The sequence below is a fragment of the Streptococcus sp. HMSC074B11 genome, assembly GCF_001808705.1.
GTDB lineage: Bacteria > Bacillota > Bacilli > Lactobacillales > Streptococcaceae > Streptococcus.
In genome coordinates this window covers 6,814-48,357 of record NZ_KV794302.1, presented here as the reverse complement: position 1 = coordinate 48,357, position 41,544 = coordinate 6,814, and the positions used below count along the sequence as shown (strand labels likewise).

Here is a 41,544-nt window from a genome sequence, read left to right as displayed (position 1 = left end):
GTTTGCTCTTTGATTTTCATTGAGTATAAATAAAAAAGAATGGTAAAAATATAATGAAATTAAGAAGAAGTGATCGGATGGTTGTCATTTCCAATTACTTGATTAACAATCCATACAAATTAACCAGTCTCAACACTTTTGCGGAAAAGTATGAATCTGCCAAATCGTCTATTTCTGAAGACATCGTCATCATTAAACGGGCCTTCGAAGAAATTGAAATCGGGCATATTCAAACGGTGACAGGTGCTGGTGGTGGTGTTATTTTTACACCATCGATCTCTCCCCTTGAATCTAAAACGATTATCGAAGAGCTTCGTGATAAACTTTCAGAGAGTGACCGCATTCTTCCAGGTGGCTACATTTATTTGTCTGACCTATTGAGCACTCCAGCTATTTTGAAAAATATCGGTCGCATTATTGCTAAGAGCTTTATGGATCAGAAGATTGATGCCGTTATGACTGTTGCGACCAAAGGGGTTCCGCTTGCGAATGCGGTTGCAAATGTCCTCAACGTACCATTTGTCATTGTCCGTCGCGACTTGAAAATCACTGAAGGTTCAACTGTTAGTGTCAACTATGTTTCAGGTTCTAGTGACCGTATCGAAAAGATGTTCCTTTCAAAACGTAGCCTCAAAGCAGGAAGCCGTGTCTTGATCGTCGATGACTTCTTGAAGGGTGGAGGAACCATTAACGGGATGATTAGCCTCTTGTCTGAGTTTGATTCAGAGTTGGCTGGAGTAGCCGTCTTTGCTGATAATGCACAGGAAGACCGTGAACAACAGTTCGACTACAAGTCACTCTTGAGAGTCACGAACATTGATGTGAAGAACCAACAAATTGCTGTTGAAGTTGGAAATATCTTCGATACAGAAAAATAAGAATTGACTTGAAATACAAAGGTTGGAACTTTCGTCCCAGCCTTTCTTTGATAATGAATATGAAGGAGTCCTATGAAAACACCATTTATTAAACGTGAAGCCTTAGAAAAGATTGTTGGGGAGTTTCCAACCCCTTTTCACCTCTATGATGAAAAAGGGATTCGTGAGAAAGCACGAGCAGTAAACAAAGCCTTTTCTTGGAATAAGGGCTTTAAAGAATACTTCGCAGTTAAGGCAACGCCAACTCCAGCCATCTTGAAAATCTTACAAGAAGAAGGATGTGGAGTGGATTGTTCCAGTTATGTCGAACTCTTGATGAGTCATAAACTAGGATTTGCCGGTTCTGATATGATGTTCTCATCTAACAATACCCCAGATAGAGAGTATGCTTATGCGCGAGAATTGGGGGCGACGATTAATTTAGATGCCTTTGAAGATATCGAACATTTGGAACGTGCAGCAGGCATCCCAGAAATCATCTCTTGCCGTTACAATCCTGGTGGAGTATTTGAACTGGGTACGGACATTATGGATAATCCTGGTGAAGCTAAGTTCGGGATGACTAAGGAACAGCTTTTTGAAGCCTATGCCATCTTGAAAGAAAAGGGAGCTAAAACCTTTGGGATTCATTCCTTCCTAGCTTCCAATACAGTGACCCATCTCTACTATCCAGAATTAGCACGTCAGCTTTTTGAATTGGCAGTCGAAATCAAGGAAAAGTTAGGTATTTCACTGGACTTTATCAATCTTTCTGGAGGTATCGGTGTTAACTACCGCCCAGATCAAGAGCCTAATGATATCGCTTTGATTGGTGAGGGAGTGCGTCAGGTTTATGAAGAAGTCCTCACACCAGCAGGACTTGGTCAGATTAAGATCTTTACAGAACTAGGGCGCTTTATGTTGGCACCTCATGGAATTTTAGTCACAAAAGTAACTCATAAAAAGAAAACCTACCGTACATATCTAGGAGTAGATGCCTCAGCTGTCAACCTGATGAGACCAGCTATGTATGGTGCCTATCACCACATCACCAATATGATGCATCCTGATGGTCAGACTGAAGTGGTTGATGTTGTTGGTTCTCTTTGTGAAAACAACGACAAGTTTGCAGTTAATCGTGAACTACCTCAAACAGAAATTGGTGATTTGTTAGTCATTCATGATACAGGTGCGCATGGCTTCTCTATGGGTTACCAGTACAATGCCAAGCTTCGTTCGGCAGAAATTCTATATACAGAGGATGGTGGAGCACGCTTGATCCGCCGAGCAGAGCGACCAGAGGACTATTTTGCGACTCTCTATGGCTTTGATTTTGACAAGGATTAATAAATATTTTGAAAATCATGAAAGTTGAAAGTGAAAAACAGATTGTTTTCTAAAAAATAGGCAAAATCTGTGGTTTTTCTTTTCAGTCATGGTATAATAAAAACTATAAAACGTTTTCAAGGAAGGTAACGATATGTCTGAGGAAATAATTGACTATGGACAAGTGACAGGAATGGTGCATTCGACAGAGAGTTTTGGGGCGGTAGATGGCCCTGGGATTCGTTTTATTGTCTTTTTGCAAGGCTGTCAGATGCGTTGCCAATATTGCCATAACCCAGATACTTGGGCTATGGAAACAAATAAATCTCGTGTACGAACAGTAGATGATGTTCTAGAAGAAGCGCTTCGTTATCGTGGTTTCTGGGGTGACAAGGGAGGTATCACAGTCAGTGGAGGAGAAGCCCTCTTGCAGATTGATTTCTTGATTGCCCTCTTTACTAAGGCAAAGGAAAAAGGTATCCACTGCACCTTGGATACTTGTGCCCTTCCATTCCGTAACAAACCACGCTATCTAGAAAAGTTCAACAAGTTAATGGCCGTGACTGACTTGGTTCTCCTTGATATCAAGGAAATCAACGAAGCACAACACAAGATTGTAACCAGTCAAACAAATAAAAACATCTTGGCTTGTGCTCAGTACTTGTCAGAAATCGGTAAACCTGTTTGGATTCGTCACGTTCTTGTACCTGGATTGACAGACAGAGATGAGGATTTGATTGAACTTGGTAAGTTTGTAAAAACTCTCAAAAATGTTGATAAGTTTGAAATCTTGCCTTACCACACCATGGGTGAGTTCAAGTGGCGTGAACTTGGGATTCCATATTCCCTTGAAGGAGTTAAACCTCCAACAGCAGATCGCGTCAAGAATGCTAAGGAATTAATGGACACAGAAAGTTATCAAGATTACATGAAACGTGTACATGGATAAAAAAGAAGCCTGATGGAAACATCGGGCTTTTAAGTTTACACAAATAAATATAGATAAGACTAAATTAAACAAAATAAAATTTTTATGAGTTATATGACAGTACAGATTTTACAAAGATTTAAAATTCTGAAAAAAATCCGAAAATTATTGGTTAATATATACTTGTTTAAATTGATACAACAAATTGAATAGGAGAATATCATGGAACAAAGTATTACCATTAAAAATCTATGTAAGTCATATGGTCAAACTCAAATTTTAAAAGATATTTCTTTTGAAGCAAAAGCAGGTAGAGTGACTGCTTTCCTGGGTCCAAATGGAGCTGGTAAAAGTTCAACCTTACGTATCTTATTAGGATTAGATAAAGCAACATCTGGTCTTACCAAAATTGGAGATCAAGCTTATAAGGAATTACAATTTCCTCTAAAGACTGTAGGAGCTTCATTTGACAGTGTCGGAGCTCCTGATGATCGGACTGTTTATCAACATTTGAAAATTGTTGCTGCTAGTAATGGGATATCCAGTCAGCGAATTGAGCAAGTCTTGGATATGGTGGATATTAGCCATAAGAAAAAATCTAAAATTGGGAAATTATCATTAGGAGAAGGACAACGCTTGGGAATTGCAACAGCTCTATTAGGGAATCCTCAGTATCTGATATTGGATGAACCGACAAATGGGTTGGATCCAAGAGGAATTCGTTGGTTTAGAGAGTTTATAAAAAAACAGGCTCAAGAAGGGAAGACAGTCTTACTATCATCTCATATATTATCGGAAGTGGAAGCAGTAACAGATGATGTCGTCATCATAAATAAAGGCAAAGTTCTTATAAAAGGGACTTTACAAGAAGTGATGAAAAATCTTTCTTCACTAGAAGAAGTCTTCTTTAGTTTAACAGAGGGAGGAAAGTGACATGGGACTTATTTACTCTCTTCATTCTGAAATCTTGAAATTACTTTATAAGAAAGCTACTCATATTGTACTATTCTTGATACTGGTATTTCAAACGTTTTTAGCAAATATTGGTGCTTCTCAAATTGTTTCAGTTGGTATCCATGCTACACCAGAGACAACCCCAGAGTTAGTAGAAGCTATTCCACCTATTGAATTTTTAGGATTTGATGTTACTCTAGTTGGCATTTTTTTTATGATTATCTTAGGCTCAATCTACGGAGCTGAAGAGTATAAAGGCTCTGCTATTCGCACAAGCCTCCTCTCGAATACGAGTCGAATTACTCTCCTAGTTTCAAAGACATTAATTTGGCTGGCATTTTCTTTTGTCATTTCCTTCCTATCAATATTTCTGACGATTAACATGACACATTATGTTTTAGGACAAGATGGTTTATTGCTTTTTTCACTAAATGGGACAGTTTGGTTCTATATGTTTTTGGACAGTATAGCTTGGACATTGTTGGGGCTTTTAGCCTATGTTCTAGCTTTAACATTTAAAAAAGCCCTTGTTCCCCTATTGTTTTTGCTTCCTCAAGTCTACAATTTAGGAACATTCTTAGCCGACCATATATCAATTGCAAAATTTCTGCCAGTTTCATTGAGCTATGGACTGATTGCTACATCTCCTCAAATGTTAGAACAGAATAGTTTACAAAATATTTTGCTTTTACTATGTTGGAATTTGTCATTCTTGGCTTTGGCAATCTACCGATTACTTCAGTCAGATATCGGAGGAGGTGAGTAAGTTGAAAGATCAACTTAAAAGTGAGTATCTCAAGTTTATGATGAATCCTTGGCACTGGTTGATTATAGGTGCTCTGTTACTTTGTGTTCCGGCGATGGTTATTTTTTTAAATAGTAAGCCAGACCAGTTGACACTAGACTTTGTTTTGGAACAGCTACTGCAAAGTCTCTATCTAGGACAGGCAGGTTTCATTAGTCTAGCTGTCCTATTTATAGGTCAAGAATTTACAGGTTCTAGCCTTCGTACCAGTTTTCTTACCTGTCCAAACCGTTTGAAATTTATAATATGTAAACTAGCTATTGTGTTATGTGTGGAAATTGTATTATTGCTAGCTGTAATATCAGTATGTATACTAATTGCCCAAGGATACTACAATATCAATCTTTTGAGCAATATTAAACATGTTCTAACAATCCTATTTCCAGTTTGTATTTCTATTTTAACCTTCTCTCTTTTAAGTGGTATTTTTGTATTTATTTCCCAGTCTTTTATCTTAATTTTGGGAATAAGTTTATCCCTTTTATTGGGGTTGGGACAAATGCTACTACAATTCAGTTCTTTTTTTAGAAATTTACCATTACTAGCTAGTATGAACTGTTACTATATCCATCCTTTATCACTTTATTATCCAGTTTGGCAAGGTCTGGGGATACAAATAGTTTGGTTATTAATTGTTTTTGTAGTTGCTACACTGATACTTAGAGAAAGAAATGTACGCTAAAGACAGGGGATATCCTGTCTTTTTATCAGTTAATGATATAATATAATTTAGGAGCGTGAGTTATGGCTTATAAAATTTTAGTGGTAGATGATGATCTTGCTATTCTTCGCCTAATAAAAAAGGTACTAGAGTATGAAAAGTATGAAGTAGTCATACGAAATAACATAGAAGAGATTGATCTTTGTGATTTTACAGAATTTGACTTGATTTTGTTAGATATTATGATGCCTGTTAGTGGTTTAGAAATCTGTCAGATGATTCGCGATCAGATAACTGTTCCTATCTGTTTTATAACTGCTAAGGATATGGCTGAAGATTTGGTAGCTGGAATCAATGCAGGCGCCGATGATTATATTATGAAACCTTTTAGTATGCAGGAGCTTTTAGCACGTGTTAAAATGCACCTACGTCGTGAAGAACGGACTAAAGGAACTGTTCATCAGATAAAAAGCGGGAAGCTTGTACTATATACTGATAGTAAGGAACTATTTATAAAGAATGATAAGATTGCCTTGACAAGAAGGGAATTTGATATTGTCAGCCTTCTAGCAAGTCACCCAAATAAAATATACTCAATTGAGGAAATTTATAATTATCTATATCCACAAAGTTCAGAAGCTCTTTTACGTTCGGTTTCAGAGTATATTTATCAAATTCGTCAAAAGCTGAAACCTTATCAATTAAATCCGATTAAAACCTTGTACGGTGGAGGTTATCAATGGGTAGAATCAAAAGTTTTAGACAATTAATTCGAGAAACCTGTTGGAGAATTATTTGGCAGTTTAGTCTTGGCTTATTAATGGCCTATCTTATTCCCTTAGCTTCTGTATCCATACAAATAATGGAGGATGGAAAACCTCTTAAAAATAATGATGTTCAATCAATTTTTTTCAATGTGTCATCATGGGTATATATTTGTGTTTTATTGATTGTTCTAATAAGTTATCACATTGGAAAATTGTTGAAAAAACTGAGTTATGAAATGAATTTGATTTATGAAAAGAGTATGTGGCTAGAAAGCGAATGTACAGAAAGATTAACAGTTAAGGAATTTCGTGAGACTGGAAATCGAATTATTGTGATGCAAGATCGTATTCGACAGCTATTAGATGATGAGAAGCAACAGAAAGAAGATTTGATGTTTCAGGTTTCAGCAGTGTCTCATGATTTGAAGACACCTTTAACTATCATCAAAGGGAATGCAGAATTTTTGCACACGTCCACTAAAGATGAGCAGTCTAAAGAATGTTTAGCAGATATAGTTCATGCTAGTCAACGCTTGCTTGATTATTTTAATCAGTTGATTCATTATTCTAAAACTTACTATGATGATGAGACAGGTTGGACGGAGTATTCTTCTTCAGATTTTATCAATGAATTAGAGAAAGAAGTCTCTTTTTTGATAAAAAATCAGATGAAGTTTTCTTTTGAACAAAATTTGAAAGGAACTGAAAGCTATTATATAAATCCATCTCTTCTGATTCGTGCAATACAAAATATTTTAACAAATGCTTTGGAGTACGCAGATAAACAGAATCCTAAAATTAAAATTAGAGTAGAGCAAGAGGGAAAAGAATTAAAAATAGGTATATGGAATAATGGCTCTGAATTTCCAGATGAAGTTTTAACTAATTTTGGGAAGCTCTTTTATCGGATGGATAAAGCTAGATCGGTTAAAGAGCAACATTATGGTATTGGACTTAGTTTTGTATGTAGAGTTGCAAAACTGCACAAAGGTCGAGTTGAGCTTAGAAATAGAGACGAGGGAGCAGAAGTTTTAATGATTCTCGATTGTATTAAATCAAAGTGATTTACTTACTAATTTGTTGTCATAGGATTTAAATAAATTAAGATGTGAAAGTAGATAATAAAAACGAATGAATGATACCTAGTTCATGAAAACTATTTATCATTCATTCGTTTTTTAGTTATTGGATAATATACGTAGCTTTATCTAGAATGTTGTTTTCCAGCATTGCGTTTTTTGCTTTTCTTCTTGTTAGAAGTTGTGATAGCTGTTGCTGGTTCAGGGGTTACATCTTTACGAGCGCCTGAAGTTTTGCTTGCTTTTGGTGGGTTCTTAGCAAATTCTTCGCGTACTTTTTTACGAAGATGTGGACGAACCATGTAGTTGATGATGAATTGTTGAAGGATCATCATGAAACCACCGACAACCCAGTAAAGTGTAACGCTGGCTGGTGAGAAGACAGAGAACATGACAATCATGAGTGGACTCATGTAAATCATCTTCTTGAGTTGTTCTCTTTGAGTCTCGTCTTCAACTCCGTGTAGTGAAAGGAGTGATTGGACGTAGTAGAGAACACCTGCGCAGGCGATAAGAATCCAACTTGGTGAGCCTAGAGGAATTCCTAGGTAGCTTGCTTGGGCGACTCCTTCAGTATGTTGGGCAGCAAAGTAGATAGCAGAGAAGAAAGGCATTTGAATGAGAATAGGGAAACATCCTACGCCGCCAAACATGCTGATGCCGTGCTCTTTTTGAGCAGCAAAGAGAGCTTGTTGAGCTTCTAATTTTTCTTCTTGAGTCGTTGCTTCTTTCAGACGAGTCTGATGTGGTTCAAGAACATGCTTGAGAGCATTCATCTTCTCAGAGTGAAGCGTTGCTTTCCATGATTGGTAGATACCAAGTGGGAGGATAATCAAGCGGACGATAATGGTTACAATGATGATTCCAACACCGAAACCGAGGCCTTGGTCATTAGCGAAGTATTTGATAGCTTCTCCCATCGGAGCACCCAAGAAATCCCAAACGGGACCAATTGGCTTACCTGTTGCTTTATCAACCTGGACACAACCTGTCAAGACTAATAGCATAGCCACTCCCATGACTGAGAGAGCGATTCGTTTAATTGATTTCACTGTTTTTATTCCTTCTTTAAAAATTATACCTTTCTATTCTACTGTTTTTTTGGAAAATATACAATAGTTCTAGAGACCTAATTTGCGACTTTGAAGTCTGAATAAGATGGAAAGTTACTCATTTGCACATCTAGGTAGGTTACTTTAGAGAATGGGGTAGGGCCTTTTCGAATCTCTTGGATAAACTTGGCCATGATGGCAGAAGACTCAGCCTGAGCTAGAATTTCAACTGTTCCATCGTCGTTATTCCAGACACGACCCGTAATGCCACCTAGTTCTAGAGCTAGGGTATAGACACCCCAGCGGAAGCCCACTCCTTGGACGCGACCTTGGGCGATCATTTTAACCTTTTGCATACCAAACCTCCTTGATTGTGTTATAATATTTCTATGACTATTATAACCTCTAAAGCCAATTCTGTGGTGAAAAATGCCAAAAAATTACATCAAAAAAAATATCGGAAAACCTCTTACTTGATTGAGGGTTGGCACTTGTTTGAAGAAGCTGTTCAAGCTGGTGCAAAGATTGAAAAAATTTTTGCTCTGGTAGAGTATGGAGATAAACTGGTAGACTATCCTCAAACTGTTTTTGTAACCGAAGAAATTCTGCTTGATTTAGCAGATTCCCAAACGCCTCAGGGCATTGTTGCCATTGTTCAAAAGGAAGAGGACCAGTTGCCAGATTTGAGCCAAGGGAAGTATCTCTTTTTAGAAGATGTGCAGGATCCTGGAAATGTAGGGACCATGATTCGGACAGCAGATGCGGCAGGTTTTTCAGGAGTCATTGTTTCAAGCAAATCAGCAGATATTTATAGTTTGAAGGCTCTCCGCTCCATGCAAGGCAGTCATTTCCATTTGCCCATTTATCGCATGTCTGTTGAAACATTCGTTGAAGAGGCTAAAAATAGTGATTTACCGGTTCTGGCAACTACCTTGTCTCAAAATTCTAAAGATTATCGTGAACTGGCTTGCCTAGAAGATTTTGCCTTGGTCATGGGGAATGAAGGTCAAGGCATTAGTCCATTCATGACAGACCAGGCAGACCAGCTGGTTCATATCAGCATGAAAGGGCAGGCAGAAAGTCTCAACGTTGCCATTGCTGCAGGCATACTCATGTTTTATTTGAGTTAAAATAGTTTATTTTTGTTATAATCAGTAAAAAGATTTCATAAGGAGAAAAAGATATGAATCAAACAATTATTCAAGAACGTTCTGGCCTGAATCAATTTTATGCAAAAGTCTATGCTTTTGTAGGGATTGGGATCGCCTTATCTGCACTTGTTTCAGCCTTAATGTTAACAACCTTCCAAGACCTTCTTGTTCAGTTGATGTTTAACGCCCGCATATGGCTAATCGTAACAGGAGTAGTTGAAGTTGCTCTTGTCATTGCAGCCAGTAATATGGCTTATAAAAATAGCCCAGCAGCTCTTCCGATGTTTCTCATCTATTCAGTAGTGAACGGTTTTTCACTGAGTTTCATCGTGTCGCTCTATCTACCAGGAACGGTTCTAACGGCCTTTATTTCCAGCGCAGCTCTCTTCTTTGTCATGGCTATTATTGGAGTTGTGATTAAAAAGGACTTGAGTGGTATCGGACGTGCTTTGATTGGAGCCTTGGTAGGTCTCATCTTGGCTATGATTGTTAATGTATTCTTAAACAGTGGTCTATTCGATTACATTATCAGTATTGTCATGGTTCTTGTTTTTGCAGGTTTGATTGCTTGGGATAACCAAAAGATTCGCTATGTTTATGAAGAATCAAATGGTCAAGTCGCTACAGGTTGGGCAATTTCATTAGCACTTAGCCTCTATCTTGACTTTATTAACCTCTTCCTTAGCTTCTTGCGTATCTTTGGAAGTGACGATTAATACTTTTAGAGCTCAAATGAGCTCTTTTTTTAATTTTTACTTTTATTTTTACTGGCAAAAGGGCATAATCATCTTATTATTCAAAAGGAGAGATGTATGAAGAAAAGTTTTATCCATCAACAGGAAGAAATTTCCTTTGTAAAAAATACCTTTACCCAGTATTTGAAAGATAAATTAGAAGTTGTAGAAGTGCAAGGACCAATCTTGAGTAAGGTTGGTGATGGGATGCAGGATAACCTTTCAGGGATTGAACATCCAGTTTCTGTTAAGGTTTTGCAAATCCCGGATGAAACCTATGAAGTGGTGCATTCCCTTGCTAAGTGGAAACGCCATACCTTAGCTCGTTTTGGTTTTGGCGAGGGTGAAGGCCTCTTTGTTCACATGAAGGCCCTTCGTCCAGACGAAGACTCGCTAGATGCGACTCACTCAGTCTATGTGGACCAGTGGGACTGGGAAAAGGTCATTCCTAATGGGCAACGCAATCTTGCCTATCTTAAAGAAACAGTAGAAAAGATTTATAAGGCTATTCGTTTGACAGAGTTAGCAGTAGAAGCACGCTATGATATTGAGTCCATTTTGCCTAAGCAAATTACCTTTATCCATACAGAAGAATTGGTAGAACGCTACCCAGACTTGACACCAAAAGAACGTGAAAATGCTATCTGTAAGGAGTTCGGTGCGGTCTTCCTAATTGGTATCGGTGGAGAATTGTCAGATGGAAAACCTCATGACGGACGTGCACCAGACTATGATGACTGGACAACTGAGTCTGAAAATGGCTATCATGGCTTGAATGGGGACATCCTTGTTTGGAATGATAATTTGGGTGCAGCCTTTGAATTGTCTTCAATGGGCATTCGTGTCGATGAAGACACTCTCCGTCGTCAAGTAGCTATCACAGGAGACGAAGACCGTTTAACCTTAGAATGGCATAAGGCTCTTCTAAATGGACTCTTCCCATTGACAATCGGTGGAGGAATTGGCCAATCTCGTATGGCTATGTTCCTGCTTCGTAAGAAGCACATCGGTGAAGTCCAAACCAGTGTTTGGCCGCAAGAAGTGAGAGATACTTACGAAAATATTCTTTAATCAATCGAGCCGTAAGGTTCGATTTTCTTTTTTTGATAAGAATTTGGTATAATAGACGTTATGAAAATCGTATCAGGAATCTACGGTGGGCGTCCTTTAAAGACGCTGGACGGTAAAACGACAAGGCCAACATCAGACAAGGTTAGGGGCGCTATTTTCAATATGATTGGCCCTTACTTTGAAGGCGGGCGTGTGCTAGATCTCTATGCTGGTAGCGGGGGGTTATCCATTGAAGCAGTTTCAAGAGGGATGTCTAGCGCTGTCCTAGTTGAGAAGGATCGCCGAGCCCAGAATATAGTCGCAGAAAATATTCGGATGACCAAGGAAACCTCTAAATTTCAATTATTGAAAATGGAATCCAGTCGCGCATTGGAGCAAGTGGATGGTGTCTTTGATCTTGTTTTTTTGGACCCTCCCTATGCAAAAGAACAAATCGTGTCCGATATTGAAAAAATGGCAGAGAGAAATCTTTTTTCAGAAGATGTCATGGTGGTTTGTGAGACCGATAAATCAGTAGAACTTCCAGAAGAAATTGCTTGTTTGGGTATCTGGAAGGAAAAAATATATGGGATTAGTAAGGTGACGGTTTATGTCAGATAAGATTGGGCTATTTACAGGTTCCTTTGATCCGATGACCAATGGACATTTGGATCTTATTGAGCGTGCAAGTAAGCTCTTTGATCAATTGTATGTAGGGATTTTTTATAATCCCCATAAAACGGGATTTTTACCGATAGAGAGCCGAAAGAAAACTGTTGAAAAAGCAGTAGCACATCTCAACAATGTCAAAGTCATAGCTTCTCACGATGAATTAGTCGTTGATGTTGCTAGAAGATTAGGTGCAGAGATCTTAGTGCGTGGTTTACGCAATGCTACGGATCTTCAGTATGAAGCTAGTTTTGATTTTTACAACCATAAATTAGCGGGAGAAATGGAGACAATCTATCTCCACAGTCGGCCAGAGCATGTTCACATCAGCTCTTCAGCTGTGAGAGAACTATTGAAATTTGGTCAAGATATCAGTGAGTATGTACCAAATGCTGTCCTAGAGGAGTTAAACAATGAAGAAAAAAACTAGATGGCCCCTATATCTCATTATTGGGCTCATTATCACTTTTATAGCTTTTACGGTGCCCCTGCCATATTATATAGAGGTGCCAGGAACTTCTGAAGATATTCGAAAGGTTTTACAAGTTAATAACCAACCTGACCAAGAGGAAGGTTCCTACCAATTTGTGACGGTTGGAGTTAAGCACGCCAGAATGGTTGACTTGTTTTATGCCTGGCTAACACCTTTCACGGATATACATAGTGCCAAAGAAATGACGGGTGGTTCGTCAGATGCAGAATTTATGCGAATCAACCAGTTTTACATGGAAACTTCGCAAAATATGGCCAAATATCAAGGTCTGAAGACGGCGGGTAAGGAAATTGAGCTCAAATATCTGGGTGTCTATGTTTTGACTGTAACAGATAACTCGACTTTCAAGGGAGTTCTTAATATTGCTGACACCGTGACAGCTGTGAATGATAAGACTTTTGAGAGTTCCAAGGAGATGGTTGACTACGTTAATTCTCAAACTCTAGGTGATCAGGTGAAGGTTACTTATGAGGAGGATGGAAAAGTCAAAACTGCCGAAGGAAAGATCATTACTCTAGAAAATGGGAAGAATGGTATCGGAATCGGTTTGATTGACCGTACAGAAGTATCTAGTGATGTGCCAATCAAGTTTTCAACTGCAGGTATTGGTGGTCCTAGTGCTGGGATGATGTTTAGTTTATCCATCTACACGCAAATTGCAGACCCTACTCTTCGCAATGGACGTATCATTGCTGGTACAGGAAGCATCGATAGAGATGGCAACGTAGGTGACATTGGCGGAATTGATAAAAAGGTTGTGGCCGCAGCTAAGAAAGGAGCTACTGTATTCTTTGCTCCTAACAATCCAGTAACTGAGGAAGCTAAAAAGGCAAATCCAAATGCCAAGAGTAATTATGATACGGCTGTAGAAGCGGCTGAAATGATTAAAACCGACATGAAAATCGTTCCAGTCAAAACGCTTCAAGATGCGATTGACTATTTAAAAAACAATCCCTAAACAGTAGGCGAATCCCTAAACTAGCGTAGAAAAAAAGAAGATGGTATAATAGGCAAATGATTCAATTGTTTTTTACCCTTAGTAGTCATATGTTTTTTGTCTACCTAGTCTTTCAGCTCTTGAAAGATTTGGTCAGATGGGATAAAATTTTGAAGGTGACTAGGGATAATGCGAAGAAGGTTCGACTCTTGGTAGTATTGTGTAGTATCGGTTTAGGATATCTGATTAGTTCCTTTTTTCTGAACCTCTACCAACTTTGGCAAGAAGCAGTTAGAACGTTATTCTAAAATTGTAAGTGAAGGAAAATACTCTATGGAAAAAATTGTAGTTCAAGGTGGCGATAATCGTTTGGTTGGAAGTGTTACCATCGAGGGCGCAAAAAATGCAGTTTTGCCACTGCTTGCAGCAACTATTTTAGCAAGTGAAGGAAAAACAGTCTTAAAAAATGTTCCTATTTTATCGGATGTTTTTACCATGAATCAGGTGGTTCGTGGATTAAATGCGAAAGTAGACTTTGATCAAGAAGCACATATTGTTGAAGTTGATGCAACCGGTGACATCACCGAAGAAGCTCCCTATAAGTATGTCAGCAAGATGCGTGCTTCAATTGTAGTATTGGGGCCAATCTTGGCTCGTGTAGGACATGCTAAAGTTTCGATGCCAGGTGGTTGTACTATTGGTAGTCGCCCTATCGACCTTCACCTAAAGGGACTCGAAGCAATGGGGGCTGAGATCACCCAAACGGCTGGTTATATTGAAGCTAAGGCAGAACGCTTGCACGGAGCTCACATTTACATGGACTTCCCTAGTGTTGGAGCTACTCAAAACTTGATGATGGCAGCAACTCTTGCTAACGGCGTAACTGTCATTGAAAATGCTGCGCGTGAACCTGAGATTGTCGACTTGGCTGTTCTCCTAAATAAAATGGGTGCCAAAGTCAAGGGGGCAGGAACAGAAACTATTACCATTACTGGTGTTGAACAACTACACGGTGCAACCCACAATGTTGTGCAAGACCGTATTGAAGCAGGGACCTTCATGGTAGCAGCTGCCATTACAGGTGGAGATGTCTTGATTCTGGATGCTATCTGGGAACATAATCGCCCCTTGATTGCTAAATTACAGGAAATGGGTGTTGAAGTCATAGATGAGGACGAAGGAATTCGTATTCGTTCTCAACGTGAAAAATTAAAGGCTGTTCATGTTAAGACACTTCCACATCCAGGATTTCCGACAGATATGCAAGCGCAGTTTACTGCTCTAATGACCGTTGCTCAAGGTGAGTCAACTATGGTAGAAACTGTATTTGAGAATCGTTTTCAACATTTAGAGGAAATGCGTCGTATGGGCTTGCACTCAGAAATTATTCGTGATACAGCCCGTATCGTCGGAGGACAGCCTCTCCAAGGGGCAGAAGTTCTATCGACAGACTTACGTGCCAGTGCAGCCTTGATTTTGACAGGCTTGGTAGCTGAAGGCGAAACAGTTGTAGGAAAGCTTGTCCATTTAGATAGAGGTTACTACCGTTTTCATGAAAAATTAGCCCAGTTAGGAGCTAAGATTGAACGGGTAAGTGTGGAAGCTGATGAAGATGAATAAACAATCCAAATATGTCTTACGTCGCTTTATCCTAGTAATTGTAGTATTACTACTAGGAGTCTTAGCTCTTGCTATTGGTTTGATGATTGGCTATGGTATTCTAGGAAAAGGTCAAGATCCTTGGGCTATTTTAGCACCAGCAAAATGGCAAGAACTCATCGCAAAATTTACAGGAAAATAGGCTGGGAGACCAGTCTTTTTCTAGGAAGTGAAATGAAGGAGAAAATATGAATAAAAAAACAAGGCAGGCCCTAATTGGTCTCTTGCTCTTTTTGCTCTTGTCAGCAGGAAGCTACTATATTAAACAAATGCAGTCTTCCAACACTGCACCACAAACACAAGTAAAACAAAAATCACAGTCGTCTGATACTCCAAGTCAAGAACTGGCTGAAAGTGTATTGACCGATTCAGTTAAAAAACAAATTAAGGGTACTCTAGAGTGGAATAGCGCAGGAGCCTTTATTGTCAATAACAATAAAACCAATCTAGACGCCAAGGTTTCAAGTAAACCCTATGCGGATAATAAAACAAAGACTGTAGGAGGAGAGACAGTTCCCACAGTAGCGAATGCAATCATGTCAAAAGCGACCAGACAGTACAAGGACCGTGAAGAAACTGGCAATGGTTCAACATCTTGGACGCCTGCGGGTTGGCATCAGGTTAAGAATCTAAAGGGAAGTTACAACCATGCGGTCGATAGAGGGCATTTGTTGGGCTATGCCTTAATCGGTGGTTTAGATGGCTTTGATGCTTCTACTAGCAATCCTAAAAACATTGCCGTACAGACAGCTTGGGCCAACCAAGCGCGTGCAGAAGATTCGACAGGTCAAAACTACTATGAGAGCTTGGTTCGAAAAGCCCTAGATCAGAATAAACGAGTGCGTTACCGTGTGACGTTGCTCTATGCGACTGAGGAAGACTTGGTGCCGTCCGCATCGCAGATTGAAGCCAAGTCCTCTGATGGGGAGTTGGAGTTTAATGTCGTTATTCCAAATGTCCAAAAGGGAATTCAGTTAGATTACCGAACTGGTGAGGTCACAGTCACAAAAAATAGCTAATTGATCAAGAGGTTGAGGAAAAATCCCAACCTCGTTTTTTATTAGTCATGAACTGTAGAAACGATTGCTTGTTTTTTGCACTTCTGATTTTAAAGAGCTTTTTTAAAGATTCACAAGGCTTGAACTAGGGCGTCGAGACTTGGATTGCGGCTCTCTATTCAGCGCCCCTTTATCATAGAAATTGAAAATTAATGTGTAAAAATTGGAAAATATGGTATAATGGTTTCAATTATACTTTTTAGGAGAAGGAAAATGGAAGACCCGAGCAGTCAGGATTTGTTACTGCAATTTGTTTTATTAGTTGTTTTGACCTTTTTAAATGCCTTTTTCTCTGCAACAGAAATGGCCATGGTTTCACTTAGTCGTTCACGTGTTGAGCAAAAAGCTGAAGAGGGAGATAAACGCTATATCCGTTTACTAAAGGTACTTGAAAACCCGAATCACTTTTTATCAACCATTCAAGTTGGTATCACCTTAATTACGATCTTGTCAGGGGCTAAACTAGCCGATTCACTTGGAGAGTTGATCGCCTCTTGGATGGGAAATAGCGAGACTGCCTATGCGGTAGCTAGCTTCTTATCATTAGCTTTCTTGACCTATATTTCTATCGTTTTTGGCGAGCTTTATCCCAAGCGAATTGCTCTAAATCTTAAGGATGCCTTGGCCATCAGAACAGTACCGTTTATCATTGGTCTCGGTAAGGTTGTGAGTCCCTTTGTATGGATGCTATCCGCATCAACTAACCTTTTGAGTCGTTTGACACCGATGACATTTGACGATGCAGATGAAAAAATGACTCGGGATGAGATTGAGTATATGCTAACTAAGAGTGAAGAAACCTTGGATGCTGATGAAATTGAAATGTTGCAGGGGATTTTCTCACTCGACGAGCTCATGGCACGTGAAGTCATGGTTCCTCGAACAGATGCCTTTATGGTAGATATTCAGGATGATACTCAAACTATTATCCAAAGTATCTTGAAACAGAACTTTTCTCGTATTCCTGTTTATGATGGTGACAAGGACAATGTAATTGGTTTGGTTCATACCAAGAGCCTCCTTAAAGAAGCCTTTGTCAGCGGATTTGACAATATCGTCTGGAAGCGAATCTTACAAGATCCACTCTTTGTACCTGAAACGATTTTTGTGGATGATTTATTAAAAGAGTTCAGAAATACTCAAAGACAGATGGCAATCCTTTTGGATGAGTATGGTGGTATGGCTGGTCTAGTTACACTAGAGGATCTTCTTGAGGAGATTGTCGGAGAGATTGATGACGAAACTGACCGTGCTGAGGTTTACGTTCATACTATTGGTGAGAATACCTATATTGTTCAAGGTACGATGAACTTGAACGACTTCAATAGTTATTTCGATGTTGAACTTGAAAGTGATGATGTAGATACAATTGCTGGTTATTATTTGACTGGTGTAGGGACTATTCCAACAACTGAAAAACTTAGCTATGAATTGGAAAGTGCAAACAAACATATTACATTGACTAATGACAAAGTCAAAAATGGTCGTGTGACCAAGCTGAAGGTTCAAATTCAAGAACTCGAATCAGAAGAAGAAACAGAATAGAACAAAAGCTTTATCAGAGCAGAACTGATAAAGCTTTTTTAGTAGTCAAAAAGAAAAGACTCCTGTAGGAGCCTTTGATAATATAGAGGCGGTAGACGGATTTGAACCGACGATCAAGCTTTTGCAGAGCCGTGCCTTACCACTTGGCTATACCGCCTTAACTTTTATTATTATACCTTTTAAATTAAATCTCGTCAATAGTTTCTTTTCTGAAAATGTAAGTTTTCCTGTTTGCAAAAGGTATGCGACAAAATATTCTGAAAATTCGTTTACTTTTTTGAGCTGTTGTGGTATAATAAGCATTATCTTATTAATTTCAAAAGAGGAGTTAAGTAATATGAAAAAAAGTCGGATTTTTGCAGTAGCAGGCGTAGCCCTACTTGCAACAGGTGTTCTCGCCGCTTGCGGTTCCTCCAAATCATCTAATGCTGAGGCTCCAAAAGCCTACGGATATGTGTATACAGCTGATCCAGAAACATTGGACTACCTTATCTCTGGTAAACAAAGTACAAAAGTTGTCACTTCAAATGGTATCGATGGACTCTTTACAAATGATAAATATGGTAACCTTACTCCTGCAGTTGCAGAAGACTGGTCAGTGTCTCAAGATGGATTGACATACACTTATAAGATTCGTAAAGGTGTAAAATGGCTCACATCTGATGGTGAAGAATACGCAGAAGTAACTGCAAAAGACTTTGTTACAGGTTTGAAACACGCAGCTGATAAGAAATCAGAAGCATTGTATCTTGCTCAAGATTCTGTAAAAGGTTTGGCAGATTATGTGGCTGGAAACTCAACTGACTTTTCAACTGTTGGTGTAAAAGCTGTTGACGATTACACTCTTCAATACACTTTGAACAAACCAGAGCCATACTGGAACTCTAAAATGTCTTATGCAATCTTCTGGCCTTTGAATGCAGAATTTGAAAAATCAAAAGGCTCAGACTTTGGTAAGTCAACAGATCCAACATCATTGCTTTACAATGGACCTTTCTTGCTTAAAGGGTTGACTGCTAAGTCTTCTGTTGAGTTTGTAAAGAATGAGCAATATTGGGATAAAGATAATGTTCACTTAGACACTGTGACGCTTGCGTTCTATGATGGTTCAGACCAAGAATCAATCGAACGTAACTTTACAAGCGGTGCATACAGTTATGCCCGTCTCTTCCCAACAAGTTCAAATTATTCTAAAATAGCAGAAACATACAAAGACAATATTTACTATACTCCACAAGGAGCTGGTATTGCTGGTTTGGGTGTTAATATTGACCGTCAAAGCTATAAATATACATCAAAAACAACTGACGAAGAAAAGACTTCTACTAAGAAAGCCCTTCTTAATAAAGACTTCCGTCAAGCTTTGAACTTTGCATTTGATCGGACATCATACTCTGCACAACTTAATGGTGAAGATGGGGCAGCCCTTTCTGTTCGTAACCTCTTCGTAAAACCAGACTTTGTTACTGCGGGTGAAAAAACCTTCGGTGACTTGGTTACCGAGAAAGTTGTTTCTTATGGTGATGAGTGGAAAGATGTAAACTTTGCAGATGGGCAAGATGGTCTTTACAATGCTGATAAAGCAAAAGCAGAATTTGCTAAAGCTAAGAAAACTTTGGAAGCAGATGGCGTGAAATTCCCAATTCACTTGGATATTCCAGTTGACCAAACTGCTAAGAGCTACATTGCTCGTATTCAGTCCTTTAAACAATCTGTTGAAAAAGTTCTTGGTGAAGAAAATGTAGTCATCGACATTCAACAAGTAACAAAGGATGAATTATTTAACATCACTTATTATGCTCCGAATGCAGCAGCTGAGGATTGGGATCTATCAGGAGCTGTTGGATGGAATCCAGACTATCAAGATCCATCAACTTACCTTGATATCTTGCAAACAAGTAATAGCGAGCAAACAAAAACTTACATGGGCTATGATAATCCATCAAACCCAGCGGTTGCTCAAGTTGGTTTGAAAGACTACGACAAGTTGCTTGAAGAAGCTGGTAGTGAAACAACTGATCTTAATAAACGTTATGAGAAATATGCAGCAGCTCAAGCTTGGTTGACAGATAGCTCACTATTCCTTCCAGCTATGTCATCTTCAGGAGCGGCACCAGTTATCTCTCGTGTAGTACCATTCTCAGCCTCTTACACTCAATCTGGTGATAAAAGTTCAGATGTATACTTCAAGTACCTTAAATTGCAATCTAACACTGTAACAACCAAGGAGTACAAAGAAGCTCGTGAAAAATGGCTCAAAGAAAAAGCTGAATCAAATGAAAAAGCTCAAAAAGAGTTAGCGAGTCATGTGAAATAAATAATGCTCATCAGAACTTTCTCTCCTAAAGGAGAAGGTTCTTTTGGGATTTAAAAGGAAATAATATGAAAAAATATGTTTTTATGCGTATCTTGCGGTCGTTGGTTTCTATTTTCTTAGTAACGACCTTGATTTACACAATCATCTATACGATGGTTCCACGGAAGTTGATCTTCAAACAAGATACTAACTACAATAAAATTGCAACAACGGCTGATAAACGTGATAACTATGAAAATACCGTTTTTGAGCGTATGGGTTATATCGAATATTACGATACGAAAGAGTTGCAGGAAAAAGCTAGTAGCATTGATTCTTCTGTTACAGTAGATGCAAATGATACAAATAAAGCTATCTATGAAAAATATATCCAACAACTTGGTAATGGTTGGACTCTAGGTGAGTTTACAGAGAGTGGACAATTCTACGCTACACGTGAAATTCCAATTTTTGAACGTGTGTTCAAATTCTATGCAAACTTGCTTGATATTGACCATACAAACAAGATTCAAGATCCAGAAAATCCAAACTTAGAGCGTTATTTGCGTTTTGAGAATGACCCTGCTATCGGCTGGTCTCTTGTGGGTTCAGGTACTAAACATAAATACCTCTTGTACTTCAATAGTCAGTTCCCATTTGTTCACCAAAACTTTGTGAACTTGAACCTAGGAGATTCTTACCCAACATACGCTAACACTCCTGTACTTCAGGTTATTACACAAGGACAAGGACAAACAAAGACTTCTGAAGTCCAATTCCCAACTGGTAAGAAAACATCATCAGTTAACATTTACTCAAGAACTTATAAATCTCCGAGTCAAGCTGATGCTCGTGAAGTAGCGAACTACGGTAAAGATGATCCATATACTGCTACTGAGAGCAACTATCAGTATCCATCTATGATTGCAAGTTCTGCTATCACTGGTTTGATTGGTCTTTCGATTTCATACGCGATTGCGATTCCTCTTGGTTCAGCAATGGCTCGTTTCAAAAATACTTGGATTGATAGTTTCTCTACAGGGACTCTAACTTTCTTGTTGGCACTTCCAACGATTGCCTTAGTTTATATTATTCGTTTGATTGGTTCTTCAATCGGCTTCCCAGACTCATTCCCAATCTTGGGTGCTGGTGATTGGCGTTCTTATGTCCTTCCTGCCGTGATTCTGGGCTTGTTAGGAGCACCTACTATGGCAATTTGGATTCGCCGTTATATGATTGACTTGCAATCACAAGATTTCGTTCGTTTTGCTCGTGCAAAAGGTTTGTCTGAAAAAGAGATTTCTGATAAGCATATCTTTAAAAATGCTATGGTACCACTTGTTTCTGGTATTCCAGGTGCTATCATTGGTGTTATTGGTGGAGCAACTCTTACTGAAACAGTCTTCGCCTTCCCAGGTATGGGTAAAATGTTGATCGACTCTGTAAAGGCTTCAAACAATAATATGGTAGTTGGTCTCGTCTTTATCTTCACTTGTGTTTCAATCTTCTCAAACCTTATTGGAGATATTTGGATGACCATTATTGACCCACGTATTAAATTGACAGAGAAAGGAGGCAAATAATGTCTACAATTAGTAATGAAAAATTTCAGTTTGTAAAACGTGATGATTATGCCTCTGAAGCAATTGATGCTCCTGCCTACTCATACTGGGGTTCTGTCTTTAGACAGTTTTTGAAGAAGAAATCAACAGTAATCATGCTAGGTATCTTGATTGCAATTGTTTTGATGAGTTTCATTTACCCAATGTTCTCTGATTTTGACTTCAATGATGTAAGTAAGGTAAATGATTTTAGCGCTCGTTACATTAAACCAAATGCTGAGTATTGGTTTGGTACAGATAGTAATGGTAAATCTCTCTTTGATGGTGTCTGGTTTGGAGCTCGTAACTCTATCTTGATTTCTGTCATTGCGACCTTTGTCAACCTTTTTATCGGTGTTGTTATTGGTGGAATTTGGGGAATCTCAAAATCAGTTGACCGTATCATGATGGAAGTCTACAACGTTATCAACAATATCCCATCACTTTTGATCGTTATTGTTTTGACTTACTCTATCGGTGCAGGTTTCTGGAATTTGATCTTTGCCATGAGTGTAACCACTTGGATTAGTGTTGCCCATTCAATTCGTATCCAAATGTTACGTTACCGTGATTTAGAGTATAACCTTGCTTCACGAACCTTGGGAACACCAAGTTATAAGATTATTGTGAAAAACATTATGCCACAATTGGTATCTGTTATTGTTACGAGTACGTCGCAAATGCTTCCATCCTTTATCTCATATGAAGCTTTCCTATCATTCTTTGGACTTGGATTGCCGATTACAGTACCAAGTTTGGGACGTTTGATTTCAGATTATTCTCAGAACGTAACAACCAATGCATATCTCTTCTGGATTCCATTGACAACTTTGGTCTTGGTATCCTTATCCCTTTTCGTAGTAGGTCAAAACCTAGCGGATGCTAGTGATCCACGTACACATAGATAGGAGTAGACATGATAAAAGGAAAAAATGTAATTTTGACTGCTCAAGATATTGTCGTGGAATTTGATGTTCGTGACAAGATTTTGACAGCTATTCGAGGTGTCTCCATCGATTTGATTGAGGGAGAGGTCCTTGCTTTAGTTGGGGAGTCAGGTTCAGGTAAATCAGTTTTGACAAAAACATTCACAGGAATGTTGGAAGAAAATGGTCGTATTGCACAAGGTAGTATTAATTACCGTGGACAAGATTTGACAGCCTTATCTTCTCATAAAGAATGGGAAAGTATTCGTGGTGCGAAGATTGCAACTATCTTCCAAGATCCGATGACCAGTCTAGACCCAATCAAGACAATCGGAAGTCAAATCACAGAAGTTATTGTTAAACACCAAGGCAAGACTGCTCAAGAAGCTAAAGAGATGGCTATTGACTATATGAATAAAGTTGGTATTCCAGATTCTGAGAAACGTTTTGACGAGTATCCATTCCAATATTCTGGGGGAATGCGTCAACGTATTGTTATTGCGATTGCTCTTGCCTGTCGTCCAGACATTCTTATCTGTGATGAGCCGACAACAGCTCTTGACGTGACCATTCAGGCACAGATTATTGATTTGTTGAAGTCACTTCAACACGAATACCACTTTACAACAATCTTTATCACCCACGACCTAGGTGTAGTAGCAAGTATCGCTGATAAAGTTGCGGTTATGTATGCTGGTGAAATCATCGAGTATGGTACTGTTGAAGAAATCTTCTACGACCCACGTCATCCATATACATGGAGCCTCTTGTCGAGCTTGCCTCAACTTGCGGATGACAAAGGTGAATTGTACTCAATCCCTGGAACACCTCCATCGCTTTATACTGAATTGAAGGGAGATGCTTTTGCTCTTCGTTCAGATTATGCTATGAAGATTGACTTTGAGGAAAAAGCACCTCAGTTTGCAGTATCTGATACTCATTGGGCTAAGACATGGTTGCTTCATGAACAAGCTCCAAAAGTTGAAAAACCATCGGTGATTGCAGATTTACACGACAAGATTCGTGAAAAGATGGGCTTTACACATCTTGAGGACTAGGAGGAAGGAAATGTCTGAAAAATTAGTAGAAATTAAAGACTTAGAAATTTCCTTCGGTGAAGGAAGCAAAAAGTTTGTCGCTGTTAAAAATGCGAACTTCTTTATCAACAAAGGAGAAACTTTCTCACTTGTTGGAGAGTCTGGTAGTGGTAAGACAACAATTGGTCGTGCTATTATCGGTCTTAATGATACTAGCAAAGGTGATATCATCTTTGAAGGTAAAAAAATTAATGGTAAAAAATCACGTGAACAAGCTTCGGAATTAATTCGTCGTATCCAAATGATTTTCCAGGACCCTGCTGCAAGTTTGAATGAACGTGCAACAGTTGACTATATCATTTCTGAAGGTCTTTATAACTACCATTTATTTAAAGATGAAGAAGAAAGAAAAGAAAAAGTCCAAAATATCATTCGTGAAGTGGGACTTTTGGCTGAACACTTGACACGTTACCCACATGAGTTCTCAGGTGGACAACGTCAACGTATCGGGATTGCCCGTGCCTTGGTTATGCAACCTGACTTCGTTATTGCGGATGAGCCAATTTCAGCCTTGGACGTTTCAGTACGTGCCCAAGTTTTGAACTTGCTCAAGAAATTCCAAAAAGAATTAGGATTGACTTATCTCTTTATCGCCCACGATTTGTCAGTAGTTCGTTTCATTTCTGATCGTATTGCGGTAATTTATAAGGGTGTCATTGTTGAAGTGGCTGAAACTGAAGAATTGTTTAACAATCCAGTTCATCCATATACACAGGCACTTCTATCAGCTGTTCCTATTCCAGACCCAATCTTGGAACGTAAAAAAGTTTTGAAAGTCTATGATCCAGATCAACATGATTATGAAACTGATAAGCCTTCTATGGTAGAAATTCGTCCAGGTCACTATGTTTGGGCAAACCAAGCAGAGTTGGAACGCTATAAAAAAGAGTTGAAATAAGAAAGAGTTTTGTAATCTTGATAGAACAATTCTATTAAGATTATGAAACTTTTTTATTTTTGTAAAAAACTAGTTTAAAGATAGACAACTATATACCCGAGAACATGCTAATACTCAATGAAAATCAAAGAGCAAACTAGGAAGCTAGCCGCAGGTTGCTCAAAGCACGGCTTTGAGGTTGCAGATAAAGCTGACGTAGTTTGAATTTGATTTTTGAAGAGTATAAGATTAGTCTTCAATGACAATTGGATGAGAGATCAAAGAAGCTGTTTTCCTTGAAAGTGTATTGAATCTAGACAGAATGGAATAGATAAAACTACTTTCAGATAAGCTTTTATGAATCTTCAAAATTAAAATCACTTTCTATTTAAAAATCCATCTTGCAAAGCATACCTATATGTGCTAGAGTTATGGTAACGGTTACAAAATTAAGGAGGGTTTTATGAGAAATCCAGCACTAATAGAAGAAATGAAAACATACAAAGGAAGGGATGAAGTTCCTCATGATTTTGATGATTTTTGGGATGGGGAGATTGATAAGGTTTCGGTCCTGCCAGATTACCAACTAGAAGAACGAAACTTTCATATTCCAAATGTGAAGTGTTATGAGTTAACCTTTAAAGGTACCCGTGATGGTCTTGTTTATGCGCGTATAGTCTTACCAAAATCAGAAAAGAAAGTACCGGTCATTTTCCACTTCCATGGTTATATGGGACGTTGCTGGGATTGGACAGATATGCTAGCCTTTACAGTAGCTGGTTATGGTGTCGTATCGATGGATGTTCGTGGACAATCTGGATACTCACAAGATGGCTTACGCTCACCACTCGGAAATACAGTTAAGGGCCAAATCATTCGTGGTGCAGTAGAAGGAAAAGAGCAACTCTTCTATAAAGATGTCTATCTAGATATCTATCAGTTGATTGAAATTGTCGCTAGTTTCCCACAAGTGGATGAGGGGCAATTAGCAAGCTATGGAGCTTCTCAAGGAGGGGCACTAGCTCTAGTGGCTGCGGGGCTAAATCTACGTATCAAGCGTACAGTTGCTATTTATCCATTCTTATCAGACTTTAGACGGGTACTCGAGATTGGAAATACCAGCGAAGCCTATGATGAACTCTTTCGTTATTTTAAGTTCCATGATCCATTCCATGAGACAGAAGAGCAGATTATGGAGACGCTCGCCTATATCGATGTAAAAAATCTTGCCCATCGCATTAAGGGGGAAGTTCGAATGATTACTGGGCTTGATGATGATGTTTGCTATCCAATCACTCAGTTTGCTATTTACAACCGTTTGACTTGTGAAAAGAGTTATCGTATCATGCCTGAATACGCTCATGAGGCCATGAATGTTCATGTCAATGATCAAGTTTACAATTGGTTGTGTGGTAGTGAGATCCCCTTTACCTATCTTGGTCACTAAAAATTGAAAAAAAGCTCTGTAGTTTCGAATAAACTACAGGTTTTTCTTTATGTGATCCAGATAATGAGAAAGTAGTTTCAGGTAGTTTGAAACTTCTAAATATCTTTGAAAGTAGAATCTATTATAGATTATAAAGTCTAAAATTTAGAATATTTATTATATAATATGATTAAGATAAAATGTGAAAGGAGTATAGCTAGTTGCGAATCTTTTAACATGGAATTTATAAAAGAGCAACAGCATTTCATCTACAAAGAATGGCAATTTCATTCAATAATACAGTTTCTTATTTGCAGCTAGTCTGAAAGGCTAAAAATTTTAAGCAAAAAAGAAAGCGCTTTATTTTTTTAAAAATAACGGAAGGGAACACATGAATCAGAGAGATTTTAATAGAAAACAGAGATATGGAATTCGGAAATTTGCAGTTGGAGCAGCTTCAGTAGTGATTGGAGCGGTTGTTTTTGGTGCTGCACCGGCTTTGGCTCAAGAGGCGCCATCAACGAATGGTGAAACAGCGGGGCAATCTTTGCCAGAATTGTCTAAGGAAGTAGAGACAGGAAGTCTAGCTAATTTAGATAAGGAACCTGCAGGCCAAGTAACCACAGTAAATAATAGTGGAACAGAAGTGAGCCGTGAAGAGTTGCAAGCAAACCCAGGGTCTGAAAAACCAACAGAAACAGAAGCATCAAACGAAACTCCAGCTACAGAGAGTGAAGACGAAGTTGGAAACATTCCGCGTGACTTTTATGCAAGAGAGTTGGAAAATGCCAATACTGTTATAGAGAAGGAAGATGTTGAAACCAATCCTTCAAACGGTCAAAGAGTTGACATGAAAGAGGAACTAGATAAGCTTAAAAAACTTCAAAATGCGACCATTCATATGGAGTTTAAGCCAGATGCATCTGCTCCACGTTTTTACAACCTTTTCTCAGTTTCTAGTGACACCAAAGTAAATGAGTATTTCACTATGGCCATCCTTGATAACACAGCTATCGTTGAAGGTCGTGATGCAAATGGAAACCAATTCTATGGTGATTATAAAACTGCTCCTTTGAAAATTAAGCCAGGTGAGTGGAACTCTGTAACCTTCACAGTTGAAAGACCAAATGCAGACCAACCAAAAGGTCAAGTTCGTGTCTATGTAAATGGTGTCTTGTCGCGCACAAGTCCTCAGTCTGGTCGTTTCATCCAAGACATGCCAGATGTCAACCATGTGCAAATCGGTACAACGAAACGCACAGGCAAAAACTTCTGGGGCGCTAATCTTAAAGTCCGTAATCTAACTGTTTATGATCGTACCCTTTCACCAGAAGAAGTTAAAAAACGTAGCCAACTTTTTGAAAGAGGAGAGTTGGAGAAGAAACTTCCTGAAGGAGCAGAAGTTACTGATAAACTGGACGTTTTTGAAGGTGGTGAGAACCGCAAGCCAAATAAAGATGGTATTGCAAGCTACCGTATTCCAGCCCTGCTGAAAACTGATAAAGGAACCTTGATTGCTGGTGCAGATGAGAGACGCTTGCATCACTCTGACTGGGGTGATATCGGTATGGTTGTTCGTCGTAGTGATGATAAGGGCAAAACATGGGGAGATAGAATTGTCATCTCAAATCCTCGTGATAATGAGAATGCTAAGAATCCAGAATGGCCATCACCAGTCAACATTGACATGGCCCTAGTCCAAGATCCGAAAACTAAGAGAATCTTTTCAATTTATGATATGTTCCTTGAAGGTAAGGCTGTATTTTCTCTTCCAGGAAAAGCACCACAAGCCTATGAACAAATTGGGGACAAGGTATACCAAGTCTTGTACAAACAAGGTGATGCAGGACGTTATACAATTCGTGAAAATGGTGAAGTCTTCGACCCTGAAAATAGAAAGACAGAATACCGTGTTGTAGTTGATCCTAAGAAGCCAGCCTATAGTGATAAGGGGGATTTGTATAAAGGTGAAGAACTGATTGGTAATGTCTACTTTGATTATAGTGACAAGAATATCTTTAGAGTTTCAAATACCAACTATCTCTGGATGTCTTATAGTGATGACGATGGTAAAACTTGGTCTGCACCAAAAGATATTACATATGGAATTCGTAAGGATTGGATGCATTTCTTAGGTACTGGACCTGGTACAGGTATTGCCTTGCATTCAGGACCTCACAAAGGACGTCTGGTTATCCCAGTCTATACGACAAATAACGTATCCTACCTAAGTGGATCCCAGTCTTCACGCGTCATTTACTCGGATGACCATGGTGAAACTTGGCAAGCAGGTGAAGCGGTCAATGATAACCGTCCAGTAGGCAACCAAACAATTCACTCTTCAACCATGAATAATCCAGGTGCTCAAAATACTGAGTCAACTGTTGTTCAGTTGAATAATGGAGACCTCAAACTCTTCATGCGTGGATTGACAGGAGATTTGCAGGTTGCAACAAGTAAGGATGGCGGAGCAACTTGGGAAAAAGATGTGAAGCGCTATGCGGATGTCAAAGATGTCTACGTTCAAATGTCTGCTATTCATACGGTACAAGATGGTAAGGAATATATCGTCCTCAGTAACGCAGGTGGGCCAGGACGCTACAATGGTCTGGTGCACTTGGCACGTGTGGAAGCTAATGGGGATCTAACTTGGCTCAAGCACAATCCAATTCAAAGTGGTAAATTTGCTTATAACTCCTTGCAAGATCTTGGAAATGGTGAATTTGGCTTGCTTTATGAGCATGCGACTGCCACTCAAAATGAATACACCTTGTCTTATAAGAAATTCAACTGGGATTTCTTAAGCAAGGATAGAATTTCTCCAACAAAAGCAACTGTGAAAAATGCTGTGGAGATGAGCAAAAATGTCATTGCTTTAGAATTTGATTCTGAAGTATTGGTGAATCGGCCACCAGTTCTTAAACTGGCAAATGGTAATTTTGCAACATTCTTGACGCAATACGATACAAAAACATTGCTTTTCGCAGTTAACAAGGAAGATATTGGTCAAGAAATTACAGAAATCATTGATGGTGCAATTGAGAGCATGCATAATTTACCTGTAAGTCTTGAAGGTGCAGGAGTTCCTGGTGGTAAAAATGGAGCAAAAGCAGAAATCCATGAAGTTCCAGAATTTACAGGTGCAGTCAATGGTGAAGGTACAGTTCACGAGGATCCAGCCTTTGAAGGTGGCATCAACGGTGAGGAAGCAGCCGTTCATGATGTGCCAGACTTCTCAGGTGGTGTGAACGGCGAAGTAGCCGCTATTCATGAAGTTCCAGAAATAGAGGTCGAAGAAAATCCACCGGGAACTATTCATGAAGTCCCAGAATTTGAAGGCGGTGTCAATGGTGCTGAAGCAGCCATTCATGAGATTCTGGACTTCGAAGGTGGTGTGAACGGCGAGGAAGCAGCGATCCATGAAGTTCCAGAAGGTAGTCTAGTAGAAAGCTCAAAAGGGGAGTCTGTCATTCATGACGTTCCAGCTTTTGAAGGTGGCGTCAATGGTGAGGAAGCAACTACATCAGAAAGCCCAGCCTTTGAAGGTGGTGTGAATGCAGTAGAATCAGCTAAGTCAGACACTTCAGCCTTCGAAGGTGGTGTCAATGGTGAGGAAGGAGCTAAGGCAGAAAGTCCAGAGTTCGAAGGCGGTGTGAATGCAGTAGAATCAGCTAAGTCGGACACTTCAGCCTTTGAAGGTGGTGTCAATGGTGAGGAAGCAACTACATCAGAAAGCCCAGAATTTGAGGGTGGCGTCAATGCAGTAGAATCAGCTAAGTCAGAAATTCCGGAGTATACAGGTGGCGTCAATGCAGTAGAATCAGCTAAGTCAGAAATTCCGGAGTATACAGGTGGTGTGAATGGAGTGGAGGCCGCTAAGTTAGAAACTCCAGAATACACAGGTGGTGTCAACGGAGTAGAGTCTGCTAAGTTAGAAGTTCCAGAGTATGCAGGTAGCGTCAATGGAGTAGAAGCCGCTAAGTTAGAAGTTCCAGAATACATAGGTGGCGTGAATGGAGTAGAGGCCGCTAAGTTAGATTCTCCAGAATACACAGGTGGCGTGAATGGAGTAGAGGCCGCTCAGTTAGAAGTTCCAGAATACACAGGTGGCGTCAACGGAGTAGAGTCTGCTAAGTTAGAAGTTCCAGAGTACACAGGTGGCGTGAATGGAGTAGAAGCAGCAAGTTCAGAACTTCCAGCCTATGAAGGTGGCACTAATGCGGTAGAGGCTGCAAGCACAGATATTCCAGCATATGTAGGTGGTGTAAACAGTGCTGAAGCTGCTGTCCATGAGATTTCAGAGTATAAGGGAGAACAATCTATTGTGGTTCAGGCCATGGCAGAGGATAAAACTTATCAAGCCCCTGCTGCTCATCAGCATCTCCTCCCTGAAACAGGAAGTGAAAATGTTGCTCCTCTCGCTTCGCTCGGACTTGTAGGCATGCTCCTAGGTATGTTTGCCATGGGTAAGAAAAAAGAAGATCAATGAAATAGTTAAAACTAACGAAATTCATAGAGAAATTTGATCTTATATTAGAAAGGGTCGTGACTAGAACTAGTTACGGCCTTTTTGATCTAGATAAATCAGGAGTCAAATAGTTAATACTCTTCGAAAATCTCTTCAAACCACGTCAGCTTCGCCTTACCGTATATATGTTACTGCCTTCGTCAGTTCTATCCACAACCTCAAAACGGTGTTTTGAGCAACCTGCGGCTATCTTCATAGTTTGCTCTTTGATTTTCATTGAGTATAAGTTTGAGATAAAGTTCATTAAAAAACGATTCAACTGGATGAAGCAATTTTATGTTAGAAAAATCCAAAGCGTCCGAAAGTAGTTTCAAATGTCCAATTTTATATTTCTAAAACTGAAAGTAAAATCTGTTCTATATTCATCTATCTTAAAATAGAGAAATTTATTATATAATGAGAATAAGATAAAATTTGAAAGGAGTAGGAGACTCTAGTTAACGATGGCATGATGATAGATTGTTGATCGTTAAGTGAGAGAAAATTTGAAAGAGCGAGTGTAACCCTTCGTGAAAAAGTAATTTTTGTCATTTAGTCAGATGACTAAAAATTTTAATCAAAAAAGAAAGCGCTTTATTTTTAAAAATGAAAGGAAGAAAGATGAAGCATAATCAGTTGGAGAGAAAACAACGATACGGAATTCGCAAATTTACAGTAGGAGCCGCTTCAGTCGTTATTGGAGCAGTTGTTTTTGGTGCATCGCCAGTATTGGCACAAGAAGCAACAGCTACCAATAAGGAAACGACAGAACTAGGAGTAGAGAAGGATCAGGCAGAAAAAGCAGTAGATACTGAAAAGAGTGCGACAGAGTCTAATGGGGTAGATACAGTCACACATACATCTACAGAAGCACATACTGGAACAGAGACAACTGCAACGGCAGAGACAACTGCAACAGCAGAAACGGCAGAAGCAACTAGAGAAATCGAAAAAGATCCAGCTTCACTTCCACGTGATTACTATGCTAGAGAGTTGGAAAATGTCAATACTGTTCTTGAAAGGGAAGATGTAGAGACTAATGCTGCAAATAGCAATAGAATTGATCTGACAGAGCAACTGGACAAACTGAAACAGCTTCAAAATGCGACCATTCATATGGAGTTCAAACCAGATGCTTCTGCACCAGCATTTTACAACCTTTTCTCAGCCTCAAGTGATACGGTTCGAAATGAATATTTCACCATGGCTGTTTATAACAACGTTGCCTTGATTGAGGGCCGCGATCAAAACGGCGACCAATTTTATGATAGATACACAGACGCACCATTAACAGTCAAACCAGGTCAGTGGAATTCAGTAACCTTTACAGTTGAAAGACCAAGTGCAGATTCTCCAGATGGACAAGTTCGTCTCTATGTAAATGGAGTCTTGTCACGAACAAGTAAGAAATCAGGACGCTTTATCAAAGATATGCCTGATGTAAATCATATGCAAATTGGTACCACAAATCGTGCAGGAAGTATGGTTTGGGGGGCAGGCTTACAAGTTCGTAATCTAACTGTTTACGATCGTGCCTTGAGTCCAGAAGAAGTTCAAAATCGTAGCTACCTCTTTGAAAGATCCGAATTAGAGAAAAAGCTTCCAGAAGGAGCTGAGATAACAGATAAAAAGGATGTCTTTGAAGCTGGTAAAAATGGGCAGTCAAATCCAGATGGTATTAATAGCTATCGTATTCCAGCCCTCCTTAAGACTGACAAGGGAACTCTGATTGCTGGAGCTGACGAACGCCGATTGCACCACTATGACTGGGGAGATATCGGTATGGTCGTCAAACGAAGTGAAGATCAGGGCCAAACATGGGGCGATCGTATCACACTTACGAATCTACGCGACAATCCAAAAGCTACTGATCCATCTGTTGGTTCACCAGTAAATATCGATATGGTTTTAGCCCAAGATACTGAAACCAAACGAATCTTTTCAGTCTATGATATGTTCCCAGAAGGAAAAGGTATCTTTGGGATGTCAGCTGAAAAAGAGGAAGCTTATAAAGAAATTGATGGGAAAACCTACCAAATTCTCTATCGTGAAGGAGAAAATGGGGCCTATACTATTCGTGAAAATGGTGTAGTCTACACACCAGATGGTCAGGCAACGGATTACCGTGTTGTTGTAAATCCTGTCAAGCCGGCTTATAGCGATAAAGGTGATCTTTATCAGGGTGAGCAGTTACTAGGAAATATCTACTTTACAAGTAATAAAACTTCTCCATTTAGAATTGCTAAAGACAGCTACCTATGGATGTCTTACAGTGATGATGATGGTAAGACTTGGTCAGCTCCTCAAGATATTACCCCAATGGTCAAAGCTGATTGGATGAAATTCTTAGGTGTGGGACCTGGAGTGGGCATTACCCTCCAGAATGGACCTCATAAAGGTCGGATCGTCGTTCCTGTCTATACGACGAATAGAACAAACCACCTCAATGGTTCTCAATCATCTCGTATCATCTACTCAGATGACCATGGTAAGACTTGGCATATGGGTGGCGGTGTCAATGATAACCGTACACTTTATGATGGTACAGTAGTTGATTCAAGTAACATGAACAATTACTATGCTCAAAACACGGAGGCTTCAGTTGTTCAGCTGAACAATGGTCAGTTGAAACTCTTTATGCGTGGTTTGACAGGTGATTTGCAGGTTGCGACAAGTTATGATGGTGGTATTACATGGGACAACTATGTAGCACGCTATGATGTGCCAGATGTTTATGTTCAAATGGCAGCGACTCATACGGTTCAAGATGGTAAGGAGTATATCCTTCTAGCAAATGCCAATGGCCCAGGTCGTAAGAATGGTTACATTCGAGTGGCTCGTGTAGAAGAAGATGGCGAGTTGACTTGGCTGCATCATCATTTGATTCAAGAAGGGGAGTATGCCTATAACTCACTTCAACAGATCGGACCAAAAGAATTTGGTCTCTTGTACGAACATCATGAAGCTGGAGGCAATCCTTATACTCTATCCTTCAAGAAATTCAACTGGGATTTCTTAACGAAGGAAAGAATTTCTCCTAAAGAAGCCAAAGTTAAAAATGTTATTGAAAAATGGCCAGGAATTCTTGCAGTAGAATTTGATTCAGAAGTTTTGGTTAACAAAATCCCAACACTTCAGTTGGCAAATGGTAAAAAAGTAAACTTCATGACCCAGTACGATACTAAGACTCTTCTATTTACAATAGACAAGTCAGATCTTGGTCAGGAGATAACTGGACTTGCTTCTGGAGCTATCGAGAGTATGCACAACCTTCCAGTGAGTCTTGAAGGAGCAGGCATTCCTGGAGCTGCCAACGGTAGTGAAGCTGCTGTTAACGAAGTACCAGAATTCACAGGTAGTGTTAATGGTGTAGAAGCTGCGACTGCTGAACTTCCAGAATTTACTGGTGGAGTCAATGGTAGTGAAGCAGCTGTAACGGAGCTCCCAGAGTATACTGAACCTATTGGTACAGTAGGTGTAGAAGCAGCAAAAGCAGAATCTCCAGAATTTGCAGGTGGAGTCAATGGTAGCGAAGCAGCTGTACATGAAGTCCCAGCATTCACAGGCAGTGTGAAGAATGACGTCGCGTCAACAGAAAAACCAGGATTTGTAGGCGATGTCAAAGGTTCAGAAATAGCGAGCGCAAAAAATCCAGATCACAAAGGTCAGCAGTCTATTGTATCTCAGGTTATGGCACAAGATAAGACCTATCAAGCACCTGCAGTTCATCAAGATGTTCTTCCTAAGACAGGAAGTAAAGATGCCACTGCCCTTGCATCAGTAGGGCTTGTGGGGATGCTCCTTGGTATGTTTGCTTTGGGGAAGAGAAAAGAAGATTGAGAAAATAATTCTAATCATTTGACTTTATAAAAATAGAAAGAGGTAATGGGAATAAAATCACACTACCTCTTTTTAAATTATTCATATTTTTGAAAGTTATATGCGTCGTAAAAAAATTTTACAAAATTTTTAAAATGAACCGTATGTATTCCAGTTTTGTAGGCATTCCCCTCAATGATAAAATCATCTACCAGTGAATCCAAATTATTTAATCGTATAATTCTATGTTGCATTTTGAATCTATTCTTTAATGGATCTACAGGGAATATAACTCCGAAATTTTCACACTCTAAATTGGAATTAATTTTACATGATACGAAATATTCGAGTAGTGCTGCCTGAAATGTTTGAATGACAAAACAATCATAGCCTTTTTTTCCTGCATCTACGCAGACAAGAAAATTTTTTATTCGAAATTCATTTTCAGACGAGAATACTAGTGGGCAATCGGAACGAAAAATTTTTTCATTTTTCTTACTTTTTTTCTTTAATTTTTCAAATTTAAGTATATTAGTCAAATTTTCAATGTTATCGGTGTTTTCAAGTTGATCATCTATTGAATAAATTAATTTCACATTTTTCAATTTTGTGTTTTGATTTGTAGTGAATTGAAGATTACCTATTTCTGAAAAAGCAAAATATGGAAAAGTGTGATTCCCCTTTGGAAGTGATGCATAATTTCCTAGAGGTATTGAAGCTACTACGTCTTTTTTGTGAACAATTTTTTCCTCTAAAATTACATCGTTAACCTTAAAATCACCATTTTTATTTTGAAAAGCTTGCCAAATAGCGTTGACAATCAATCCTGTAGCTATATTTAAAAAATAGGGATTATTTTGTATATTTGCAAAATAGTTAGGAAATTGTTGGAGGAAAGAATCCACAGCGTCGTTGCCAATTAAATCTATAATAACTTTTTTTAGTTCATCCATTATAAATCACTTCCAATCATTATAATTGATTTTATTATACACTTTTTTGTAAAAAAAGATAGAGTGATTCAATCGGTATAATAAATCCCTATAGAATATTCAAATCACAAGGTCCCTGAAACTACTTTCAGAAGAAACTGTTGCATAAAATTGTTTTGAAACTCCAATCTATTCTAGCACAAGTTATTGAAAGCGCTTTAATAATAAGTTATAATAGTCACATAAACACAAAGGAAAAGAAAAGGAGGAAAGTTGATGCCACAAATTAGTAAAGAAGCCTTGATTGAACAAATCAAAGATGGAATCATCGTTTCTTGTCAGGCACTTCCTCATGAACCGCTTTACACAGAAGCGGGAGGAGTTATCCCCTTGTTGGTGAAAGCAGCTGAACAAGGTGGTGCAGTCGGTATCCGAGCAAACAGTGTTCGAGATATTAAGGAGATTAAAGAGGTCACTAAACTTCCGATTATAGGAATTATTAAACGTGATTATCCACCACAGGAACCATTCATCACAGCGACTATGAGAGAGGTAGATGAACTAGCAGCTCTTGACATCGAAGTCATTGCTCTTGACTGTACCAAACGTGAACGTCATGATGGTTTAGAGATCCAAGAATTTATCCGCCAAATCAAAGAAAAATATCCAAATCAACTCTTGATGGCTGACACAAGTACCTTTGAGGAAGGTCTAACAGCAGTTGAAGCGGGAATTGACTTTGTTGGAACAACCTTGTCAGGTTACACTTCTTACAGTCCAAAAGTGGACGGGCCAGACTTTGAACTCATCAAGAAACTCTGCGACGCAGGGGTGGACGTCATCGCCGAAGGTAAGATTCACACACCAGAACAAGCTAAGCAAATCCTAGGTTACGGGGTGCGAGGTATCGTAGTTGGTGGCGCTATTACTAGACCAAAAGAGATCACGGAACGATTTGTTGCGGGTCTTAAATAACACAATATAAAAAACGAGGAGAGTGGTTGATTAGTAGGAAAAAATGAAAACGTATACAAAGTCCACATTACTCATTATCCGATTCGGATACGCTTATCATCATTTAGGAGAATACAAATGAAATTTAAAAAACTAGCTTGTACAGTACTTGCGGGTGCTGCGGTTCTATCTCTTGCTGCTTGTGGCAAATCAGATGCAAACAAAGATGCGGCTAGCTCAGGTAGTGACAGTGGAAAAACTGAAATCACTTGGTGGGCATTCCCAGTCTTTACTCAAGAAAAAACTGGCGATGGTGTAGGAACTTATGAAAAATCTATCATCGAAGCTTTTGAAAAAGCAAATCCAGATGTTAAAGTTAAACTAGAAACAATCGACTTCAAATCTGGACCTGAAAAGATCACTACAGCAATCGAAGCTGGAACTGCGCCAGACGTACTCTTTGACGCACCAGGACGTATCATCCAATACGGTAAAAATGGTAAATTGGCTGAGTTGAATGACCTCTTTACAGATGAATTTGTGAAAGATGTTAACAACGAAAATATCATCCAAGCAAGTAAAGCTGGTGATAAAGCTTACATGTATCCAATCAGTTCTGCACCATTCTACATGGCGATGAACAAGAAAATGTTGGAAGATGCAGGAGTTGCAAACCTTGTAAAAGAAGGTTGGACAACTGATGACTTTGAAAAAGTTTTGAAAGCGCTTAAAGATAAAGGGTATACACCAGGTTCATTGTTCAGTTCAGGTCAAGGGGGAGACCAAGGAACACGTGCCTTCATCGCTAACCTTTATGGCGGTTCTGTAACTGACAAAGATGTAACCAAGTATACAACTGACGATCCTAAATTCGTTAAAGGTCTTGAAAAAGCATCAAGCTGGATCAAAGATGGTTTGTTGAACAACGGTTCACAATTTGACGGTGGAGCAGATATCCAAAACTTTGCAAACGGTCAAACTTCTTACACAATCCTTTGGGCACCAGCTCAAAATGGTATCCAAGCTAAACTTTTGGAATCAAGTAAAGTAGAAGTGGTAGAAGTACCATTCCCATCTGATTCAGGCAAACCAGCTCTTGAATACCTTGTAAATGGATTTGCAGTATTTAACAACAAAGACGAAAAGAAAGTCGCAGCAGCTAAGAAATTCATCCAATTCATCGCAGATGACAAAGAATGGGGTCCTAAAGACGTAGTTCGTACAGGCGCATTCCCAGTTCGTACTTCATTTGGAAAACTTTATGATGACAAACGTATGGAAACAATCGGTAGCTGGACTCAATACTACTCACCATACTACAATACAATCGACGGCTTTGCTGAAATGAGAACACTTTGGTTCCCAATGTTGCAAGCTGTATCAAATGGTGACGAACAACCTGCTGCAGCATTGAAAGCATTCACTGAAAAAGCGAATGAAACAATCAAAAAAGCAGCTAAATAATAAGCCCTAAATAAAAACTGAGTTCCCCCCTTTTCCCTGAGCATATCTGTGTATGAAAAGGGGGACTTTTGTTTGAAATAGAAGCAACTGACAGGTCAAAATTAAAATGAAGTTTTTACATTGACGAATCTTAGAAAAATTTCATTTTGATTTTAGATCAGGGTCAGATAACAGTCAAAAAAACAAAACTATGTGAAAGTGAGGTGCCGACTGTGAAAATCAATAAAATTCGCATGCGGGAAACTATTATTTCCTACGCATTCCTAGCACCAGTATTAATCTTCTTTACCGTCTTCGTTTTAGCTCCAATGATCATGGGCTTCATCACAAGTTTCTTTAACTACTCGATGACAAGCTTTGAGTTTGTTGGCTTGGACAACTACATTCGTATGTTTAAAGACCCTGTCTTTACAAAATCTTTGATTAATACCGTAATCTTGGTTATTGGGTCTGTACCAGTCGTTGTACTCTTCTCGCTCTTTGTAGCATCACAAACTTACCAACAAAATGCCGTTGCTAGATCTTTCTATCGTTTCGTATTCTTCCTTCCTGTAGTAACAGGTAGTGTTGCCGTAACAGTAGTATGGAAATGGATCTACGATCCACTATCAGGTATTTTGAACTTCGTGCTTAAGTCAAGCCATATCATCAGCCAAAACATTTCTTGGTTGGGAGATAAAAACTGGGCTTTGATGGCGATTATGATTATTCTCTTGACAACATCAGTTGGTCAACCAATCATTCTTTACATCGCTGCAATGGGTAATATTGATAACTCACTTGTAGAAGCAGCGCGTGTTGACGGTGCGACTGAGTTCCAAGTATTCTGGAAGATTAAATGGCCAAGCCTTCTTCCAACAACTCTTTATATCGCAATCATTACAACCATCAACTCATTCCAATGTTTCGCCTTGATTCAATTGTTGACATCTGGTGGTCCAAACTACTCAACAAGTACACTTATGTACTACCTCTACGAAAAAGCCTTCCAATTGACTGAATATGGCTATGCCAATACTATTGGTGTATTCTTGGCAGTTATGATTGCCCTTGTCAGCTTCGCTCAATTCAAGATCCTCGGAAACGATGTAGAATACTAAGGAAAGGAGACAGCTATGCAACCTACACAACAAAAGAAACCATTAACAGCCTTTACTGTTATTTCAACAATCATTTTGCTCTTGTTGACTGTACTGTTTATCTTCCCATTCTACTGGATCTTGACAGGTGCATTCAAATCACAACCAGATACCATTATGATTCCACCACAATGGTTCCCTAAAGCTCCAACCATGGAGAACTTCCAACAATTGATGGTGCAAAACCCAGCCTTGCAATGGATGTGGAACTCAGTGTTCATTTCTTTAGTAACGATGTTCTTGGTTTGTGCAACCTCTTCACTAGCGGGTTATGTCTTGGCTAAGAAACGTTTCTATGGACAACGCATTCTCTTTGCAATCTTCATCGCTGCCATGGCCCTTCCAAAACAAGTTGTCCTTGTACCATTGGTACGTATCGTTAACTTTATGGGAATCCACGACACTCTTTGGGCAGTTATCTTACCGTTAATCGGATGGCCATTTGGGGTCTTCCTCATGAAACAGTTCAGTGAAAACATTCCTACAGAATTGCTTGAATCTGCTAAAATCGATGGATGTGGCGAGATTCGTACATTCTGGAGCGTAGCCTTCCCTATCGTGAAGCCAGGATTTGCAGCACTTGCAATCTTTACCTTCATCAATACTTGGAATGACTACTTCATGCAATTGGTAATGTTGACTTCACGTCAAAACTTGACCATCTCACTCGGGGTTGCAACTATGCAGGCCGAGATGGCAACCAACTACGGTTTGATCATGGCTGGTGCTGCCCTTGCAGCTGTGCCAATCGTAACGGTCTTCCTTGTCTTCCAAAAATCCTTCACTCAAGGGATTACTATGGGAGCTGTCAAAGGATAGTACTCTGCGAAAATTGAATATAGTACAATCTGTTTATCAGTATGCAGAAGTATAGTTGATAGACTAAGAGAATATAGGCTATATAAGTGTCTACAAAATGGAGAGTAGTTCCTTACTTCTTGAAGTTTTGTTAGACACTTATAAACTTACTGGCTAGACATTTTGTGTCTGAAGATAACAATCAGGTAAAGGAAATTACTATGATTTTTGATGATTTAAAAAATATCACCTTTTATAAAGGGATTCATCCAAATCTCGATAAGGCCATTGATTATCTCTACGAGCATCGAAAAGAGTCTTTTGAACTTGGGAAATATGAGATTGATGGGGATAAGGTCTTTCTAGTTGTGCAGGAAAATGTTCTCAACCAAGAAGAAAATGATCGTTTTGAGCATCATAAAAAATATGCAGATTTGCATTTGTTGGTTGAAGGACATGAGTACTCTAGCTATGGTTCTCGTGTCAAAGATGAGGCTGTAGCCTTTGATGAAGCTAGCGATATAGGATTTGTCCATTGTCATGAACAATACCCACTCTTGTTGGGTTATCACAATTTTGCAGTTTTCTTCCCAGGGGAGCCTCATCAACCTAATGGTTATGCAGGTATGGAAGATAAAGTTCGCAAATATTTATTTAAAATTTTAATCGATTAGTCAGTTAGGAGGAGCAAACAATGGCACATAAAGGATCTGGATTGATAAAAGCGGCATTTGATACGGATAACTTTCTGATGCGTTTTTGCGAGAAAGTTTTAGATATTGTGACGGTTAATCTACTCTTTGTTGTGTCTTGTTTGCCAATTGTGACGATCGGAGTAGCGAAAATCAGTCTCTATCAGACAATCTTTGAAGTTAAGAGTAGTCGACGTGTTCCTGTTTTTAAAACTTATATGAGAGCCTTTAAGCAAAATTTGAAATTAGGTCTCCAGTTAGGTTTGTTGGAACTAGGAATTTTTCTGATCAGTGTAGTTGACTTATCTCTATTCTGGGGGCAAACCAGCCTAGGCTTCCAGCTCATTAAAGCTATTTGCTTAGGAATTCTGATATTTTTAACCTTAGTCATGTTGGCTAGCTATCCAATTGCAGCACGCTATGACTTGACTTGGAAAGAAGTTCTTCAAAAGGGCTTGCTTTTGGTCAGCTTTAACTTCGTGTGGTTCTTCTTGATGTTCGCAATTATTTTATTAATCATGATGCTTCTCTATCTATCAGGCTTCACTCTAGTGCTTGGTGGTTCAGCATTTCTACTTTTTGGCTTTGGCCTTCTTGCTTTTTGCCAAGCTGGATTAATGGAAAAATTGTTTGCTAAATATCAGGCAGATTGAAAACGTTATGAAACTACTTTCAAACAAGAAAAGCTATGGGAGATGAATAGAAATTAAAATCTAAGTGGCTGAGATGTATTGAAAGCGCTTTTCACAAGGTGTATACTAAAATAGTAAAAAATCATCTGCCAAGAGCAGAAAATAAGAAATCTTAGGAGAAATCTATGTCAGATTTAAAAAAATATGAAGGTGTCATTCCTGCCTTCTACGCATGTTATGATGATGCGGATGAAGTAAGCCCAGAACGTACTCGTGCCTTGGTGCAATACTTCATTGATAAAGGTGTTCAAGGGCTTTATGTCAATGGTTCTTCAGGTGAATGTATCTACCAAAGCGTAGAAGACCGCAAATTGATCTTGGAAGAAGTCATGGCAGTTGCTAAAGGTAAATTGACCATCATTGCTCATGTGGCTTGCAACAATACTAAAGACAGTATGGAACTTGCTCGCCATGCTGAAAGCTTGGGGGTAGATGCTATTGCAACAATCCCACCAATTTACTTCCGTTTGCCTGAGTACTCAGTTGCTAAATACTGGAACGACATCAGTGCAGCAGCACCAAATACAGACTACGTTATCTACAACATTCCTCAATTGGCAGGTGTTGCCTTGACTCCAAGTCTTTACACAGAAATGTTG

General features: G+C 39.1%; 37 protein-coding genes and 1 tRNA gene. 34 read left to right on the top strand and 4 right to left on the bottom strand.

What is annotated here, in order from left to right; genetic code table 11:
- Window positions 1-53 precede the first annotated feature (53 nt).
- From purR to HMPREF2619_RS08930, 8 genes are all read left to right on the top strand, one after another.
- Window positions 54-878, top strand: a complete 825-nt coding sequence (gene purR, locus HMPREF2619_RS08965) for a pur operon repressor (protein WP_006146682.1) — start codon at window positions 54-56, stop codon at window positions 876-878.
- Window positions 879-950: 72 nt separating this feature from the next.
- Window positions 951-2,204, top strand: a complete 1,254-nt coding sequence (locus HMPREF2619_RS08960; RefSeq protein ID WP_070460802.1) for a diaminopimelate decarboxylase — start codon at window positions 951-953, stop codon at window positions 2,202-2,204.
- Between the two features lie 133 nt (window positions 2,205-2,337).
- Window positions 2,338-3,132 carry a pyruvate formate-lyase-activating protein gene (gene pflA / locus HMPREF2619_RS08955; RefSeq protein ID WP_001287990.1) on the top strand — a complete coding sequence of 265 codons (795 nt, stop codon included), beginning with the start codon at window positions 2,338-2,340 and terminating at the stop codon, window positions 3,130-3,132.
- 201 nt (window positions 3,133-3,333) lie between these two features.
- The gene (locus tag HMPREF2619_RS08950; protein WP_070460800.1) at window positions 3,334-4,044 is read left to right on the top strand and encodes an ABC transporter ATP-binding protein; all 711 of its coding nucleotides are present in this window, start codon (window positions 3,334-3,336) and stop codon (window positions 4,042-4,044) included.
- A gap of 1 nt (window position 4,045) precedes the next feature.
- Entirely contained in the window at window positions 4,046-4,831 is a 786-nt protein-coding gene (locus HMPREF2619_RS08945; protein ID WP_070460798.1) for an ABC transporter permease, read from the top strand.
- A gap of 1 nt (window position 4,832) precedes the next feature.
- Window positions 4,833-5,552 carry a hypothetical protein gene (locus tag HMPREF2619_RS08940; RefSeq protein WP_049528278.1) on the top strand — a complete coding sequence of 240 codons (720 nt, stop codon included), beginning with the start codon at window positions 4,833-4,835 and terminating at the stop codon, window positions 5,550-5,552.
- 62 nt (window positions 5,553-5,614) lie between these two features.
- Entirely contained in the window at window positions 5,615-6,301 is a 687-nt protein-coding gene (locus HMPREF2619_RS08935) for a response regulator transcription factor (RefSeq protein ID WP_049528276.1), read from the top strand.
- Window positions 6,271-7,362, top strand: coding sequence for a sensor histidine kinase (locus HMPREF2619_RS08930; protein WP_070460796.1), 1,092 nt, complete (start codon window positions 6,271-6,273; stop codon window positions 7,360-7,362). Before HMPREF2619_RS08935 ends, HMPREF2619_RS08930 begins: the two co-directional genes overlap by 31 nt.
- Before the next feature lie 140 nt (window positions 7,363-7,502).
- Here HMPREF2619_RS08930 and yidC read toward each other — a convergent pair whose 3' ends face one another.
- Together yidC and HMPREF2619_RS08920 are read right to left on the bottom strand one after the other, a co-directional pair.
- Window positions 7,503-8,429 (bottom strand): membrane protein insertase YidC, encoded by a 927-nt coding sequence (gene yidC / locus HMPREF2619_RS08925; protein ID WP_070460794.1) that lies wholly within the window; start codon window positions 8,427-8,429, stop codon window positions 7,503-7,505.
- A 77-nt stretch (window positions 8,430-8,506) separates the two neighbouring features.
- Window positions 8,507-8,785, bottom strand: coding sequence for an acylphosphatase (locus tag HMPREF2619_RS08920; protein ID WP_049502928.1), 279 nt, complete (start codon window positions 8,783-8,785; stop codon window positions 8,507-8,509).
- A 33-nt stretch (window positions 8,786-8,818) separates the two neighbouring features.
- Here HMPREF2619_RS08920 and HMPREF2619_RS08915 point away from each other — a divergent pair, with 33 nt between their 5' ends.
- From HMPREF2619_RS08915 to HMPREF2619_RS08870, 11 genes are all read left to right on the top strand, one after another.
- A complete protein-coding gene (locus HMPREF2619_RS08915) occupies window positions 8,819-9,559 on the top strand; it encodes a TrmH family RNA methyltransferase (protein WP_070460792.1) in 741 nt (246 codons plus the stop codon).
- Between the two features lie 53 nt (window positions 9,560-9,612).
- Complete coding sequence (locus HMPREF2619_RS08910; RefSeq protein WP_049502926.1) at window positions 9,613-10,296, top strand: Bax inhibitor-1/YccA family protein; 684 nt, start codon at window positions 9,613-9,615, stop codon at window positions 10,294-10,296.
- A 96-nt stretch (window positions 10,297-10,392) separates the two neighbouring features.
- Entirely contained in the window at window positions 10,393-11,385 is a 993-nt protein-coding gene (gene asnA, locus HMPREF2619_RS08905) for an aspartate--ammonia ligase (RefSeq protein ID WP_000747986.1), read from the top strand.
- A 60-nt stretch (window positions 11,386-11,445) separates the two neighbouring features.
- The gene (gene rsmD, locus HMPREF2619_RS08900; protein ID WP_049502925.1) at window positions 11,446-11,985 is read left to right on the top strand and encodes a 16S rRNA (guanine(966)-N(2))-methyltransferase RsmD; all 540 of its coding nucleotides are present in this window, start codon (window positions 11,446-11,448) and stop codon (window positions 11,983-11,985) included.
- Window positions 11,975-12,463 carry a pantetheine-phosphate adenylyltransferase gene (gene coaD / locus HMPREF2619_RS08895; RefSeq protein WP_049529746.1) on the top strand — a complete coding sequence of 163 codons (489 nt, stop codon included), beginning with the start codon at window positions 11,975-11,977 and terminating at the stop codon, window positions 12,461-12,463. Before rsmD ends, coaD begins: the two co-directional genes overlap by 11 nt.
- The gene (locus HMPREF2619_RS08890; RefSeq protein ID WP_070460790.1) at window positions 12,447-13,484 is read left to right on the top strand and encodes a SepM family pheromone-processing serine protease; all 1,038 of its coding nucleotides are present in this window, start codon (window positions 12,447-12,449) and stop codon (window positions 13,482-13,484) included. The genes coaD and HMPREF2619_RS08890 overlap by 17 nt, the downstream gene beginning before the upstream one ends.
- A gap of 56 nt (window positions 13,485-13,540) precedes the next feature.
- Entirely contained in the window at window positions 13,541-13,771 is a 231-nt protein-coding gene (locus tag HMPREF2619_RS11005) for a DUF1146 family protein (protein ID WP_083279639.1), read from the top strand.
- Between the two features lie 25 nt (window positions 13,772-13,796).
- Window positions 13,797-15,083: a UDP-N-acetylglucosamine 1-carboxyvinyltransferase gene (murA, locus tag HMPREF2619_RS08885; RefSeq protein WP_070460789.1), complete on the top strand. Its 1,287-nt coding sequence runs from the start codon at window positions 13,797-13,799 to the stop codon at window positions 15,081-15,083.
- Window positions 15,076-15,264 (top strand): DNA-directed RNA polymerase subunit beta, encoded by a 189-nt coding sequence (locus HMPREF2619_RS08880; protein WP_060956404.1) that lies wholly within the window; start codon window positions 15,076-15,078, stop codon window positions 15,262-15,264. The genes murA and HMPREF2619_RS08880 overlap by 8 nt, the downstream gene beginning before the upstream one ends.
- 46 nt (window positions 15,265-15,310) lie before the next feature.
- Window positions 15,311-16,141: a DNA/RNA non-specific endonuclease gene (locus HMPREF2619_RS08875; RefSeq protein WP_070460787.1), complete on the top strand. Its 831-nt coding sequence runs from the start codon at window positions 15,311-15,313 to the stop codon at window positions 16,139-16,141.
- Between the two features lie 252 nt (window positions 16,142-16,393).
- Complete coding sequence (locus HMPREF2619_RS08870; protein WP_070460785.1) at window positions 16,394-17,725, top strand: hemolysin family protein; 1,332 nt, start codon at window positions 16,394-16,396, stop codon at window positions 17,723-17,725.
- An 86-nt stretch (window positions 17,726-17,811) separates the two neighbouring features.
- Here HMPREF2619_RS08870 and HMPREF2619_RS08865 read toward each other — a convergent pair.
- Window positions 17,812-17,882, bottom strand: a tRNA-Cys gene (locus HMPREF2619_RS08865).
- A gap of 180 nt (window positions 17,883-18,062) precedes the next feature.
- On the opposite strand from HMPREF2619_RS08865, the gene HMPREF2619_RS08860 reads away from it, so the two are divergent.
- The 8 genes from HMPREF2619_RS08860 to HMPREF2619_RS08825 all read left to right on the top strand — a co-directional run bounded on the left by HMPREF2619_RS08860 (window position 18,063) and on the right by HMPREF2619_RS08825 (window position 34,295).
- Window positions 18,063-20,042: a peptide ABC transporter substrate-binding protein gene (locus HMPREF2619_RS08860; protein WP_070460783.1), complete on the top strand. Its 1,980-nt coding sequence runs from the start codon at window positions 18,063-18,065 to the stop codon at window positions 20,040-20,042.
- Window positions 20,043-20,107: 65 nt separating this feature from the next.
- Window positions 20,108-21,604, top strand: a complete 1,497-nt coding sequence (locus HMPREF2619_RS08855) for an ABC transporter permease (RefSeq protein ID WP_070460781.1) — start codon at window positions 20,108-20,110, stop codon at window positions 21,602-21,604.
- The gene (oppC, locus tag HMPREF2619_RS08850; protein ID WP_070460778.1) at window positions 21,604-22,530 is read left to right on the top strand and encodes an oligopeptide ABC transporter permease OppC; all 927 of its coding nucleotides are present in this window, start codon (window positions 21,604-21,606) and stop codon (window positions 22,528-22,530) included. Before HMPREF2619_RS08855 ends, oppC begins: the two co-directional genes overlap by 1 nt.
- Before the next feature lie 8 nt (window positions 22,531-22,538).
- Window positions 22,539-23,606 (top strand): ABC transporter ATP-binding protein, encoded by a 1,068-nt coding sequence (locus tag HMPREF2619_RS08845; RefSeq protein ID WP_070460776.1) that lies wholly within the window; start codon window positions 22,539-22,541, stop codon window positions 23,604-23,606.
- 10 nt (window positions 23,607-23,616) lie between these two features.
- Window positions 23,617-24,543 (top strand): ATP-binding cassette domain-containing protein, encoded by a 927-nt coding sequence (locus tag HMPREF2619_RS08840; protein ID WP_070460774.1) that lies wholly within the window; start codon window positions 23,617-23,619, stop codon window positions 24,541-24,543.
- 442 nt (window positions 24,544-24,985) lie between these two features.
- A complete protein-coding gene (locus HMPREF2619_RS08835) occupies window positions 24,986-25,969 on the top strand; it encodes an acetylxylan esterase (RefSeq protein WP_070460772.1) in 984 nt (327 codons plus the stop codon).
- A gap of 370 nt (window positions 25,970-26,339) precedes the next feature.
- Complete coding sequence (locus tag HMPREF2619_RS08830; RefSeq protein ID WP_261673732.1) at window positions 26,340-30,437, top strand: SIALI-17 repeat-containing surface protein; 4,098 nt, start codon at window positions 26,340-26,342, stop codon at window positions 30,435-30,437.
- A 639-nt stretch (window positions 30,438-31,076) separates the two neighbouring features.
- Complete coding sequence (locus tag HMPREF2619_RS08825; protein WP_070460770.1) at window positions 31,077-34,295, top strand: SIALI-17 repeat-containing surface protein; 3,219 nt, start codon at window positions 31,077-31,079, stop codon at window positions 34,293-34,295.
- Between the two features lie 77 nt (window positions 34,296-34,372).
- Here HMPREF2619_RS08825 and HMPREF2619_RS08820 read toward each other — a convergent pair whose 3' ends face one another.
- Entirely contained in the window at window positions 34,373-35,227 is an 855-nt protein-coding gene (locus HMPREF2619_RS08820) for a hypothetical protein (protein WP_070460768.1), read from the bottom strand.
- 255 nt (window positions 35,228-35,482) lie between these two features.
- Here HMPREF2619_RS08820 and HMPREF2619_RS08815 point away from each other — a divergent pair, with 255 nt between their 5' ends.
- The 7 genes from HMPREF2619_RS08815 to HMPREF2619_RS08785 form a co-directional block, all read left to right on the top strand.
- Entirely contained in the window at window positions 35,483-36,181 is a 699-nt protein-coding gene (locus HMPREF2619_RS08815) for an N-acetylmannosamine-6-phosphate 2-epimerase (protein ID WP_001135656.1), read from the top strand.
- A gap of 117 nt (window positions 36,182-36,298) precedes the next feature.
- Window positions 36,299-37,624 (top strand): ABC transporter substrate-binding protein, encoded by a 1,326-nt coding sequence (locus HMPREF2619_RS08810; protein ID WP_061863813.1) that lies wholly within the window; start codon window positions 36,299-36,301, stop codon window positions 37,622-37,624.
- A gap of 233 nt (window positions 37,625-37,857) precedes the next feature.
- Window positions 37,858-38,724, top strand: coding sequence for a carbohydrate ABC transporter permease (locus HMPREF2619_RS08805; RefSeq protein WP_033587514.1), 867 nt, complete (start codon window positions 37,858-37,860; stop codon window positions 38,722-38,724).
- A 15-nt stretch (window positions 38,725-38,739) separates the two neighbouring features.
- A complete protein-coding gene (locus HMPREF2619_RS08800) occupies window positions 38,740-39,582 on the top strand; it encodes a carbohydrate ABC transporter permease (protein ID WP_001183246.1) in 843 nt (280 codons plus the stop codon).
- A 200-nt stretch (window positions 39,583-39,782) separates the two neighbouring features.
- Entirely contained in the window at window positions 39,783-40,235 is a 453-nt protein-coding gene (locus HMPREF2619_RS08795) for a NanQ anomerase/TabA/YiaL family protein (RefSeq protein ID WP_070460766.1), read from the top strand.
- 20 nt (window positions 40,236-40,255) lie between these two features.
- Window positions 40,256-40,906 (top strand): DUF624 domain-containing protein, encoded by a 651-nt coding sequence (locus HMPREF2619_RS08790; protein ID WP_070460764.1) that lies wholly within the window; start codon window positions 40,256-40,258, stop codon window positions 40,904-40,906.
- A gap of 164 nt (window positions 40,907-41,070) precedes the next feature.
- Window positions 41,071-41,544: dihydrodipicolinate synthase family protein (locus HMPREF2619_RS08785; RefSeq protein ID WP_186821507.1), on the top strand; the 474-nt coding region annotated here is incomplete at its 3' end.

Bases quoted from the DNA above. Each gene is read 5' to 3' on its own strand.
- coaD (WP_049529746.1), top strand. From the start codon at position 11,975: ATGTCAGATAAGATTGGGCTATTTACAGGTTCCTTTGATCCGATGACC.
- HMPREF2619_RS08875 (WP_070460787.1), top strand. From the start codon at position 15,311: ATGAATAAAAAAACAAGGCAGGCCCTAATTGGTCTCTTGCTCTTTTTG.
- HMPREF2619_RS08825 (WP_070460770.1), top strand. From the start codon at position 31,077: ATGAAGCATAATCAGTTGGAGAGAAAACAACGATACGGAATTCGCAAA.
- HMPREF2619_RS08915 (WP_070460792.1), top strand. From the start codon at position 8,819: ATGACTATTATAACCTCTAAAGCCAATTCTGTGGTGAAAAATGCCAAA.
- HMPREF2619_RS08945 (WP_070460798.1), top strand. From the start codon at position 4,046: ATGGGACTTATTTACTCTCTTCATTCTGAAATCTTGAAATTACTTTAT.
- HMPREF2619_RS08910 (WP_049502926.1), top strand. From the start codon at position 9,613: ATGAATCAAACAATTATTCAAGAACGTTCTGGCCTGAATCAATTTTAT.
- HMPREF2619_RS08845 (WP_070460776.1), top strand. From the start codon at position 22,539: ATGATAAAAGGAAAAAATGTAATTTTGACTGCTCAAGATATTGTCGTG.
- HMPREF2619_RS08795 (WP_070460766.1), top strand. From the start codon at position 39,783: ATGATTTTTGATGATTTAAAAAATATCACCTTTTATAAAGGGATTCAT.
- HMPREF2619_RS08960 (WP_070460802.1), top strand. From the start codon at position 951: ATGAAAACACCATTTATTAAACGTGAAGCCTTAGAAAAGATTGTTGGG.
- HMPREF2619_RS08840 (WP_070460774.1), top strand. From the start codon at position 23,617: ATGTCTGAAAAATTAGTAGAAATTAAAGACTTAGAAATTTCCTTCGGT.
- HMPREF2619_RS08810 (WP_061863813.1), top strand. From the start codon at position 36,299: ATGAAATTTAAAAAACTAGCTTGTACAGTACTTGCGGGTGCTGCGGTT.
- asnA (WP_000747986.1), top strand. From the start codon at position 10,393: ATGAAGAAAAGTTTTATCCATCAACAGGAAGAAATTTCCTTTGTAAAA.
- HMPREF2619_RS08920 (WP_049502928.1), bottom strand. From the start codon at position 8,785: ATGCAAAAGGTTAAAATGATCGCCCAAGGTCGCGTCCAAGGAGTGGGC.
- HMPREF2619_RS08890 (WP_070460790.1), top strand. From the start codon at position 12,447: ATGAAGAAAAAAACTAGATGGCCCCTATATCTCATTATTGGGCTCATT.
- HMPREF2619_RS08880 (WP_060956404.1), top strand. From the start codon at position 15,076: ATGAATAAACAATCCAAATATGTCTTACGTCGCTTTATCCTAGTAATT.
- HMPREF2619_RS08815 (WP_001135656.1), top strand. From the start codon at position 35,483: ATGCCACAAATTAGTAAAGAAGCCTTGATTGAACAAATCAAAGATGGA.
- HMPREF2619_RS08855 (WP_070460781.1), top strand. From the start codon at position 20,108: ATGAAAAAATATGTTTTTATGCGTATCTTGCGGTCGTTGGTTTCTATT.
- HMPREF2619_RS08935 (WP_049528276.1), top strand. From the start codon at position 5,615: ATGGCTTATAAAATTTTAGTGGTAGATGATGATCTTGCTATTCTTCGC.
- oppC (WP_070460778.1), top strand. From the start codon at position 21,604: ATGTCTACAATTAGTAATGAAAAATTTCAGTTTGTAAAACGTGATGAT.
- HMPREF2619_RS08930 (WP_070460796.1), top strand. From the start codon at position 6,271: ATGGGTAGAATCAAAAGTTTTAGACAATTAATTCGAGAAACCTGTTGG.
- HMPREF2619_RS08800 (WP_001183246.1), top strand. From the start codon at position 38,740: ATGCAACCTACACAACAAAAGAAACCATTAACAGCCTTTACTGTTATT.
- HMPREF2619_RS08835 (WP_070460772.1), top strand. From the start codon at position 24,986: ATGAGAAATCCAGCACTAATAGAAGAAATGAAAACATACAAAGGAAGG.
- HMPREF2619_RS11005 (WP_083279639.1), top strand. From the start codon at position 13,541: ATGATTCAATTGTTTTTTACCCTTAGTAGTCATATGTTTTTTGTCTAC.
- HMPREF2619_RS08790 (WP_070460764.1), top strand. From the start codon at position 40,256: ATGGCACATAAAGGATCTGGATTGATAAAAGCGGCATTTGATACGGAT.
- HMPREF2619_RS08860 (WP_070460783.1), top strand. From the start codon at position 18,063: ATGAAAAAAAGTCGGATTTTTGCAGTAGCAGGCGTAGCCCTACTTGCA.
- murA (WP_070460789.1), top strand. From the start codon at position 13,797: ATGGAAAAAATTGTAGTTCAAGGTGGCGATAATCGTTTGGTTGGAAGT.
- HMPREF2619_RS08820 (WP_070460768.1), bottom strand. From the start codon at position 35,227: ATGGATGAACTAAAAAAAGTTATTATAGATTTAATTGGCAACGACGCT.
- HMPREF2619_RS08950 (WP_070460800.1), top strand. From the start codon at position 3,334: ATGGAACAAAGTATTACCATTAAAAATCTATGTAAGTCATATGGTCAA.
- rsmD (WP_049502925.1), top strand. From the start codon at position 11,446: ATGAAAATCGTATCAGGAATCTACGGTGGGCGTCCTTTAAAGACGCTG.
- HMPREF2619_RS08870 (WP_070460785.1), top strand. From the start codon at position 16,394: ATGGAAGACCCGAGCAGTCAGGATTTGTTACTGCAATTTGTTTTATTA.
- HMPREF2619_RS08830 (WP_261673732.1), top strand. From the start codon at position 26,340: ATGAATCAGAGAGATTTTAATAGAAAACAGAGATATGGAATTCGGAAA.
- purR (WP_006146682.1), top strand. From the start codon at position 54: ATGAAATTAAGAAGAAGTGATCGGATGGTTGTCATTTCCAATTACTTG.
- HMPREF2619_RS08805 (WP_033587514.1), top strand. From the start codon at position 37,858: ATGCGGGAAACTATTATTTCCTACGCATTCCTAGCACCAGTATTAATC.
- pflA (WP_001287990.1), top strand. From the start codon at position 2,338: ATGTCTGAGGAAATAATTGACTATGGACAAGTGACAGGAATGGTGCAT.